This window comes from Dyella sp. GSA-30 (genome assembly GCF_027924605.1).
Taxonomy (GTDB): Bacteria; Pseudomonadota; Gammaproteobacteria; order Xanthomonadales; family Rhodanobacteraceae; genus GSA-30.
The window spans coordinates 3554304-3611974 of the sequence record NZ_AP027042.1; the positions used below are offsets into that span (position 1 = coordinate 3554304).

At 57.1% G+C, this 57671-nt stretch carries 24 protein-coding genes (2 of these 24 cut by a window edge); 8 read left to right on the plus strand and 16 right to left on the minus strand.

The features are described 5' to 3' along the window. Positions 1-83: the 5' end (the start) of a glycosyltransferase family 4 protein gene (locus tag QMG46_RS15370; protein WP_281848707.1), read on the minus strand. The gene continues 1090 nt to the left of window position 1, outside the view; only the first 83 of its 1173 coding nucleotides appear in the window; its start codon is at positions 81-83; its stop codon lies off the left edge, out of view. 316 nt (positions 84-399) lie between these two features. Further along, on the minus strand, positions 400-1851 hold the full coding sequence (locus tag QMG46_RS15375) for a hypothetical protein (protein ID WP_281848708.1): 1452 nt from the start codon (positions 1849-1851) through the stop codon (positions 400-402). A gap of 758 nt (positions 1852-2609) precedes the next feature. Here QMG46_RS15375 and QMG46_RS15380 point away from each other — a divergent pair. From QMG46_RS15380 to QMG46_RS15390, 3 genes are all read left to right on the plus strand, one after another. Continuing rightward, on the plus strand, positions 2610-4208 hold the full coding sequence (locus QMG46_RS15380) for a cyclic peptide export ABC transporter (protein WP_281848709.1): 1599 nt from the start codon (positions 2610-2612) through the stop codon (positions 4206-4208). A 56-nt stretch (positions 4209-4264) separates the two neighbouring features. Beyond that, positions 4265-5380: a hypothetical protein gene (locus tag QMG46_RS15385; RefSeq protein WP_281848710.1), complete on the plus strand. Its 1116-nt coding sequence runs from the start codon at positions 4265-4267 to the stop codon at positions 5378-5380. A 98-nt stretch (positions 5381-5478) separates the two neighbouring features. Further along, positions 5479-6309, plus strand: coding sequence for a thioesterase II family protein (locus QMG46_RS15390; RefSeq protein WP_281848711.1), 831 nt, complete (start codon positions 5479-5481; stop codon positions 6307-6309). Positions 6310-6325: 16 nt separating this feature from the next. On the opposite strand, the gene QMG46_RS15395 is transcribed toward QMG46_RS15390, so the two are convergent. The 3 genes from QMG46_RS15395 to QMG46_RS15405 form a co-directional block, all read right to left on the minus strand. Next, positions 6326-10909, minus strand: coding sequence for a type I polyketide synthase (locus QMG46_RS15395; protein WP_281848712.1), 4584 nt, complete (start codon positions 10907-10909; stop codon positions 6326-6328). A gap of 99 nt (positions 10910-11008) precedes the next feature. Next, a complete protein-coding gene (locus QMG46_RS15400) occupies positions 11009-14377 on the minus strand; it encodes a non-ribosomal peptide synthetase (RefSeq protein ID WP_281848713.1) in 3369 nt (1122 codons plus the stop codon). Next, complete coding sequence (locus tag QMG46_RS15405; protein ID WP_281848714.1) at positions 14374-18960, minus strand: type I polyketide synthase; 4587 nt, start codon at positions 18958-18960, stop codon at positions 14374-14376. Before QMG46_RS15405 ends, QMG46_RS15400 begins: the two co-directional genes overlap by 4 nt. Before the next feature lie 1486 nt (positions 18961-20446). Here QMG46_RS15405 and QMG46_RS15410 point away from each other — a divergent pair. From QMG46_RS15410 to QMG46_RS15425, 4 genes are all read left to right on the plus strand, one after another. After that, positions 20447-22318 (plus strand): potassium transporter Kup, encoded by a 1872-nt coding sequence (locus tag QMG46_RS15410; protein ID WP_281852908.1) that lies wholly within the window; start codon positions 20447-20449, stop codon positions 22316-22318. Between the two features lie 380 nt (positions 22319-22698). After that, entirely contained in the window at positions 22699-23703 is a 1005-nt protein-coding gene (locus tag QMG46_RS15415) for a JmjC domain-containing protein (protein WP_281848715.1), read from the plus strand. Positions 23704-23788: 85 nt separating this feature from the next. Further along, positions 23789-25357 (plus strand): carbamoyltransferase C-terminal domain-containing protein, encoded by a 1569-nt coding sequence (locus QMG46_RS15420; RefSeq protein ID WP_281848716.1) that lies wholly within the window; start codon positions 23789-23791, stop codon positions 25355-25357. Positions 25358-25488: 131 nt separating this feature from the next. Next, positions 25489-31155, plus strand: coding sequence for a non-ribosomal peptide synthetase (locus QMG46_RS15425; RefSeq protein WP_281848717.1), 5667 nt, complete (start codon positions 25489-25491; stop codon positions 31153-31155). 53 nt (positions 31156-31208) lie between these two features. Here QMG46_RS15425 and QMG46_RS15430 read toward each other — a convergent pair whose 3' ends face one another. The 9 genes from QMG46_RS15430 to QMG46_RS15470 form a co-directional block, all read right to left on the minus strand. Further along, positions 31209-32249 (minus strand): HAD-IIIC family phosphatase, encoded by a 1041-nt coding sequence (locus QMG46_RS15430; RefSeq protein ID WP_281848718.1) that lies wholly within the window; start codon positions 32247-32249, stop codon positions 31209-31211. Then, positions 32230-33336, minus strand: a complete 1107-nt coding sequence (locus QMG46_RS15435) for an acyl-CoA dehydrogenase family protein (RefSeq protein ID WP_281848719.1) — start codon at positions 33334-33336, stop codon at positions 32230-32232. Before QMG46_RS15435 ends, QMG46_RS15430 begins: the two co-directional genes overlap by 20 nt. Before the next feature lie 12 nt (positions 33337-33348). Beyond that, the gene (locus tag QMG46_RS15440) at positions 33349-38706 is read right to left on the minus strand and encodes a type I polyketide synthase (RefSeq protein ID WP_281848720.1); all 5358 of its coding nucleotides are present in this window, start codon (positions 38704-38706) and stop codon (positions 33349-33351) included. Further along, positions 38703-43721, minus strand: a complete 5019-nt coding sequence (locus QMG46_RS15445; protein ID WP_281848721.1) for a non-ribosomal peptide synthetase — start codon at positions 43719-43721, stop codon at positions 38703-38705. Before QMG46_RS15445 ends, QMG46_RS15440 begins: the two co-directional genes overlap by 4 nt. Then, the gene (locus QMG46_RS15450) at positions 43721-44422 is read right to left on the minus strand and encodes a 4'-phosphopantetheinyl transferase family protein (RefSeq protein WP_281848722.1); all 702 of its coding nucleotides are present in this window, start codon (positions 44420-44422) and stop codon (positions 43721-43723) included. Before QMG46_RS15450 ends, QMG46_RS15445 begins: the two co-directional genes overlap by 1 nt. Positions 44423-44528: 106 nt before the next feature. Beyond that, positions 44529-49994, minus strand: a complete 5466-nt coding sequence (locus tag QMG46_RS15455) for a non-ribosomal peptide synthetase (protein WP_281848723.1) — start codon at positions 49992-49994, stop codon at positions 44529-44531. After that, entirely contained in the window at positions 49991-51289 is a 1299-nt protein-coding gene (locus tag QMG46_RS15460; RefSeq protein WP_281848724.1) for a serine hydrolase domain-containing protein, read from the minus strand. The genes QMG46_RS15455 and QMG46_RS15460 overlap by 4 nt, the downstream gene beginning before the upstream one ends. Positions 51290-51330: 41 nt before the next feature. Beyond that, positions 51331-51588, minus strand: coding sequence for an acyl carrier protein (locus QMG46_RS15465; protein WP_281848725.1), 258 nt, complete (start codon positions 51586-51588; stop codon positions 51331-51333). Further along, positions 51581-52489, minus strand: coding sequence for a 3-hydroxyacyl-CoA dehydrogenase family protein (locus QMG46_RS15470; protein ID WP_281848726.1), 909 nt, complete (start codon positions 52487-52489; stop codon positions 51581-51583). Before QMG46_RS15470 ends, QMG46_RS15465 begins: the two co-directional genes overlap by 8 nt. Positions 52490-52971: 482 nt before the next feature. On the opposite strand from QMG46_RS15470, the gene QMG46_RS15475 reads away from it, so the two are divergent. Further along, a complete protein-coding gene (locus QMG46_RS15475; RefSeq protein WP_281848727.1) occupies positions 52972-55290 on the plus strand; it encodes an alpha-amylase family glycosyl hydrolase in 2319 nt (772 codons plus the stop codon). Positions 55291-55319: 29 nt separating this feature from the next. On the opposite strand, the gene QMG46_RS15480 is transcribed toward QMG46_RS15475, so the two are convergent. Then, entirely contained in the window at positions 55320-56204 is an 885-nt protein-coding gene (locus QMG46_RS15480) for a non-ribosomal peptide synthetase (RefSeq protein WP_281848728.1), read from the minus strand. Between the two features lie 21 nt (positions 56205-56225). Continuing rightward, positions 56226-57671 carry the 3' portion of a hypothetical protein gene (locus tag QMG46_RS15485; RefSeq protein WP_281848729.1) on the minus strand. The gene runs 675 nt beyond the window's last position, so the window shows 1446 of its 2121 coding nt (coding positions 676-2121); the start codon falls outside the window, past its right edge; it ends in the stop codon at positions 56226-56228.

Here is a 57671-nt window from a genome sequence, read left to right on the forward strand (position 1 = left end):
TGGGCCAATAGTTCTCCACAAGCCCGCCCTAACCCGCCGCTGATCCTGGGTGGTAGTTCCCATCCAAGCATGAGAATGCGCATGGTCTCGGCCTCGCACGGGGAAATCAAATCGTCATCGACTATAGGCTCCGTTGGACGGCGCGGAGCGTAGCCTGTACGAACCAAGGTCGACCCATTGCCTGATTTTTTTGAATGCTCTGAATCGGCCATTTTGACTGGAATCTGCCCCGCTTAGAGATTTATGCTTCGTATGCTCGCACACAAGTATTGGCCCTCGAACAAGGAATCTTCGCTCTCTTCGCCTGCTTTCCGAGCATGGCCTGCGGCAAAGATCTGCGCGTGCACAAACGACACGTACTTCGGGGCCGGTATGCTCTATTAGATGAGCACCCCGCCGCTACGGACGGCTGACGCTCGGTCGATCTGGCCCATCAAACGCAGGCGCGATAAGGGTCGCCGACTCCTTTCCATAGAAAAACAAGATCTGGTCTATGAGCTCGTCTTGCTTGGCCGTGTGCCGATAGATTCCGGGAGGGAAATATCCCGCTTTCATGCGGGCGATTCTTGCAGTCCCGCCGAAGATTTGACCGGGCATCACTTGGGGAATGGTTACGTTAGAGCCCGCAGAATGTACGCTCTCCCAGATTACGCCGCCAGAGGCGATGTACGCGGGATAGCTACGGTAGTCATGCCACAACTTGGGTATCGCAACAGATAGCGGAATCAGTATCGACGTAAGCAATGCCAGGCCTGCCAATCGCGTTGCCGCTGCGGGCTTGCGAGTCGCGAGATATGACGCAACGGAGCCAATAGCTATTAGTATGTAGACTTGACGAACAGTGTCGTGGCGCTCACAGCAGACCACGCCGAATTGATAGAGTGAGGCTACCAGAGTTAAAGCTGACGTGATCAATAGCGATGCAGCTAATGCCAGCCGCATGGCCTGCGCATCTCTATCGATCGATTGAGCTTTCGGCTTGGTCGAGAGCGCCAAGTAAACTCCGAAGAAAAATAGAACCTTCGAAAACAAGGAAAATGCGCTCGACTGCAAAGCCGCGAGTCCGTCGACGCTCGCAGCCAACTGAGCAAAAAAGTAGTCAAAGAGCGCGCGAAAAGCTCCCACAGGATTGTGTCCGACCGAAGCATCCCCAAAAATTTCGCGAGTGGTTGTGGCGCGCCCCCGCAGCGCGAGATAAATTACGGCTAGTGCGACGAGTAAAGGCAACGCGAATGACAAAATCGCCTTAGTGCTTCGTTGCCTGAATATGAAAATAGCCATCGAAGCATAAACGGCCGTGAACATCGCTCCGACCTCGCTGCTGGCTGCAGACACGACGAGCGCGACGGCAATCCAGAGCTTGCCATTTCCGCGCTCAATGCGCCCTCCCCAGTCCAAGGCTAGTATTGCGAGAGCAGCAATAACGGTCGGGAGATATGCTGCGACCCCTGCTGGCCAGTAAAACACCTCGGCCACCTCATGGCCCAGAAGCAGCATGGCGAGCGTTGCTGCCACCGCGAGCCTAGCTGGCCGACTTCTCCATGTCGGAATGAGCGGCACGGTTACCAGTGCGATCCAAAACAGCGAAACAAAGGGAACTACCAGCGGTGATTTGAAGAAGTCTATTGCACGGCAATAGAAATACAGCAGCAACTCCGATAGCGGCCTTGGGCTAAAATTAAAGATCCTGTATATGGTTGCGCTGAAACCACGGCTATGCAGGTCGTTCAAAAGATAAAATTCGTCGAGCCAGGGCCCTAGCGGGATCAGTCCGGCAAACAAAAGAAGTATGACAAAAGCCCCCGCCACGACTAAGCGGTTTGTGGCTCTTTCCACTGAGATGACGTGCATCGTGCAGTTCCCCCAGAGCGCTTGAACTCCATGCCAGGGATCTGATCGTACACGGTGGAAACTTCGACGTCGATGGTCGCAACAGGCATACGGTAGACCCGTCGTTTGGTCTGCGAACTCTACCGCGTTTTCCCCATGTTCGGCGAACGAAGGCAATGTCGAAGTATTTCGCGGCGGTGGTAAAACGAACGGCATGTATGGTTGAGGAAGCAGCGGGCGACGATGACTCTCCGCATTGCCGAGACGTTGCTGCGCTGAGCGCGGAAGGGCTAGCGCACCTAGCACGGGCGATCCAGGGCGGCTAGCGTGCAGGAACCGGCAGCCGTGCCAGACAAGCAAGATCTTGCGCATTTCACTGGGCTATTTTGCTTGAGCGGATCTTCGATGGCGCGCGGTCGAGCCGTGATGCGGAACTGTGAGATCGTTCAACGTTTTGGAGCAAGAGTTGCGCAAGTACCGCTCGGCGCAGCGTGTTCGATCCGCCACTTCGAACGCGTCAGTCGGCGCTCGTGGCCAAGCCTGGAAGCGATCGAACTGCCGACTTTGGCTTGGACCAATCGATTCACTCACTACTCCTGGTGGTGGCAGAAGCGATATATCATCAGTACGGTATGTGCCGATGGGAGCTTGAGCCACACCCAACAGCCTTCGGTGCTGAATGGGACGGGGCAGCCGGAGGGGACTTCGCGGCTGGCCGCGTTCATTGCCGAGCCGTAGCCGAATCAAACAATTGGGCCTGCAGGTGGACACGCTTAATCATGGTATTCAACTTTCTCCTCAAGCAATCGTGGAAATTGGTGCTGATCGCTACTTTCAGCGGGCTGGTAAGCGGAATCAGCGGCGCATTGCTCATTCTTGCCATAGGCAGGGGGTTACAGGCCCCCGCAACTTCCACCGGCGCAATCGAATTTGCGGCCCTATGCGCGGTTGCACTGGTCTCGCGTTTTGCGTCTGATCTCGCGTTGCTGCACCTGACCCAAACGGCAATCATGCAGTTGCGCGTTGATTTAAGTCAAAAAATGCTCGCAACGCCGCTGCCTACGCTGGAGCGCATAGGTAGAGCCGAACTCATGGTCATTTTGACAGGCGACGTCGGCACGCTCGCCAGTACGCTTCAAGCAGTTCCGACCGGCTTATGCGATGCGCTTCTGATCGTCTCGTGTTTCGTCTACATGATTGTTCAGTCTTGGCAGTTGTTCATATTTCTCTTGCTTGCGCTCGCGGTCGGCATCGTCACGTACTTGCTGGCCGAGCGAAGACCGGCCGCGCTGAACAAGAAATTGCGCGAACAGACTGACATCGTGTTCCGGCACTTCCGCAGCCTCATTGAGGGCACGCGAGAGCTCAAACTCAACTCTCGGCGCGGCGCACGTTTTGTTGCGCAAGAGATAGAGGGTGCTGCCGGAAATTTCCGCCAGACGTCCATACGGACCATGGCGGGATATTCATTGGCGAGCAATTTCGGTAACACCCTTTACTACTTGATTATCGGCAGCCTGTTATTCGCCCTGCCGTTATGGTCATCTCAGTCGCACAAGATTCTCAACGACTTTGTGCTGATACTACTCTATCTGCTCGGCCCTATCGCACACTTAATCAGCTTGATTCCCTCCATCCGTCAGTCCGGGATATCTCTCAGGAAGATCAGGCAACTGGGCGACGAACTTTCCACCTACGGCGGGGCAAGCCCGAGCGCCGTCCAGTCATACGCTACTGCTAACAGCGTCGAACTGCGTGGCGTTTTCCGTCACAATGAAGATTCATCGGACGGACGGCGATTCTCATTGGGGCCGATCGATCTCAACGTGCGGGCGGGTGAAATTCTTTTTATCGTGGGAGGCAACGGCAGCGGCAAAACCACATTGGCGATGCTATTACTGCTCTTATACACCCCTGATGCCGGAGAGATCTTGCTAAACGGACGCGTCGTTGACAAACACAACATCCCGTTCTATCAGTCGCACTTTAGCGTGGTGTTTTCCGACTTCCATCTCTTCGAGCGAATAACGTGTGATGAATCGGAAGATGTTTTCAAGCGCGTTCAGCAGCATTTGGAAAGATTCGAGCTTGATGACGTCACGATCCGTGAAGGCAAGTTTTCGACACTCGATCTTTCAAGCGGGCAGAAGAGGCGGCTCGCCCTCATATCTGCTTTGGCAGACGATCGGCCCATACTGCTTTTCGACGAGTGGGCATCGGATCAGGATCCGATATTCAAAAACATTTTCTATACCGAACTCTTGCCAGAAATGAAAAAAAAAGGAAAAACCATTATCGTAATCACACATGACGATCGATATTTTCACGTGGCCGACCAAGTCGTGAAATTGGAGGACGGTCAGCGGACTGATACGTGAACAGGTCGTCCGAAGCAACACGCATACTGCTCCAGAATGAACCCCGCTGAGGCCCCATGTCCAAATCGGATCGACTTCCATTTCAAGATATCGAGTTTGCGCTCGCTAAGTGCAATTTCAACGGCAAGTCGCGCTCTTTGCCGTTCAATGAAGACGTCCCGTACAAGACCTATCTCGAGACCGCTTACGCGCTCGGCATCGTGAGCACCAGATTCGATGTCAGGAACCTGCTTTGCACCTCGTATGTCAATTTGGCAGCAACGCCGCCTCAATTGATGCGCCCCGGCGCGTGTCCACTATATATTCTGCCTTGGAATACGATACGACGATTCTCGGTACTCGGATATTTCCAGACATCGAAGCCCGATTTTGAACTTAAGACGGTCTCTTGCCAATCTCTGATCGAATGGATCATCGAGGCGTTGTGTGGCGGTTGCTATGTCTATGCCACGGTGAACGAGCGCTTCGTCCCAGAAACTTCGTCGCATGCGAAGGGTGTTGATTACACGCACCCCTGCCTTTTGACGGCCTGCGACAGCGAACGCAGGCTTCTGAAAGGTTACACCTATCGGGCGGATGGCTCGTTTGGCGCGATCTCCTTGCCGTTTGCCGATATGGCTGCCGGATTCTTGCTGCGCGGCGACAGAGACAAAATGCTGGACTCGCATTTTTTTGAACCGGCGCTTTTCAAAATCGCACTCCGGAACGACAGCGCTCCAATGGGCAATTTCGATGCCAGACCCATCGCTGAGGCTCTGCAGGACTACGCCCTGTGCCAAGCGCCGAGGGCTTGGAAAGGTGGCGAAGACATCTATGGATTGGCTGCGGTACAACATGTCGTGGCGGACGTATCCGAATCCGTTCGGCTATCGCGGGCCGTCGATCTACGTGCAACGCGCGCACTCATGGAACACCGGGAAATCATGCGCGGAAACATTCGTTACATAGGTGACAACGTGTATGTGCATGGTCTAAGCAAGATGCAGAGCGCATATCAGGCGGTGGCAACATGGGCAAAAAACCTGCATCTCCTATGCTACGACCACTCGCTGTCGAGGTGGAATCTTGCTGATGACAGAGAGCGTCTTTCCCAGCATTTCGCCGAGGCGGAGCGCATGTCGGCGTTGGAGCGCGACACCGTGGCCAGCCTCATTGAATCGCTGCATCAATAGTCATCTTATCGGCGCGATCATGAGTCCGAAGCCTTTACTTTTATCCCCACACCCAATCCGAGTCGCCCCGGATACGGACGAAGCTGGTACGGGCCGGTATGCTCGAAGCCGCAGCTCGATTGCAAACCCTTCTTAGGACCTTTGAAGCCGCAATGAGTTCATCACTGTTTGTGCAAGAAGGTGATTCGTCGCGCGCGGCCGTTCGCTTGTTCTGCTTTCCCTATGCGGGTGGCAATTCGAGCATCTATCGGGGCTGGCAGGCCGAATTGGGCTCGCGCATCGAGGTCGTCGCCGCGGAGCTGCCTGGCCGAGGTGTGCTCCGCCACGATCAACCCTATTATCGGCTGGATGCGCTGGTCGACGACTTCATGGAGCAAATTCGCCCGCTGTTGGATCGCCCCTGCGTCTTTTTCGGCCACAGCAATGGTGCGCTAATGTGTTATGCACTGACGCTCGCGCTTCGCAGGCATGGCTGCCGCCTGCCGTCACATCTCATCTTATCGGCGAAAAAACCGCCGCATCTGGACAAGGAGAAGTTGCATAGCATGACGTCCGAGGCGCTCATCGAAAGGCTGAGGGCTTTGAACGGCACGCCGCCTGAGGTGCTGGACAATCCAGAGATGATGGAACTTGTCCTGCCCCTACTGCGTGCAGACTTTTCTTTGAGCGAAACTTTTGAATGCCCGGACGAAGCGCCCTTGTCCTGCGGTGCGACGCTTGTCGGTGGTTCAGCTGATGCGGAGGCTAGCATCGGAGAACTGTCGCAGTGGCAGCGCTACTTGCCAAATGCAGGTACGCCGATCGTCTTGCAAGGGGATCATTTCTTCGTGCATACACGACGAAGCGACTTGCTGGAACTGGTCCGCAACGCACTAAAGCCGTATTTTTCCAATCAGCTTGGGCGAGCAGGCTCGCTCCCATCCGCGTGAGGCGAGGCCGTGGCTACTACGACTCCGGCAAATAGCGAGATTCAGCCGCCGCCTTTTGAACCTCGATATCCGACATGTTTTCGATCCCTTGCCGCACCAGTCCTTCCACTCGTTCAGCAAGCGCGGCGATGGTGGGAAAATCGAACAAGTCGCGCAGAGGCATGTCGATTTCGAACGCATGGCGGACACGATACACAACCTGCGTCGCGAGCAGCGAGTGACCGCCTAGCTCGAAGAAATCGTCGTGTCTTCCGACTGGCGAGATACCAAAAAGTTCTTGCCAAATCCGCACGAGCGCGTGCTCCACGTCGTTGGTGGACGCTTGGTAATCCATCGTCAGCGCGGGCCGCACCACCTCTGGGGATGTGGCCGGCACCCCCACTATCGGAGTGGTCGAGCCAAAGGCGAAAGCGTGGAACTCGACGGGGCTGACAATAATCTGCGGATGTCCAGCCAAAAGCAGGCGAGAAAAAAGCTCGGGCCCATCGGTTGGAGAAATGGCGCTGAGCAAATACTGCTGACGCTGCTTCTCCATGGAAGCCGGCAGATTTTCCATGAGGCGCGCGGCCATGCCTACGGATTGCCAAGCGTCCCAATTTACCGATATCACATTGACGCCCGCTGCTTGCTGCTGGTTTGCATAGGCATCTAGGAAAGCGTTCGCAGCAATGTAGCCGGCATGCCCAAGGACAGGAATTATCGTGCTGATGGACGAGCACAGCAGGAAGAAGTCCAGTCGATCAGCGGTCAATGCGGCGCTTAGGAGTTTGGTGCCCGCAAGTTTTGGCGCCAACTGCATTTCGACAAATGCCTTGACGTCGGAACCGGACGGTATTGCCCCGGATACGCCCGCGGCATGGAATATCCCGTGTACCGAGAGTCCTTCGGCGCGCAGCGCATCCGCCAGGCGAGTGACATCCGCTGCCACAGCCACGTCCGCCGCCACGTATCGCACCTGCGCTCCGCGTTCACGCAGGGCTTGGATCTGCGTCAGCTTTCGCAGTAGTGCTTCGTCTGCTTGTGCATCCGCCATGTACCTCGGCCAGTCCACTTCTGCCGGCAGCGGCGTGCGCCCAACCAAGACCAGCTGCACGCCCCGCGCGGTCGATGCCACATACTCGGCAAAGCACTGGCCAATTCCGCCAAGTCCTCCCGTGATCAGATAAACCCCGTTGTCGCGAAGCACCGGTACCTCGCTGCGCTCCAGGGTCACCGCCTCGTACCCATGCTCCCACCGATAGCTCCCGCGGTAGGCCACTCGCGCCGCCCCGTCGTCGCGGCATATTTCGCGCACCAACCGCGAGCTCTGTTTTTCGCTCAGTGAGTAATCTTTCTCGATCTCCACGTCGATGTGCCGACACCGGATCTGCGGTTGTTCCAACGGCACCACTTGGCACGGCCCAAGTATCGTCGCCTTTTCCGCGTACAGCTTTTCCTGTCCGGTCACCGCATGCACACCGTTGCTCACCACGGTCAGCTGTGTCCGCTGCACGATTCCCAGTTTCTGGTAGGCCGCACATAGCGCATACACGCTGTGCACGCCATCGTCCAGGGACACCTCTACCGGCCCTTCGCCAGGTGTCAAACTCAATAAGTGGGTGATCCGGTCCGGCAAGCGGCCCTGCGATTGCAATGACTGCAACAATTGTTCGTAATGTGAGGCATTTCTCGGGTCCAGTCGCCAGTTGTTCGTCCCGCTCTGCTCGAACAGCTCACCCGGCTCAACCATCAGCACGTCCGTTTCCCATGCCTTCAGTTGCGTCACAAAATGCTGATCCAGACCGTACCGGTCGGTTAGCACGAGATGGCGTTTCCGCTCCGGTTCGCCGCGGCGGGCACCTTCCGTGCGCTTCCAGCTCGGCGCATAAAACCAATTATCGATGCCCTCACCTCGCCTTTCGGGCGCGGCGCTGGCTACCTTCCGATCGGCCGTCGCCCCCTCGATCCAATAGCGCTGCCTTTCGAACACGTAGCTCGGCAGCGGAATACGCCGCCGCCGCTCCTGTCCGTAGGTCTGCTTCCAATCCACCTCTACGCCGCTCTCCCACAAGGCAGCGATCGCCTCCCACCAACTTTCCTGGGCACTCGACCCGCTGCGCGCCGAGGGCAACACGCCAAACGCTTTCACATCCGGCTTCTGCTGCCGCGCCAATACCGTCAGCGCCGTCCCCGGACCCACTTCCAGCAACACCCGGTTCTCGCCTTCCAACAACTTCGACAGACCCGCACTGAACTGCACCGGTTCGCGTATATGCGATACCCAGTAACCTGCCTCGCACGCCTCGGCTGCCGTGATCCAATCGCCACTCACGTTCGACAGGTACGGACGCTGCGGTGCCTTCAGCTCCATTCCCTTCAGACAGTCGGCGAACGACGCCAACATCGGGTCCATCAGGCCCGAGTGAAACCCATGCGATGTCTGCAGTCGCTGGTGCACCAAGCCCGCATCCTTCAATCGGCGCTCCAGCTCACCCACAGACGTCTCGCTCGCCGACACCGTACACAACTGCGGTGCATTCAACCCCGACAACCACATCTCCTCGCCCAGCAGTGGCTTCAACTGCGTCGGCGTTGCTTGCACCCACAGCATCACCCCGCCTGGCAGCGATTCCATCAGCTGCCCACGCCGGCACACCACATACAAGGCCTCTTCCAGGCTCATTACCCCCGACAGGCAGGCCGCCACATATTCACCGACGCTGTGGCCAATCATGGCCGCCGGCTCGATCCCCATCGATGCCAGTTGTTTCGCCAATGCATATTCCACTGCGAACAACGCCGGCTGCGCATAGCATGTCCGCCGTAGCTGCTCTTGCGCTTGCGTCTCGTCTCCCGCCGCCGGAAACAAAATTTGCCGCAGCCCCTCTCCCTGCCAGCGACCCAACTGCTCAAGACACCGGTCCAATTCTTCTCGAAATACGTCCTCGTGCGCGTACAGCTCGCGCCCCATGTTCACCATCTGACTACCCTGCCCCGGAAACAGGAACACCACTTCCGACGGGCCTTTCACCGCCGTCGCCGCCTCTAACGCCCGCGACTCCAGCGCGTCCGCCGCTTGCCCCCCCGTGCGGCAAACCACGGCGCGTCGCAGTGCGAAATGCTTTCGCCCCACTTGACTCGTGTACGCCGCATCCGCCAAATCTGCCTGCGTCGTTCGCAAATACTTCGACAGCTTCCCGCTCATTCCTTCCAGCGAGCCCGCCGTGCGTGCCGACAACAACACAACGTGTACCGGCCGTTCACTCGCTTCGCTCGCTTCCTGCAACGACTCTTCCACGATCACATGTGCATTTGTTCCGCCAATGCCGAACGAACTCACGCCCGCACGGCGCGGCCCGGTGTCCACCTCCCACGCCCGAAGGGTCGCGTTCACTTCGAACGGGCTGTTTGCAAAGTCGATGTGTGGATTGGCCGACTCGTAATGCAGCGTTGGCGGAATCTGCCGATGCTTGAGCGAAAGCACCGTCTTGATCAGGCCCGCCACCCCCGCTGCCGTGTTCAAATGTCCGATGTTCGTCTTCACCGAACCCAGCGCGCAACGCGCCTTGCGCGACCCAGTTCCCGACAATGCGAATGCATTTTCCAACGCCCAAACTTCCATTGGGTCGCCCACTATAGTGCCCGTTCCATGGGTCTCAATGTAGGAAATCTCTGCAGAAGATATCCCCGCTGCGACTAATGCATCGCGCACCACGGCCGCCTGGCCTTGAACACTAGGTGCGGCAAAGCCCTGCTTGTCCGAGCCATCGTTGTTGATGGCCGCGCCACGGATGACGGCGTGAATGGTATCGCCGTCCCGCTGAGCGTGAGCTAGCTGCTTGAGCACAATCAGCCCTAGCCCGTCGCCGAATATGGTTCCGTTGCCTTGAGCATCGAAGCTGCGACAATGACCATCGCGCGACATGACTCCGCCGTCGGTGTACAAGTAACCCCGCTCTGTGAGCAGGTTGATGCACACGCCCCCTGCAAGCACCATGTCGCAGCCTCCCTGCAGAAGGCTGCGACATGCAAGATAGATGGCAACCAAGGACGTTGAACAAGCACTCTGCACCGTGACGGCTGGACCGTCCAAGTTCAGATGGTACGCAATGCGGCTGCAGAGAAAGTCCTTGCCATTCGCCAAAGCCAGCTGGAACCCGCTGTTGGCGAGCGCCATGCGTGAGTTGTGAAACAGATTCTCCAGAAAATAGCTGCTATCTGCCGCTCCAGCAAAAATGCCCGTATGAAAACCACCATGGTTTCCTGGCGCATAGCCTGCGTGCTCCATAGCCTCCCATGCTATCTCGAGCATGAGCCGGTGTTGGGGGTCCATGATCGATGCCTCATGGGAGCTCAAGCTAAAAAAGGCGGCATCGAATTGCTCGATGTCGGCAAGCATCGGCGCGGCCTTTACATAGTCCTTATCGTGCAGAACGGCGGGGTCGATGCCGGCGGCAAGCAGCTCAGCATCGGTAAATCGTCGAATCGATTCCACCCCGGCGCACAGCTTTTGCCAAAATTCATCGATGTTGCGGCTTCCCGGAAACCGACCCGCCATCCCAATGATAGCGATCGGCGCATCCGCACCTAGGGCTGAGCCACTTTCGAATGCGTTTGTCATGAAAGAATCATCGCAAGCTCGAATTTAAAGGGACAGACCAACAGGCATCGCAACCTGATAGGTCAGCATACGCAGTCAAACGGGTGAGGCTCGCCGTTGCTAACGAGCAACGGATTCTCCGTCCGTGCCCACAAGCGGCTCGACGCTCGCACGGGGCGTCTCCTGCTGTGGCTCAACCCCCGCAACTGATGACAGGCCGCCTGCCGAGAGCCGGTCGATAAACCAAGACAGTTTTTCGATGGTCGGGTATTGGAACAAGTCCACAATCTGCAGGTGTATTCCCAGGCGCGCACACAAAATGGCGTGAAGCTGCAGCAGAAGCAATGAATGGCCACCTAGTTCGAAAAAGTTTTGATGGATACCCACATCCTCGACCTTGAGCACTTCCATCCAGGCCGAAGACAGCAACCGCTGAGTTGGAGTACAGGGTTCACTCGGCGTTTTAGTGACTCTCTTCCCGGGACGCGGCAAAGCGGTGCGATCGAGTTTGCCGTTCGCAGTCAGAGGAAAACGATCAATCATGACAATATGTCCCGGCAACATGTGCTCGGGCAACATTGAACTTAGCGCTTGGCGCAAATCGTGTTCCGACTTCGAAGTTGATGCAGACATTCGGACATAAGCCACCAGTTGCTTGTCGTCGCCAGACTCGTCGAGTACGGTGACTGCTGCCTCGGAAACTTCGACAATGCGAGCGAGCGCCATTTCGATCTCTCCGAGCTCGATGCGAAAACCGCGCAACTTCACCTGAAAATCGGTGCGCCCACAATATTCGAGTACGCCGTCGGCGCCATAACGCGCAAGATCGCCCGTTCGATACAGCCGCATGCCAGGAAGATCTCCAAGGCGATCTTCGACGAACCGTTCCTCAGTCAACTGCGGACGTTTCAGATAGCCACGAGCCACCTGTATTCCGCCGATATAGAGCTCCCCAACGACGCCGATTGGTGCCGGCTGCCCGAATCTGTCTAAAACGTAGATCTGCGTGTTCGCGATCGATCGACCGATGGGTACCGAGCCGTGCTGTTCGTCCGGCTGACAATGCCAGTACGTGACGTCGACCGCGGCCTCGGTTGGGCCGTACAAATTGTGCAGGGAGGTTCGCGGTAACTCGCCATGGAATCTTATCTGCAAGGTTCGCGGCAAGGCCTCTCCGCTGCACAATACATGGCGAAGCGTGCCGCAGGCACGCATATCCCCATAGTTAAGGAACGCATGCAGCATTGGCGGCACGAAGTGCACTACCGTGATCGAGCGCTGCGCGATGATGGAGCTCAGGTAGTGAGGGTCTTTATGCCCACGGGGACTTGCCAGAACCAAGCGCGCGCCGGACAGCAGCGGGAGAAAGAATTCCCACACCGACACGTCGAAGGAAAATGGGGTTTTCTGCAAAACGCGATCCGTAGGTGTTAGTGCGAACTGCTGCTGCGCCCATAGCAAGCGGTTGACCACGCCGTCATGCTGATTCATCACTCCTTTGGGCTGGCCGGTTGAGCCGGAGGTGTATATGATGTAAGCCAGGTTTTGCGCGTGGATGCCCAGTGCATGCGAATCCGGATCATGCTGTGCAATGCCAGTAAATGCCGTGTCGTCGGCATCGACCACGACCCAGCCGCTCATACTCCGCAGCTCGGACGTTTGGCGCCTCGTCGGCTCATGAGCAAGCATCAACGCAGGCTCGCTGTCATCCAACATGAACTGTAGGCGTTCGATCGGATAGTCCGGGTCCAAAGGCACATAAGCCGCCCCTGCTTTCAGCACAGCAATGAGTCCCACCACCATCTCAGTGCTGCGCTCCATACAAATAGCCACGCGATCACCAGGCCTGATTCCCTGCTCGATCAAATGGTGCGCCAGCCGATTTGCTCTGCGATTCGTTTCCGCGTAGGTAAGTTCAAGGCCTTCAAACTCGAGCGCAATGGCATCGGGATGACGCGCCGCATACCGTTCGAATAGTTGGTGGATTGTTACATCTTGCGGAAACCGTTGGCGTGTCGCGTTGAAATCTCGTAGCAATTTCCGTTGTTCGCTGTCGCTTAACAATTTCAATCGACCGATCGGATGTCGCGGCGACGCGACGATCGAAGACAACAAGATGACGAAATTATCCATCATTCTCGCGGCCGTTTCCCGCTCGAAGAGATCGATGTTGTATTCAAGGCAACATAACAGCCCATCATCGATTTCCATGATGTCCAAGGTAAGGTCGTGCTTGGCAACAAAGCGCTCGCCAATCTCGACCTCGATATCCAGATCCCCGATCCGCAAATCATCGGAGTAAGCGTTCTGAAGCACGAGCATTACCTGATACAAAGGCGAAAACGAAACGTTGCGCTCCAGCTTGAGGCCGTCCACCAAGCGCTCGAAAGGCAGGTCTTGGTGCTCGTAAGCGTCCAGCGCATGCTTGCGCACTTGCCTCAAAAGCTCGCTGAAATCGACCTCCCAGTCGACTTGCGTCCGAAGCACCAGAGTATTGACGAAGAATCCTATGAGCGGAGCGCTGCCCGCGTTGTTTCGGTTCGCCACAGGCGTGCCGATGCAAATGTCTTCTTGCCCCGAGTAGCGCGATAGGAACACGCTAAATGCAGCTGCCAAAACCATGAATAGCGTCGCCTGATTCTCGCGCGCAAGGCCCTTGAGCTTCTGGCAAATAACCGGATCAACCGAAAACCGGTATTCCTCTCCGTTGTGGGTTTGAATCGGCGGCCGCGGCCGATCCAGCGGCAAGGAAAGCAATTGGGGTGCGTTGCCCAGACGCTCTTTCCAGTATCCCAACTGCCGTGTTGTTACTTCGCCGTCGAGCCACCGCCGTTCCCACAGCGCATAATCGGCATATTGTGCGGAGAGTTCAGGTAACGGCGATGCCTCGCCGCGCGTGAAAGCTTCATACAGAATTCCGAGTTCGCGTATCAAAATACCCTGCGACCAGGCATCGTAGGCAATGTGGTGAATGGTGAACAGAAGTACGTGTTCAAGAGGAGAGATGCTCAGTAGCAGCAAGCGCAGAAGCGGACCTGTCGTCAGATCGAAGCGCAGGCTCGCCTGCTCGTGGCGCAGCAGTGAAACGCGCGCTCGCTGCTCTGTTTCCGACATGCCGTCCAAATCGACGACGGGCAGCGGAATATCGATGTGCGCGTGGGCTACTTGTCGCGGCACTCCGTTCTTCATTTCAAAGACTGTGCGCAGCATTTCGTGCCGCCGCACCACTTCGTTCAAACTCCGTCGCAGGGCATTCACGTCTAGCGCTCCGCGCATGCGGATCGACTGGGAAATGTTGTAATGTGTTTGCCCAGACTCGAACTGGTCGATGAACCACAAGCGCTGCTGTCCGAACGACAGCGGGGCTCCTTCCTCTGCATTCGTCAGCCGCGCCGAAGCCATCGCAGTGTTCTGCTTACCGAGCGCGCCCTTGAGCCGCTTAGCCAGCAGAGCCTCCTTTTCCGGAGAGAGTCCTTGGCCTGTCGTCATGCTGCTGTACCGGCGTTCAATTCATCTACCAACCGCTGTGCCTCGAGATCGGACATATTTTCGATCTCCAATCGCACCACTTCCTCCACCCGTTCAGCGAGCGCTGCGATGGTCGGAAGCTCGAACAGGTCACGCAGAGGCATGTCGATTTCGAACGCGTTGCGAACTCGGTAGACGACTTGCGTCGCGAGCAGCGAGTGGCCGCCGAGTTCGAAAAAGTCGTCGTTTCTGCCGATGTGTTCGATGCCGAACAGATCCTGCCAAATCTCCGCGAGAGCGTGTTCCACATCATTCGCCGGCTCCTGGTAGACGGTCTTCAGCAGGGGCCGCGCACCCGAAATATTTGTGCCATTTGGGTTGTCGCTGTTTTGGGTGGCGATGGCTTTGTTTAGCGCTTTGGTTCCGATTCTCACCGATTCGAGATCGACTGGAGTAATGATTACTTGCGGAAGGGGGCCGGAATTCAATATGCGCTCGAACAAGGCCGGTGCATCGTTCGGCCCGATGCACTGCGAGAGATAGATCAACTGCTGCTCACGCAGATCCGCCGGCAAGCGCATTGCGTGGTCAACGGCCATGCCCACGCCTTGCCAGGTGCTCCAATTCACAACTGTCGCATTGACGCCACGGCTGCGTAGCTCGAAGGACACTGTATCCAGGAAGCTGTTGGCTGCACTGTACGCGGAGTGACCAATAATAGGCGCTACTGTACTCATCGATGAGCACAGCAGCACAAAGTCAAGCGGTAGGGGGTCTATTGCTTGCAACAACAAGCGGGTTCCCACGACTTTGGGCGCCATCATTACGTTCATGCCACGTTCGTCGTTAGCTTCTCCAGGCGCCGCCCCGGATACGCCCGCGGCATGGAATATCCCGTGTACCGAGAGTCCTTCGGCGCGCAGCGCATCCGCCAGGCGAGTGACATCCGCTGCCACAGCCACGTCCGCCGCCACGTATCGCACCTGCGCTCCGCGTTCACGCAGGGCTTGGATCTGCGTCAGCTTTCGCAGTAGTGCTTCGTCTGCTTGTGCATCCGCCATGTACCTCGGCCAGTCCACTTCTGCCGGCAGCGGCGTGCGCCCAACCAAGACCAGCTGCACGCCCCGCGCGGTCGATGCCACATACTCGGCAAAGCACTGGCCAATTCCGCCAAGTCCTCCCGTGATCAGATAAACCCCGTTGTCGCGAAGCACCGGTACCTCGCTGCGCTCCAGGGTCACCGCCTCGTACCCATGCTCCCACCGATAGCTCCCGCGGTAGGCCACTCGCGCCGCCCCGTCGTCGCGGCATATTTCGCGCACCAACCGCGAGCTCTGTTTTTCGCTCAGTGAGTAATCTTTCTCGATCTCCACGTCGATGTGCCGACACCGGATCTGCGGTTGTTCCAACGGCACCACTTGGCACGGCCCAAGTATCGTCGCCTTTTCCGCGTACAGCTTTTCCTGTCCGGTCACCGCATGCACACCGTTGCTCACCACGGTCAGCTGTGTCCGCTGCACGATTCCCAGTTTCTGGTAGGCCGCACATAGCGCATACACGCTGTGCACGCCATCGTCCAGGGACACCTCTACCGGCCCTTCGCCAGGTGTCAAACTCAATAAGTGGGTGATCCGGTCCGGCAAGCGGCCCTGCGATTGCAATGACTGCAACAATTGTTCGTAATGTGAGGCATTTCTCGGGTCCAGTCGCCAGTTGTTCGTCCCGCTCTGCTCGAACAGCTCACCCGGCTCAACCATCAGCACGTCCGTTTCCCATGCCTTCAGTTGCGTCACAAAATGCTGATCCAGACCGTACCGGTCGGTTAGCACGAGATGGCGTTTCCGCTCCGGTTCGCCGCGGCGGGCACCTTCCGTGCGCTTCCAGCTCGGCGCATAAAACCAATTATCGATGCCCTCACCTCGCCTTTCGGGCGCGGCGCTGGCTACCTTCCGATCGGCCGTCGCCCCCTCGATCCAATAGCGCTGCCTTTCGAACACGTAGCTCGGCAGCGGAATACGCCGCCGCCGCTCCTGTCCGTAGGTCTGCTTCCAATCCACCTCTACGCCGCTCTCCCACAAGGCAGCGATCGCCTCCCACCAACTTTCCTGGGCACTCGACCCGCTGCGCGCCGAGGGCAACACGCCAAACGCTTTCACATCCGGCTTCTGCTGCCGCGCCAATACCGTCAGCGCCGTCCCCGGACCCACTTCCAGCAACACCCGGTTCTCGCCTTCCAACAACTTCGACAGACCCGCACTGAACTGCACCGGTTCGCGTATATGCGATACCCAGTAACCTGCCTCGCACGCCTCGGCTGCCGTGATCCAATCGCCACTCACGTTCGACAGGTACGGACGCTGCGGTGCCTTCAGCTCCATTCCCTTCAGACAGTCGGCGAACGACGCCAACATCGGGTCCATCAGGCCCGAGTGAAACCCATGCGATGTCTGCAGTCGCTGGTGCACCAAGCCCGCATCCTTCAATCGGCGCTCCAGCTCACCCACAGACGTCTCGCTCGCCGACACCGTACACAACTGCGGTGCATTCAACCCCGACAACCACATCTCCTCGCCCAGCAGTGGCTTCAACTGCGTCGGCGTTGCTTGCACCCACAGCATCACCCCGCCTGGCAGCGATTCCATCAGCTGCCCACGCCGGCACACCACATACAAGGCCTCTTCCAGGCTCATTACCCCCGACAGGCAGGCCGCCACATATTCACCGACGCTGTGGCCAATCATGGCCGCCGGCTCGATCCCCATCGATGCCAGTTGTTTCGCCAATGCATATTCCACTGCGAACAACGCCGGCTGCGCATAGCATGTCCGCCGTAGCTGCTCTTGCGCTTGCGTCTCGTCTCCCGCCGCCGGAAACAAAATTTGCCGCAGCCCCTCTCCCTGCCAGCGACCCAACTGCTCAAGACACCGGTCCAATTCTTCTCGAAATACGTCCTCGTGCGCGTACAGCTCGCGCCCCATGTTCACCATCTGACTACCCTGCCCCGGAAACAGGAACACCACTTCCGACGGGCCTTTCACCGCCGTCGCCGCCTCTAACGCCCGCGACTCCAGCGCGTCCGCCGCTTGCCCCCCCGTGCGGCAAACCACGGCGCGTCGCAGTGCGAAATGCTTTCGCCCCACTTGACTCGTGTACGCCGCATCCGCCAAATCTGCCTGCGTCGTTCGCAAATACTTCGACAGCTTCCCGCTCATTCCTTCCAGCGAGCCCGCCGTGCGTGCCGACAACAACACAACGTGTACCGGCCGTTCACTCGCTTCGCTCGCTTCCTGCAACGACTCTTCCACGATCACATGTGCATTTGTTCCGCCAATGCCGAACGAACTCACGCCCGCACGGCGCGGCCCGGTGTCCACCTCCCACGCCCGAAGGGTCGCGTTCACTTCGAACGGGCTGTTTGCAAAGTCGATGTGTGGATTGGCCGACTCGTAATGCAGCGTTGGCGGAATCTGCCGATGCTTGAGCGAAAGCACCGTCTTGATCAGGCCCGCCACCCCCGCTGCCGTGTTCAAATGTCCGATGTTCGTCTTCACCGAACCCAGCGCGCAACGCGCCTTGCGCGACCCAGCTCCCGACAATGCGAATGCATTTTCCAACGCCCGCACTTCGATCGGATCGCCAAGTACGGTTCCGGTGCCATGCGCCTCTACATAAGAGATTGCGTCCGCGGATAGTCCTGCCGCTCGTAGTGCTTCTTGAATGACGGCAACTTGGCCGTTGACACTGGGCGCAGTGAAGCCAATCTTGTCCAGGCCATCATTGTTCGTGGCGGAGCCACAGATGACGGCGTGCACAGTATCGCCATCCCGCAATGCAGAGGAGAGGCACTTCAATACGACTACTCCCAATCCATCCCCTCCCACCGTGCCGGAGGCGCGTCGATCGAATGCCCTACAATACCCGTCTCTGGAAGTAACACCGCCCTCGACGTACCGGTAACCTTGAGGCTTCAGGGCTGTCACCGATACCCCCCCGGCCAGCGCCATCTCGCATTCACCGTTGCGAATGCTCTGGCAAGCCATATGCACGGCAACCAAAGAAGTCGAACACGCCGTCTGCACCGATACGGCTGGTCCGGTGAGATTGAGATGGTAGGCGACCCGAGTGCAGAGGAAATCTTTTTCGTTGCCCACAAGCATCTGCATCGCTGCGGCGGACATGTCTGCTTGCGACTCGCCCAGGAGGTTGCCTAGGAAATAACCGTTCGTTGCGACGCCTGCGAAAACTCCAATAGCAGAAGCTTCGGCGGTCGGCGCATAACCCGCACTTTCCAGCGCCTCCCAAGCCGCTTCGAGAAATAGCCGATGCTGCGGGTCGGTTAAGGCAGCCTCGCGCGGGGTTATGCCGAAGAAAGATGCATCGAAGAGGTCCGAATCGCGGACTGTTGCCGCGCGCTTAATGTAGTTCTTGTCGGCCAGTGTCTTCGCGTCGACACCCGCGGCTGACAATTCTTCATCGTCGAGATGGCGAATCATGTCTAAGCCGGCGCAAAGATTTGTCCAAAAGGCATCGACATCGTCACACCCAGGAAATCTTCCCGCCATGCCGATGACCGCAATTTGATCAACCGACCGTTGTCCGACCATATCACTGATCCTCATCAAATTGGCGGCGCGCCTGCGGCTTGCCAGAACTCGACCCTAGTCTTGATCGCCAAGAGCGAGCATCTTCAACTACTGCCATACGTCTTCAATCAAGTCAGTCTAACTAACTCTCCATCATCGGCTCCACTGGAGTGCGCGATCCACTGCGGACAATACGTGTGTCATTCCGATCAGCCCCATCGAATCCTAGGACAGTTTGACCGATACGTCAGCAATTTGCCGCGAAGGAACTTGCCCCTCGCCGACACAGTGAAGCCTCACTGATCGTACTGACGTAGCGCCTTGAGCAGCAGCCCATGCGAGAACGCTCAGCGCGCGCAAAGATCACGTCGCCACACGGTTCGCAGCGAGAGCATGTGCTCGGCCATAGTCGCTACGTAAGTGCGTCAGAGAAGTTCGCCTTCTTCTTCGGTTTACAGAACATCGTCGTCACCGCCCCGCACTCGGCGCTTCGCACTCCATCACATCTCGCTCTGTACGGCGTGCCGGTCCAGGTTTGATCTCCGCCGAGCACGCTGGCGCGGCATTGGCGCTCTCCCAAACGCTGTCCACAAGCCTCATCTTCCAGGCTGGGCAGTAGTACGTAATTTCTTCCGTTTGACCGCACGCTATGGCACCCGTCGACAGCGCTTAGAGGCGCTAAGAAGCCATAGTCACTCCCCCGCGCGACCTTCGGCGGCCGCGCGTACGCTCAGGCTTTTCGTCACCTCGTGTACCGATGATCATGCCATCGAATCGGCAAGGCGAGTCTAGTCGGAAGTCGAATGGTCACATCGAAGATGTGTCGCGCCGGTTAGCTGGTCAGCATAGAATTGTGACGGGAGACACGGTACCGATAGTAAATCCGCCAATGGCAACGGAGGCGCGAACGACGTCATAGTGCCCGCGCTCACGCGACTCAGAGCGCGATAGCGCTTGAGCTTTGGTATCAATACTGTTGAATGAACTCGGCCATCGACAAGCTTTCTGTAATTGCACGAAGTTGATCGCCATGATGGCATCCGCGAACGAAGGCAGCGTGATCTTCGCCGCTGCACGTCTCAGAATCGCACGTTCGCGGCTAGAGCTACGGAGTAATCAGCAAACCCCATGCTACAGTACTAAAGCGAAATCGAGCGATCAAGGTACGGAAGGCCTTCAACGGCGCTGTTAACCGATCCTCACGGCAGCAACCTGTCCAGCGAAGAGACTTACACTTTGTATACCCGTACATACATAAGCTCGGCCGCGAATCACACCCCTCTTTTTCGTTCCTCGGTTGGCAGTTTGCCTGTGGACAGTGCGCAATTAATTGCGAACCGCGGCAGGAATGTGCGCCTGAAGCAGAGGCGGTGGTATAGCCGAGTGATCCCTCCGAAAACGAATGCTGGCGCGATCGACATGAAGACGAACCCACAAATAGTTTCGCGCCGCGCGCTGAAATCGTTTTGTTCAGATGATCGCTAATCCGAATGCAGGGCAAATATCGATGAATGGCGGCGACAACAAGGCTTTGGTCCGCAAGGCTATTGCGGCGCTTGGAATTGTCTTTGGCGACATTGGCACCAGCCCTCTATATACCATCCGGAACACCTTTGGTGGCACCAATCTTGCCATCTCCGAGGCGAACGTGTTCGGAGTGCTATCTCTCGTATTCTGGCTGCTGGTACTCGTTGTCTCGGTTAAATATATTGTCTTCATCATGCGCGCCGACAATAGGGGCGAAGGCGGCATTTTAGCTCTAATGGCGCTCGCTCAACGGGGCGTTCGCGGCAACAACCGAATGCATCACATTGTCGTCGTGCTAGGCCTGCTCGGTGCGTCGCTGTTTTACGGTGACGGTGTAATAACGCCAGCGATGTCCGTACTCGGCGCGGTCGAAGGCATTAAAGTGGCAGCGCCCTCACTGGGCCATTTCGTAGTCCCAGTTTCCGTCGCTATCCTGCTCACTTTGTTTCTTATCCAGAACCGCGGTAGCGGCAAGGTCGGCTCAATATTCGGACCCACGATGTTGCTATGGTTTGTCACCATAGCCATTCTTGGCGCCAAGGAGCTGATCGCCATGCCGCATGTGCTGATGGCTCTGAATCCATACTACGGTGTCGCGTTCTTTCTAAAGAATGGTCTTCATGGCTTTCTCGCTCTCGGTGGCGTCGTGCTTGCGATTACTGGCGGCGAGGCGCTGTACGCTGATATGGGCCATTTTGGCAAGCAGCCAATACGGGCAGCATGGTTCGGCCTGGCTTCGTTTGCCCTTGTGCTGAACTATTTTGGTCAAGGCGCATTGTTGCTAAACAACCCCGAAGCGATAGCCAACCCGTTCTATTTTCTGGTGCCGAATGCGTTGCGGATCCCCATGCTGGTGCTGGCAACGAGCGCCGCCATCATTGCCTCTCAGGCGGTGATCTCCGGAGCATTCTCGATGACGCGCGAGGCTATCCAACTCGGCTTTGCGCCGCGCATGGAAGTCAAGCACACGTCACGCGAAACACGAGGCGATATCTACCTACCCGCAGTCAATCGCACATTGCTGGTTTTCGTCATAGCGGCCGTCCTGGGTTTTCGCAGCTCGGAGAATCTCGGCACCGCCTATGGCATTGCCGTAACCGGCACAATGCTGATAACCACGCTGCTCGCCCTGATCGTCGAGCGCCGCTTATGGCAATGGAACCGCACTTTGGTTATCGCCGTCGGACTGTTATTCATCTCCATTGATCTGTCACTGCTAGGGGCAAACGCGTTCAAGATTGCCGAAGGCGGTTGGTTCCCCCTGGTCCTTGGCCTGGGATCCTTCCTCATCTTGAGCACATGGCGCAGAGGGCGCGAACTCTTGCTGCGCGAATTGAAGCAATCGGGCCTGGCGCTTGAGCCATTCATCGAGAGCGTTGTCGCGCATCCGCCGCCGCACGTGCCGGGAACGGCTATCTTCCTCACGGCTAACCCTAGCAATGTGCCAAATGCATTGCTGCACAACCTCAAGCACAACAAGGTACTCCACGAGCGCAACATTCTTCTGACTGTGGAGTCGCTGGATACGCCATTAGCGGAACACGGTGAGCGTGCCGAAATCACTGCGCTCGGACACAAATTCTATCGCGTAGTACTGCGCTTTGGCTTCTCTGAGGAGCCAAATATCCCTCAAGCCTTGCAGAACTGCAGAACGAAGGATCTGAATTTCGACATGATGGATACGACTTTCTTCCTGAGTCGCGAGACCGTCGTATCGGCCCGTCGCCACGGCATGTCACTGTGGCGCGACAAGCTGTTCTCCTTCCTTGCCCGAAACGCGAGTCCCGCCACGACCTTCTTCTGCATTCCTGGAAACCGCATGATTGTGCTGGGCGCGCAAGTGGAGATCTAAGTATGCCAGTCACAAGTTGCAGAACCAGGTTACGTTTTCAACGTCTTCTCCAAGCCAGCCGTGCGGCGGGCGCATTTTACCGTTACCGACCGGACCAACGATCCGCACCGAGTTTGTCAGAGGCAGTTCTGTCGGTGGACTCCTCGTGCCTGTGTCGAGGTTGACATCACCGGTGCGTTAGTACAGCTTTCACGATTGAGCCGCTCACTCGCCATATTGCCGGTGGTGGCCACGATCAGAGTGGAGATCGACCGTTTCGCGCAGCGCCTCTTCCGAGGATGAGATTAACAGAATGGCTATCTATAGACTCGAAGCCGCAGCTGCAATCTTTGCGCCGTTTGATAGCGTCAGATAGTGCGACCAAACTCAGGGAGTTCTTCATGTCTTTGATCGAAAGATTTTTTACAGGAACAACGCTGCAGGAATTTCTTTCACGCTACTGGCTTCACGAATCGCTTTACGTGAGCGCGTCGCTTTCTCGCCTGCCGGAGATTGCCGAAAACCCGTTGTTTCTCTCGCCGGCCGATGCGCTACACATGAAGTGCGGCGAATACCGCGTGGACAAGCCGGACCAGAATGGTAAAAACCTCGTATCACAAGCATTCGGGGCTTCCCAGGAAGAAGCTTTAATCTCGCTGCGTCAAGGCCGCACGGTGTACATGGGCGGCCTATCGGAAGAGCCTCTCCCGCAGTTTGCCAACGCGCTTGACACGGAGCTCGACCTGCCTGTGGTGCTCCCTGCTCCGGTGCTTGAGCGCTTTTGGCTCGCATTCGCCGCCAAACCCTCATATGGGCTGCGGTGGCATTGGGATAGGCATCACTTATTCATACTTCAAGTTGCGGGCAGGAAAAGCTTCCGTATCGCGAAGAACCAATACTTCGACCGACCGACCGTTCCACCCACCGGCTACGACAGTTGGCGCAAGGGGATGGATCCTTCACTATGCGGCGCGTTGGGGCTCACGAGTATTCCAGCGTCGCAAGTGCCGCACACCTATACGGAGCTTGAATTGTCAGCGGGCGATTGCCTATTCCTCCCGGCCGGAACGTGGCACTCCGCAGCGACCATCGAAGACTCCCTCCACTTGGCATACGCCGTCAAGGTACCCACACTTCCCGAATTTCTGCTGCAGAGTCTGACGCTCCTGCATGAAACGTATGCAGCGCGCTTCCATGTCCCGATCGCGTCGTCGAAAGACTTGATGAGCCTATGCGACAGTGGCGATGCGAGCAACGGGCCGCTTCACAGCGCGCGGCGCGCATGGTTCGCCTGTATGGAACAGGCGACGGGAGTATTCGCTCAGGGAGGCGATTTTGGGGCCTTTATGCGCCATATAACTTCCGAAGTCGCGCGCGGCACATTCTCGATGGAAGGAAGGGAATAAGGCAGCTTTCGAGGTACCGCCTCGCAAGATAACTTGCTAAGTGGTGACACATGTTCTGTACACGCGGCGTCATGGTGATTCGACAGTGAAAATTCTTTCGTTCAAGGCGGGGCATGATGGACATATCGTTTATGTTCGCGACTCAGAACTTATATTTTCGTTCGAAGCCGAGAAGGACAGTAAAGCCAGGTATGCGGGACTGTCACCGGAGCATTATCTTCGCGCATTCGAGTACGTGCCGGACTTCCCCGACGTTGTAGCTCTCTCGGGTTGGTTCGAGGGTCCGGGAGACGTTCGAACCAGCGTTGGCAGCGGGTACTACGGGATAGATGCGGTCAGTAGCACAGATCAAACGTTTCTTGGGAGAAAGATCAAGACCTTCTCCTCCTCCCACGAGCGCGCGCATGTCATGTGCAGCTACGGACTTTCGCCCTGGCCTCAAGGCCAGCCGTGCTACGCCTTGGTTTACGAGGGAAACATCGGCGCTTTTTACTACGTCGATTCCGAGGTTCGTATCCACAAGATTGGCGACGTGCTCTCCTACCCTGGCCGACGATATGCATTTCTCTATGCACTTGCCGATCCAAAGTATGCGCCCGATCGTACCACGCTCCGCGCAGAGGATCCCGGAAAATTGATGGCGTTGGCGGCATATGGAAGAGCCGGCACGGCCAGTCCGCAGCAGCGGGAATTGATTGACATCGTTCTGAATGCAGATGTGGAGTCGATTCCGAATCCGAAGGCTCATCTGTCTAATAGCCCCTATTTCAATATCGGGGTCGAGTCGCAAGAGTTCAAAGATCTTGCGCGAGTGCACTCCGAGGAAATACTTCGGAGATTCATGGACTACGCAAAGGAAAATCTCCAGACCGGGCTGCCGCTACTGATTTCAGGAGGATGCGGTCTGAACTGCGACTGGAACAGTGCATGGCGTTCCAGCGGTCAGTTTTCCGATGTATTCGTCCCGCCTTGCACCAACGACATGGGTGCGGGCATTGGCACTGCGATTGACGCGATGCATTTCTATTCAGGCGAGGCAAAGCTCCGGTGGAATGTCTATGCCGGGGAGGAATTTCTGTTCGATGATGCCGATCTAAGCGCCTTCGAGGCCACGCCTCTCGATTATCAGCACATCGCCAAGTGCCTCCATAATGGCGACGTACTGGCTTGGGTGCAGGGGCGATGCGAAATCGGGCCGCGCGCGTTGGGAAATAGATCGCTATTGGCATCGGCTTCGTCGGCAGACATGCGTATACGCCTCAATAGAATCAAAAATCGAGAGATGTTTCGGCCGATAGCGCCTGTTTGCCTGGAGGAGGACCTGAGCAAGCTCTTTAGTCCCGCCACTGCCAGCCCGTACATGCTGTTTTTCCAAGAAGTCCTGTCCGACACTATCCCGGCCGTAACGCATGTCGATGGCACGGCGCGCTCGCAATCGGTAACCGAGGAACAAAATCCAGCGCTACACCGCCTGCTTAGCGAATTCAAAACCATCAGCGGCCTGGGCGTTTTGTGCAACACGTCGTTGAACTTCTCGGGCGCGGGGTTCATCAATCGGCTTTCCGATCTCGTACGCTATGTTTACGAGCATGACATTGACGGATTTGTCGTCGCATCGACTTTCTATCGACGGAGGCTGCCCCGTAAGCTCTGACACCGGGATAGACGTTTTTTGCCGTTGTGGCGCAAAGTGCCCGCAGGGATAAGAAGATGGGCGCCGAGCGGCAACGTTGAGAGGCGGTTCGAGGCAGCGAAACTACATCAGATCAATACGGAAGCGCTTACATGGCTATTGATGACAACTTGTCTTCGGTCAAGCGTTCGCTGCTTGCGCAGCGGTTGAAAGGCTCTTCAATCCAAGTGGAGGGCCGCCAAATTCCGAATAGCTCTAAGAATGACAACGAGCCGCTGCCGCTGTCATTTGCCCAAGCGCGTTTGTGGTTTCTTCATCAACTCGATCCGGAACAGACGAGTTACAACATCTCAAAATTGCTTCGTTTAACGGGACCTTTCGATGCGCAAGCATTTCGACGCAGCCTCCAAGAGGTAGCGCGGCGACATGAGGTACTTCGCACGGTATTCGGTATGCAGGATGGCGTGCCGTGGCAGAAAGTTTGCACGAATTTCGATCTGCCGATGCCGATCGTGGACTTGGAAAATATCCCGTCGGCGCAACAGAAGAAACAACTGAATGCGCAGGCTCGGCAGCAAGCGGACGCACCGTTCGATTTATCGACCGGCCCAATGCTCCGGGTGCTACTGTTTCGTCTATCCTGCGAAGAGCACATCATCCATTTCACTATCCATCACATCGTATACGACGCCTGGTCCGAAGGACTTCTCGTAGCGGAGCTTGGTGCCTTGTACGAGGCATTTGCCCGCCATGAACCTTCGCCGTTGTCGGATTTGCCGATTCAATATGCTGATTTCGCGATTTGGCAACGCAAGGGTGCAAACACCGAAGCCTCGGCCAAACTGCTTGATTACTGGCGACGTCGATTGGACGGCGCCTCGCCCGCGCTTGCGTTGACAACCAACAAAAGACGCACATCCAAGTCCACCCACGCGGGTGCGGCGCAGGATTTTGTGATCCCTCGCGAGATTTCTTCAGCGTTATTGAAGATAGGCAAAACTCGTAAAGCATCGACATTCATGCTTTTGATGGCGGCGTTTTGCGTTTTTTTGTCGCGCATGAGCCGTCAAAGCGACATCTGTATCGGAACTCCGATCGCGAACCGCAATCCGGCCGAAGTGCGGCCGTTGATCGGATTCTTCCTTAATACATTGGTCATCCGCACATCCGTAGACCATCGACAGAGCTTCGTGTCGCTCTTGGATCAGGTCAGGGATAGCGTGCTGGACGACTTCGCTCACGAAGCCATGCCATTCGAACAATTGGTCGAATCGCGAATCAAGAGGTATCAGAGTGATACCTCTCCGCTATTCCAGGCCATGCTCGTTCTGCAGAATGCGCCGTCTGGAAAATTGGTACTACCAAGCTTGACGATCGAATCGCTAGCGCAAGAGACCACCAAAGCGAAATTCGATCTGACGTTGTACTGCGTTGAATCAGAAGGTCAGTTACTCGGTTCGTTCGAGTACAGTACCGAACTATTCGAGCGCGAAACGATCACGCGAATGATCAAACAATTTATTCAATTGTTGACTTCGATTGCAGCCAGACCAGATCTGCCAATCGGTCGCCTTGCCTTTCTGGACGAATTGGACAGGAAAACCCTGCTCAAGAGCTTCAATGCGACAGCGTTGCCGTACACGCAAGATCTTCTACTTCACGAAATGTTCGAGCAGCAGGTTAAGCGAACGCCGCGGGCTATTGCGCTGGTATGCAACGGCGAGCACATAAGCTTCGACGCGCTGAACCGCAAGGCTAACCGCCTGGCCCATCGTCTCTTGCAGCTGAATGTCGCTCCCGACGATCGCGTAGCCGTATGCATGGAGCGCAGCGAGGCTATGGTGGTCGCTCTGCTTGCTGTGCTTAAGGCTGGAGCCGCCTATGTTCCGTTGGACCCGGACCATCCTCCTGCGCGGCTTAGGTTTCTACTCAAGGATTGCAGCCCGCTCGCCATCCTGCTTCATCTCGCGACCAAATCGTTGGTAGTTCCCGCGCTCGATCCAGCGATTGCAATTCTCGATGTCGAACAGGATGATTTTAGTGAGCAATGCGAACACGACCCGGATGCGCGCGCCCGCGGGCTGATGCCGCATCATCTCGCTTATGTGATTTACACCTCAGGCTCGACCGGCCAGCCCAAGGGAGTAATGAATCAACACGATGGCGTTGTCAATCGACTGCTGTGGGCGCGTGCGGAATTCAATTTATCCACCAGCGATCGGGTTCTGCAAAAGACCCCGTTTGGCTTCGATGTTTCCGTCTGGGAGTTCTTCCTCACCTTGTCGGTCGGCGCACGCCTAGTCATGGCGCGTCCTGGGGGGCATCAGGATCCTCTTTACCTGGCACGTGTCATCGAACAGGAGCAAATTACCCACATCCACTTCGTCCCCTCTATGTTGCAGACCTTTCTGCAATATCTTGCTCCCAACGCGTGCAAACCATTGCTTCAGGTGCTCTGTAGCGGTGAGGCGCTGACGCCCTCGCTTCAAGACCATTTCTTAAGCAAACTGCCGGCCGTCGCCCTACACAACCTGTATGGCCCGACGGAGGCTGCCATCGACGTAACTCACTGGGCCTGTCGAGCGGCGCCGAACGAAGCGGCAGTCCCTATAGGCAGGCCGATAGCCAACACTCAGATATATATCCTTGATGAGTTCCTTGAGCCGGCACCGATCGGCATGATTGGGGAGCTATACATAGGCGGGATTCAAGTCGCTCGTGGCTATCTCAACCGCGCCGAACTCACCGCCGAGCGCTTCGTGCGAAACCCATTTGGCGAGAGCCCGCACGAGAGGATGTATCGGACCGGCGACCTTGCGCGCTTTCGCCCCGATGGCGCCATCGAATATTGTGGGCGCAACGATTCACAAATAAAGCTGCACGGAATTCGCGTCGAACTGGGCGAAATCGAGTCGGCTTTGACCCGGGTCGCCGGTGTATGCAACACCGCGGTTGTGCTGCACGAGCAAGCCGATCGAGGCGCACGATTGGTCGCCTATGTGCAGCCGCAGCCCGGATATGAGCTGACGTCAATCGGTCTGCGGCAGATCCTTGCAGACGTCCTTCCGGAATATATGGTGCCTTCGCAATTCGTCGTCGTTGAGTCCTTCCCCACGACGACCAACGGGAAGCTGGACAGGGCTGCATTGCCCACACCAGATGAACTCCGCACCTCGCGAGAATACGTCGCGCCTGCCACGTCGCTTCAATGGCAGCTGGCTGATATTTGGCAAAAGGTTCTCTCGGTCGAGCGCGTGGGTATGAGCGATGACTTCTTCGAACTCGGTGGACACTCGTTATCTGCCATCCAGGTTGTCGCGCGCACTGAGGGCCTACTCGGTCGCCAAGTCCCGCTGCGCCTCCTTTTCGATGCTCCGACGATCGAACGATTCCTGGCCCGTTTGGAGCAGGCGCCGCCGAGCGACTATGATCGTCTTTCTCCAAGTGCGGCAGGAGAACCGCAAGGAGAAAAGCTGGTGTTGTCTTATGCGCAGCAACGACTCTGGTTCATTGATCAACTGAACCCGGGAAGCGCCGCTTACAACATGCCGCTGGCAGTTCGCATTCGCGGTGAATTGAACACCGTAGCGCTAGAGTCCGCTTTTCAACAAATCGTGGAAAGGCACGAGATCCTTCGCGCATCGTTTCTGAGCGTGGATGGAAACCCGTATCTGGACATCGCCACGCAAGTCGACGTGAAGATCGAACGGAGCGATCTTCGTTACCTTGATCTGTCTCAGCGCGAAGCGATCATACGCACCCTGATTCAACAGGATGGACAGAAAGCTTTCGATCTAACCCAGGCGCCATTGCTGCGGCTCAATCTTCTGCGCACGGACGACCAAGAACACGTTTTGATGCTGACCATGCATCATATCGTTTGCGACGGCCAGTCCTTAGGGATATTGTCCGCCGAGTTGAGCCAGATGTACCTGTCGTTCTGTCACGGCGTCCTTCCCTCTCTCCCCGCGTTGCCAATTCGATACGTCGATTTCTCGCGCTGGCAAAGACAACGAGCGGAAAGCAACGAGATTCGTCGCCAGCTCGGCTACTGGACAAAGCAGCTCAGTGGCGCGTCCCAACACGTTTACCTGCCCTTCGATCGAATTCGGCCTTTGATGCCGAGCTATCGCGGTGCGACGTTCTTCTTCCAACTTGACCGGGCTACCGTCGACGCGTTGAACGGTGCGGGTGTCAAGGCTCATTGCACGCCTTTCATGCAGCTTCTGGCCGTCTTCGGCGTGCTGCTAGCCCGCTACAGCGGACAACGAGACATTTGCATCGGCACCCCGATCACGCAGCGCAGCAGTACGGAAGTGGAAGGCCTGATAGGCCTGTTCCTCAACACACTAGTCATGCGATTAGAAATCGACGGCGACCAGACGTTCGCTCAACTTCTGGAGCAAGTGCGGGCCACGGCTCTGGATGCTTACGCCCATCCGGACCTCCCGTTTGAACAACTGCTCGACGTGTTACGGCCAGAGCGGGGGTCGACCAATTTCTTCAATGTCTTGTTCGTGCTGCAAAACCAGCCAAACGCAGCGCCCGAAACCATTCCAGGCCTTCTGCTCGAACCAATAAGCGAATTGCTGCCAAACGCGAAGTTCGACCTGACTCTAACGATCACGGAGGCAGCCCATAGCTTCGGATGCGTGATCGAATACAGCACTGATCTGTTCGACTCATCGACGATCGAGCGTATGGCGGGGCATTTCAAGCGACTCGCCGCGGAGCTTGCCAATCGGCCGCAGAACCCCATGTGTTCACTGAATATGCTCGACGAGCAAGAACAGGCGTGGCTGCTGTACGAGGTAAATGCGACCCACGTTGACTATCCGCCGCAACAACAAATCCAGCACCTGTTTGAACGCCACGCCGCAGCCACCCCCGGCGCTTGCGCGCTCCGATTTGGTGATGAGACGTTGAGCTACGGTGAACTGAACAAGCGCTCAAACTATATTGCTCATCAATTGCTTCGTCTTGGCATTGAGCCCGACGACCGTGTTGCCGTGTGCCTGGAGCGTGGATTCAACCCCATTGTCGCAGTTTTGGCCGTACTGAAAGCGGGCGCCTGCTACGTAGCCATTGATCCGGCTTCACCGGTCGAACGGATGGCGTTCTTCATTGAAGACAGCCGTCCGCGCGCTTTGCTCGTGGAGTCGTCGCGCGCCGGCATTCCCATCCAGGAACACGTTCGCATCTTGCGACTTAACGAAAATTTCGATTGGTCAGGACTGTCCGAAGAAGCAACTGGGAACCCAGATATAGAGCAGTCGTCCGCTAACCTGGCTTATTTGGGCTATACCTCTGGCTCGTCCGGCACGCCGAAAGCCGCCATGATCGAACATGGCAATGTCCTCAACCTTATCCATTCGCACATCGAACGTTGCGACCTAAATGCTGCAGACCGGGTTCTTCAGTTTGCAGCGCTGTCTTTTGACGGGGCCGTGGAAGAAATATTTCCCACCTTGTCAGTCGGGGCTACATTGGTGCTCCGTCCCACACATCTTTCGGCCCCCGACACGGAGTTCTTCGACTATTTGCACAAGGAACGTGTAACCGTCGCCGACTTGCCCACAGCGTTCTGGCACGCTTGGGTGGAGCAGCTCGATGAGGTTTCCGCGGACACTTGCAAGAGCTTGCGGCTGGTGATCGTGGGCGGCGAAAAAGCCGAATGGCTACGCTGGAAAGTCTGGGCGCGACACGAGAATGCGCCGCGCTGCGACTGGATCAATACTTATGGCCCCACCGAAACCACGGTCGTAGCCACTAGCATTCGCCTGTGTCCAGACGAATTCGGAGCGCGCGATTCCGTGTAGCCGAGGCAATGGCATATGTGCCTCATTCCACGGCAACCGCAGCGAACCTAAGACTAGGGAAATTGCACCTGCCATCGAACGTCGGTGGGCAAGGGACACGCGCGCACGCGATCAAGTTCCAGCACCACGGCCTCGGTCGATGCGCGCTCGACGAAGCCGGCCATGCCCAGTGTCATGGCCATGATGCGATTTCGTTCATTCGGAACGTAGTTGGCTTCCAGGTGCACGTCATGCTCGAGTGCAAGCTGGGAAAGCATGGCGAGTAATGCGCCTCCCACACCTCGCGCAATGACGCGGCAGGAGACAAGCATTAACTCGATCACCCATACCGTGTCCGTCTTGTTGATAACAAACATTGCCACACTGCCGAGCGAACCGAATCTATCCGCGTAGCCGCCCACAAGTATCCATTTTTCGCGGGTCAGCAGGTACCGCTCCAATAACTCCCGTTCGAAGTAGCGGCCCGACGTATTCATTTGATTGGTGCGGGCGATCAGCTCCTGCAGCCGATCAAGGTCGTCCAGCTCGGCGTGGCGCAAGGACAGCAACATATCCAGGCTTCGTCTAAATTCTGCTTCATGGCCTGTGTGGGCCTCTTCGGCATGCTGACGAAGGAGATTGGATTTGTAGTAGGCGCGCCGCGAACGCGCGTCCGCGCTGAACTCGGTGAGCGGACGATCGGCGATCGATTCCAGCAAAGAGAGGTCTGCCGCATCTATGCAGTGGACGGCGGGAAACGCATGCTGCACCTCGGCGCGCTCATACGGATCGTCATCGACAAATAGGATGGAATTCAATCCAATATCGAGTTTCGCGGCTATGTCGCGAATCGAATTCGACTTGTCTTCAAAGGTAATGTGCGGATGAAAAAAAATGTCGTCCGCAAAGAGTTCGGCGATTTTTTGGCTTGCCAGACTCGCCTCACCCCGGCTGGCTATGGATTGCAGGATGCCGCGCTCGTCCAACGCATGGATGAGGCGGATCACGTTCGCCTTGGGCTTGACCGAGTCGGACTCGAGTAACACGCCTTCCCACAACGTGTTGTCCAAGTCCCATACGACGCACTTGTACACATTAGGTTTCGCAGCACTCATGCCAAAAGGTTCCCATTACGTCTTCAAGCACTTCGTTCGTGCCTTCGATGATCTCGAGTACTTTCGCATCGCGAAAGAATCTCGCCACCGGTGTGGCGCTAGAACAGCCCAATGCGCCCAAGGCTTCCACAGCGTTTCTCGTGGACGCCGCTGCGGCCTTGGCGCAGGCATACTTTGCCAACATACCGGCGCCGACCGACTCAGGACTGCGACAGTCCCTAAGCTCCGCAGCATGCTTGCAAAGCAATTCACTCGAACGTAGATTCACCATCATCTCAGCCATCAGTCGGCGTACGAGCTGATGATCGATGCGTCTTCGCCCGCTTGCGTCAGGCCGGAACATGAACTCCCGAACGATACGATAGCATTGTGCCTGGATGCCCGTAGCTCCCCATGCGGTGACGAAGCGTCCCAGGTCCAAACCCGTGCCCACCATCGCCAGCAATCCACTGCCGATCGGACCGACGACGGCTTCCGGCGAAACCGGCACATCCCGAAACTCGACTTCTGCCACCATCGCCCCGCGCAACCCGAGTAAATCGTGTATAGGGCGTATTGTTATGCACGGATTAGGCAGTTCTACGAGAAATGCCGTCGGTTGACCGTCCACGCATGCCGCCACAAGTATGGCATCGGCGATCCGTGCGCCGGTAATCCATCGCTTTTTGGCGCTCAAGCGAAATCCGGGGCCATCGGCCACCGCACTGGCACAGATCCGCTCCGGATTTGCGCCCGCATCTTCCTCCGAAAGCGCAAAAGCCGCCAGAGCGGTTCCGTCGGCGAACCGTCGTTGCCAGCGACTATTTTGACTTGGCGTCCCCCATCGGCAGAGTACTTCGACGACCAGCTGATGCGCCGTTACTATGGCGCGCGTGGAGGTGCAGCGCCGGCCGAGTTCGTAGTGTAAACGGCCGATTTGACTTGCCCCCCAATCGAAACCGCCGTGTTCTTTCGGCACAGTCGCCCCAAGCAAGCCACTGCGGCGCAAGTGATGCACCAAGCCTGGCGCGAGGGCCTGCTCCGAGTCGGCAGCGCCTGACGCTGCTTCGATTTCGTTCAACAGATCAATCCAGTCCGCTGGAAACATAGAAGTCTTTCCTTAGCCCATCTTCCGAGAGGGATTTTCTTGAGTCGTTGCCAAGAATGCAGCTTGACCCAACCCCTCGTAACGCGCGATATCGGAAATATCCATCTGCATATCGAATTGCGCTTCGGAGAGTATCCGTCGCCAAATAGGTATGGAGAGAAATGGCCCGGGCTGCGCGCATCGAAAATCCGTGCAGCTCAAATAGCCTTCCAAAGGCCCCATGGCAATGAGGTGCCACGGCTCATTGTACAGCGCCTCCATCAGCAACAGAGCGCCATCAGGCGCAAGCAGAGGTTTAAGCCGCTGCAACGCTCCCGCAACCGACTTCGCGCAATGCAAAGCGTTCGCTCCTACGATGAGGTCGAACGGACCTCGACCCTGGAACTGCCCGGCTAGATCTACGGCATCCAAATCCAGCAGCTCGCATGTGATGTGCGGAAACCTATCGCGGATCTCAGGAAAAAAGCTAATAGAAATATCGCTAAAAATATACTCAGTGCCGGCCGGAAGTTGCGGTATCAGCTTCTCCGTCGCCACCCCCAAGCCGCCGCCGATCTCGAGCACGCGTAACGGCCGATCGGCATTTCGGCTGGCGAATGCGGCGCCTAGTTCACTCAGGCAGTCGAGCACCTTCGCCGCTTCTGGCATGTGGCGGTAGGCCATGGACGCGTAGGACTGATCGTCGCCTTCGAACAGGATCTCCAATGCCGAATCGAATCCTTGAACGATCCGATCCATCTTCTTTCCCAATTGAATGACGCAAGAAATCAGCGCCTCGTAGGCGGGTTCGTCGGTCATGCCGCGCAATCGCGCTTCCAATGCCTGCAATTCAGAGTCGATGCGCTCGTGGCTTATTGACGAAAGTCTGGAATCGTCGTCCACGATTTCCTTAAAGTATTGAAACAAGCGTTCATGCTTGGGCAAGACCGCCTCGGGTGCTTCGACATTGCAGCATGTACGAGCCATGATCAGTCGCGCGGCTGCATTTAGCACGGGCGTCAGGTCGGCCAGGCGCGCCCCGCCTGCAGCCTTTCGCCCCGATTCCGAATTCTGCAACGCGGAGACAATCGCGCTTTCCCCTTGCGTCGCCAATTGTTCCGACAAGGCTCGAGCGAACCGGCGAGGCGTTGCCTTTTCCATGAACAGGGTCATCGGCAGACGCACGCCCCAGCGCTTGCGAACCGCCCCCGTGATACGAACCGCCAACAGGGAATCGCCTCCCAGTTCGAAGAACTCATCGTCCGGATCGACAGGCCGTCCCATCATCTCCGTCCAGAGGCCGACGACGAGGTCGTCGAGCGAATTCTTCACGGCAGCTTTAACCGATGATTGATCTCCGCCCGTGCGTATCGAAGGCGCACTGCGCTTGCCGTGCTTTGCGGCACTCAAGCGTTTGACGAAGTCCCCCTTCATGCATAGCACGTGCCCTTGCTGCCCATGTACCAACAGGCTATCCAACAATTCCAGCGCCTCGTCGACGTTGAAAAAATGCTCTCCCAAAGCAAACGCGTCTGCATTATTTCCTGCCCATTTCCACCCATCCCAGCCCAAACTCAGCCACGCGGATCCAGCGCGCGTCCGACTTTGAGCCAATCCGTCTGCAAGGGCACAAGAAGCCGCGTAGCCATAGAGGCCCCGGCCTCCCAGGATCGACGCCGTGCTGGAGAACACGACTTTGAAATCCGGACCATCGGATCCGAACAGCGTGTCGAGCACGGCCATGCCCTGGCAGCGTGTCGCCAATTGTTGATCGATATGTGACGACGACAGCTCTCCTATGGTCGCCACCTCCATCGTCAATCCGGCCAAGTGGAAGATGCCATTGATCTCCGTGACGCCGATTCCAGCCCGGGCAAGACCGCGACTTAACGAATCGGCGTCGCAAACGTCGGCGGCGATCCTTACTATGCCGGAATTGGCCGCAGCGTTGTCCCCTGTGTGGGCCGCCTCTTCAATCGACCTCCCCACCACGATCACGCGCGCACCATAGGTCTCGCGAAGGTGAGCAACAATAGGCGCTCCAAGCATCCCGCCGCCGCCGGTGATCAAGTACGTTGCATCGTTCCTCAACAACGGATGCGCCACGGGTGAGACGATGAGAGGACAAGCTGTACGTTCAAGAAGCTGCCCTTTACGCCACGCGTAAATGCCGCCCATGTCCGGCAGCAGGCGCAGCACGCGCTCCAGTGAATGCCGGTCGCCGCCGAGATCGAGAAACGAGTACGACAGTGCCGGGCATTCTTGCTCGAGCACCAACGTGCATGCCGCAAGCATTTGACCAATGGGACGTCCGGTATCGTTTCGGTCGATCCAAAAGGCTTGATTCGCTACGACGACGAATCGCTTCGCACGCAGCTGCTCCGCTGCTCGTGCGACGCATACGAGAGCACTGGATAGCTGACCTGCTGCGCGGAAGTCATATTTGTCGTAGTCGACTGCATCGAAGTGAAGCACGATATGCCGACTCGAAAATGATTCGAGCAAGGCAGCCAGCTCTTCAGTGGCCGCGGCGGGAATGGTCTGCTGCCCTGCGATGAAGGAATTCGACCCCAGATCAAACCAGACCGCAATATCGTGAGAATTCGAAAGATCGCCCTTTCCCGTCATGTGAATGCGTAGGCAATCGACGTCGCGCGAGCCACGCTGCTGCGAGATGCACGGCTCCCAACCGATCGTGTACGTGCTCGACCGCGAAACACCGACAGACGTGGATCGTGGTGCAGATATCCAGTAGCTTTGGCGTTGGAAAGGATACGTCGGCAACCAGACCCTACGCGGTGTTTGCTGTTTCGCATCGTGATAGCGGCGCCAATCGACCTCCGCACCGTGTGTCCACAGGCGCGCGAGTCCTTTTAGCATATGTTGCTCGCATGCGCCTCCTTCCGGGTCGGCACAGCGCAACGCCGTTACCTGCCCTTGAGCATGAAGGGCGCCAGCGCTGCGCTTGGCAATCGCCGTCAAATCGCCGCCCATCCCGAACTCGATCAGAGTTGTTGGCCCTCGCAAAAATTGATTGTCGAGCAAATTGCGGTACTGAATACATTCGACCAAGTGCCGCATCCAGTAAGCGGCTGAGGAGGCCTGTTCACCTGCATCGGGAAGGCCAAGCAGTCCGGAATCGAAGCGCGCCGTACCCCGGTTCCATTGCACGCCGCCCAGGACAGCCTGGAAGGCAGGCAGCGCAGCAGTCGCGAGCCGCGTATGAAAAGCGCCATTTCCGTCCAGGGGTTTGATCGCTATGTCACGCGCCGCAGCATCCTTGGAAAAACGCTGCAGACTTTGGGCCTGTCCGCCGACCACGCAAAACCCAGGACCGGCGTCTATCGCCACGAATAGGTCATCGGACAGAAATGGGGCGATGGCTTCGGCATCTTCCGAAACGGCCAGCAGGGAGCCGTAAGAGACATCGCTCGCCAGCAGAGCCGCGCGCGCCAAAACCAAACGCAACGCGTCTTCCAGGCTAAAAATCCCAGCCATCACTGCTGCTGCAAATTCACCCAGACTGTATCCGCACCATGCGTCGACTTTTAGCCCCCACGCCACAAACTGCCGCGCCATCGCCACCGACCAGACACAGAGTGCCGCATGTCTAACGGCAAGCGAGAATGGATTCGGTGGCTGTGGGGACATCAGGAAGATGCCACCGGCCATGGGCTGCTCGCTCAGCGCGTGACTGAGTTCAAGCGCGAACTCGGCGCCTTGTTCTCTTTCCGTCCATGCAAGACAGTCATCCACAACACGTAGCAGTTCGGAACAACCAGTCATCGCTACTCGATCGAATCTTGGAATCTCGCCGAGCCCTGGAAATTGTCCAATGACAAGACGAGGCAGCCCTGGAGAGCGGCCGCGCGTTGCGTCGCGCAACTGTGCAACAAGATCCGGCCCATTCCGTTCGACAACGACCGCCCGCCGCACGGACCAATCTGGGCGGCAAGCAGCAAGGGCAAAGGCAACGTCGTGCAGCGACTGCGTCGAATGCGTCTGCAGATGCGTGGCAATTCTATCGCCGAGTGCGTTAGCCGCCGCTTCCTCACGGGCGCTCCAGGCAAGCAATTCGAAGTCCGAAGATGCAGATCTTGTGCGCGGCGAATCTACGTGCCGGGCGAGGATGAAGTGCACATTGTGTCCGCCCAAACCCATTGAGTTGAGGCCGACTTTCGGCACGCCGCCCTCTGGCGCAACCAGTGCCTCCTCGCTGCGAACCACTCGCAACTGCGCAGCGTCGCCCTCCAGTTCTTGCAGAGACTGGCGGCAATTGATGGACGGCGGTATACGACCGTGATATGCAATAAGCGCGGCCTTGATCAGCCCGGCGACACCCGAAGCGACATCGAGATGGCCGATGTTGGATTTCACGGAGCCGATCCAACACGGGGCGGTGCGGCGCGCATTGGCGTATGTCGCCAGCAGGCCACGGACTTCAGTGCGGTCACCCAGACGAGTGCCGCTTCCGTGGGCCTCGATATAGCCCACCTCCTCCGCTCGCGTGCGAGCCACGGTGAGAGCCTCCCTGGCGGCCCGTGCAACGCCCTCGGCGGTCGGTGCTGTCATGCCCGCTCGTGCCCCGCCGTCGTTCGTCATCGCTGAACCCAGCACGACAGCGTGGATTGGATCGCCGTCGTTGATGGCGTCTTCGAGTCGCTTCAACAGCACCACCCCCGCCCCAGCGGAAGGCACCGTGCCGCTAGCATCCCGATCAAAGCTTCGCACATTTCCGTCTGACGAAAAAATGAGATTGGGTTCGTAGTAGTATCCGTCCCCTCGGCTGACATCGATCGCAGCCCCGCCGGCTAACGCCATGTCGCATTCGCCCAACAGAAGAGACTGGACGGCGAAATGAACCGCAGCCAGCGAACTGGCGCATGCTGCCTGCACCATGACAGCCGGACCTTTCAGATCGAGTTTGTAGGCAACTCGCGCCGCGAAGAAATCCCGATCGTTTGCCAGCAGCAACTCGAGCCGCTCGCCATCCTTCGCATGGGCATGCGTAGGATAGACATTGTCAGCCAGATAGGTGGAAAACCCGGCGGACGCGTAGACGCCGATACGCTTGCGGTCACGACTCTGGAGATGCCCGGCGGACTCGAGAGCTTCCCAGGCGCATTCGAGAAAAAAGCGCTGCTGCGGGTCGATGAGCTCAGCCTCGCTCGGGCGGAACTCGAAAAAAGCGGCGTCGAATGCGTCGATATCGCGGAGTTTTCCACAAACGTCAACAAACCGGTCCTCCTCGCCGCTGGAACTGTCTTGCAAGCCCGGGCCGCGCGTGAGGCAATCGCGTCCTGCCAGCAGCAAATGCCAGTATTCTTCCAGGGTTTCGGCTTGCGGGGCTCGCAAGGCCATCCCAATGATGGCTATAGCTTCGTCGTTCATTGATTTGATTCTTCGTCAGTGCGCCGCCGCCGCATAGCCGTCGTGCTGACGGGGCGGCGATTTTCCAATATGGAATGGTTCGATCCTTGCAATCGCTGCGCGAGATGCGCCACGCCGCCGGTATGCAGCAAATCGAGGACGTCTATCGATAATCCGGTCCGTTGGGACACGGCGCGCTGCAGCCTTACCAATTGCAGCGAAGTGCCTCCATAATCGAAGAAACTGGTATGGATGTCATCGACAGCGCGCCCGAGCACCTCTTGCCAAGCCGCTGCGATTTGTATTTGCAAAGCGTCGCCCAACGCCGGCAAAACAGTGGCGCGAGGTGCATGTCGTCTCATGTCTTCCGCGATTGACACAACGCAGGCTTTGCCGCTGCCATTGAGCGGTAGATGGTCGAACCATTTCAGGCGCACCGGTATGGCGTGTGCTGGAACGCCCTTGGCCAGCAATTGCCGGCGCAAATCGATGTCCGTCGCGTTTGCCTCATCCCCCGACGTCGCAACTAGCGCGGCCCAGATTTCCTGCTCTCCCTCATCTCCGGCAAGTGCAAACGCGAACGCTTGGCGTACGCCGGAAAGGTCGAGCAAGTGCGCCTCGACTTCCGCCAATTCCAATCGATGCCCTTTTATCTTGATCTGCCGATCGAGTCGCCCCCTGAACTCCAACGTGCCGTCGGCGTTCATTCGAGCTCTGTCGCCAGTACGATAGAACTTTTGTCCTTGCGCCTGTCCCGGCAACGAAACGAAACGTTGGGATGTGAGTTCCGGATCCCCGAAATAACCGTCCGCAAGGCCGCTACCACCAATGAAAAGATCGCCATCGTCGCCGCGAATGGTGGGTTGCAATTCGTGGTCCAGAAGCAACAGTATCGTGTTGGGAAGCGGCCTTCCTATTGGAGCCGATCCCGTTGCGGGCGCAACGCCTGAGGAACTGATTTTTTGCACTACGGAAAACACGGCTGTCTCCGTCGGCCCGTATCCGTTCCATAGATGTTCTCCACGACGCAGAAGCTGTGACGCCAGATTCCAGTCCAGGCGCTCTCCACCGCTGATCATGCGCAAGCCGACGTTGCCTTGCCATTGCGACGCCACCAGGTTGCTGTACCACGATGGCGTGCCCTGAACCACGGTGATGCCGTTGCTTCGTATTGCCGCATCGAACCGCTCGCCATTCATCGAATCCTCCTTGCCAAGCAACACTGTTTTTGCGCCAATCATCAAAGGCAGCCATATTTCAAGTGCAGCCATGTCGAATCCGATAGATGTCGTCGCCGCGAACGCATCGGCTGAGTTCAATTCCAATTCCGCCTGCATGGCGTACAGCAAGTTCGATAGGCCTGCAGAGGTCACGTCCACGCACTTTGGCCGCCCGGTGGTACCGGAGGTGAATATGCGATAGGCGATGCGAGGCCCTGCGCGTTCCGGGGCGGCGGCCCTCTCCAGTTGAGACAGGAACGCTTCGTCGACGGTCATCACGGAGGCGCTGGCGCTGACGAGCTGTTCAACTCTTGATGCAGGCAAGGTGTCGGGGACTGGCGCGTAGAAGCAGCCGGCGCGCCAAATACCTAATAGCGCAGCAACCATATCGAAGTTGCGCTCAAGCTGTAGCGCGACACACGCATTGTCGACCACACCAAGGTTTCGCAATTTTGCGGCAATAGCGGCACTTCTTTGATCGAGCTCCCTGTATGAATGCGCTCCGGAACAATCAATGACCGCGACACTGTCGGGATGTTCGAGCGCGCAGCGAACCACGCTCGAAGGCAAGTCGTTCCAGGGCGAAGACTCCGCTTTGCCGAATAGTGGCTCGGTGCGCGCGAGTGCACCGTATACGACGTGATCAGGCGAATTGGCTACGGCGATGGCCACTTCGGCGTAATTTCGCGCCACATCCTCAATGACTTGTTGCGAAACCAGTTCCACCCTGTATTCCAACTTCACCAGTACCTGGGCTGGAGTGCACACGACATCGCAGCGGAGATCGAAAGGCAACTCCGGAATCGCCGTCGACAGCGATTCGGCCGATACCCCGGCAAATGAAAACGTTTCGCCCGAGGTTCCGAAAATCAAAGCCGCATGCCCAGACGAGTCGGCTCGGTGAGTCATGAACAGTGTTTCGAAAAGAGGTAAGACGCCGGCTCTGCGTGTGGGACGAAGGTATTCAACGAGACGCGAAAACGGGTAAGCGCGACAATCGCTCATGTCGGCCACGAGGGCCCTGATCTGCGCGATGAGCCCAGATACGCTCATCTCCGGCTGGAGTCGAGCACGAACAGGCGTTAGGTTTGCGTAATTGTCCACCGTTGCATAGTCAGCTTCTTCCTCCCTGCAATCCGCGGCGCAACCGACCACCAAATCATGTTCACCGGTGGTTCGCGCCAGGGCAACAAAGAAAAGAGCAAGCAGAACGACGTATTCAGTCGTGTGAAACTGGCGGCATATCTCGGGCAGCGATCGATGCAATGCATCGGGAAGGACTAGTGTGAGCGACGCTCCAGCAGCAGCGAGCGATTCGCGCGGCTTTCCGTGCAAATCCAGGTACGGAAGCGGCTCGAGCAAGTGTCGTTTGAAAGTGGCTTCCGCGTGCAGCCTTCGAGCACCTGATAGCCATTGAATCTCCCGTCGCGCCTGCGCGCCTAAAGCTCCGGCTGGAATTGCACAAACGCTGCCGCCGAACGCGGGCGCGATCGCCCGGAGCAGCAACTCGACCGATTGCTGGTCGCTGACCAAGTGGTGTGCACGGACAAAGACAGCTGTCTTGCCAGGCAACCACAGCAGAGCGACTTCGACCAACGGCGCCGACGACACGTCCCACGGCTCGGCACAACGTTGTGCGACCCAGTCGACCGCTTGCTCCATGCGCTGGAAGTCCTGCTCGAGTACAAGCGGTTGTTCATCGCAGCGCATCTGCCACTGTGCTGAATCTGACAGCTCGAAGCGCGCGCGCGCCGCATCGACCGAAGAAAGCAGACGCTCAACATGCAGCCGCACGTCGTGGCAATTAGGGTTCGATGGAAACACCAGCGTTCTTGCAATCGTATGCCGGCTCGATAACGGATGCGCTTGATGAAGCAGTAGCAGTGCCTGTTGCCCTTCGGATATATCGTATGATCGTCGTTGGTTTTGCGCAGGCGGAACCGGAACCGGAACCAGCGCATCAGCGATTTGCCAGAGGGTCGCATCGTTATAAAGAAGCTGGCTTGGAAATACAAGGCCTGCTTTCCCTCGAAGCAGAGCGGATAGTCGGCTGGCTCCTAATGAATCGAGCCCTAAAGCCGTTAGGTGAGACTGCCAGTCGCCAATCGTCAAATCACGACCAAGGATCAACGCCAGCACGGTCTCAAAATCCTCCCGTGCTCCGACTTTCTGCGCCGTTCTCGGTGCGGCCACGTGATGTTCAAATAGCGTGGAAAGCTTGTGCTCAAGAAAAAGCTGCTTGCATAGCATCCGCTGAATTTTGCCGCTCGTAGTGCGTGGCAGCGATCGATGGTAAACAGCAACGACGCTGAATAGGCCAATATCAAAATCCTCGGCTACCTTCCGCCGGATAAAGTCGGCCATCGCCTCCAGCGCTTCCTGCTTCGTGTGACGATGCACTTCGATCACAAGCACGACCTGTTCTTCCCCCTCTACCTCGACCGAGAACGCGGCGCTTGCCTGGGGCCGGTGGGGTTCTTTTACTTCGAAAACTGCGTGTTCTAGGTCCGTCGGGTACAAGTTGCGTCCGCGAACGATCATCATTTCCTTAGTGCGGCCACAGATGGTGAGTTGCCCGTCCGCGAAATACCCCAAATCTCCAGTGCGCAGAAGCGGCCCGAGCGAATCAACAAGCATCGTGTCGGTGTCGGCATCCGCCCCCCAATAGCCGACAGTTACCGACGGCCCACCGACACATATCTCACCGATGCGGCCAGGCTCATCGAACAATGTGCCACTGATGGAATCGAACAGCCTTATACGGGCTGGCGACACCGGCGCGCCCAGTCCGACACGGCTCTTGCCATCCGGACCGGCAGCAAGCTGAAAAGGTTCTTGTCTGCCGACGGCGCTTACGATCAAAGTGGCTTCCGCCAGCCCATAACATGGCTTGAATGCTTCCATGCGAAAGCCGTGGCCACTGTAACGATCCGAAAATAGCCGCATCGTCTCCAGGCTGACCGTTTCGGCTCCGTTGAACGCGACAGACCAGTTGGACAGGTCCACTCCGTCGAGCCGGGTGGCATCATAAGAACGCGCGCATAGCTCAAAGGAAAAGTTCGGGCCGCCGGCGGTCGTGGCTCGATAGCGGGAGATCGCCATGATCCAAAACAACGGGTCGCGAACGAATGTCATTGGCGACATAAATGTACTTGTTATCCCGCAGAACAGCGGGTGCATGATCATGCCTACCAGCCCCATATCGTGATGCAAAGGCAGCCAGCCGAGCCATGAACTTGAGGCATCTTGTGCGAAGACGTCCTGGATCATCCGAGCATTCGCGAGCAAGTTCGCATGCCCGACGATGACGCCTTTGGGACGCCGCGTGGAACCCGACGTGTACTGAAGATAGGCGATCGGGTTTTGTCGTGCCGAGCCAGGCCGCTCTCCGGGATAGGCGCTTTCGCGCACACCGGGATAAACACGTACCGCTCGCACACACTCAAGATCACCAAGCGCAGCCATATCAGCGGGAGAATCGACGACCACTGCGGCTGCATCGCAAGCGACGAGCATCTCGACAAAGCGCGCACGCATGCGCGCTCTGGGGGCCATGTAAGGCACCGCAACGGCACCTGCAAAGAAACAGCCTAGAATAGCCACCACATAGTCGATGCCTGAACTGCAAGCAATGATGACGCGTTCGTGCGACATCTCATCCAACAACAATCTTTTGCCGAAGCTACGAAAGCGCTCGCACAGCTCGGTATAAGTTATTTCGTCCGCAGCCGCGTCTGGATCTTTCAGAAACCGTAAGGCGATGGCGTCGGGCTGACGCTGTTCGTGCCGCTCGATGGCGTCAAGCAACGTCAACATCAATATTTCCTCGCTAAGAGATCGATTTTGCCGGATGTAGCATCTTCAAGCATCGTTCGGCAGACGGCCACTTCGTCTATCGCAGTGGCGAGTGTGCAGATAGCGTCGGCGCCAACATCGACTGCGAAAAGGCTTGCGGCAGGCATCGGATTTTCGCAACACCTTACTCGACCTTGCCGATAGCCCTTTTTCCATTCCACCTGGATACGGCTCGGATCGATCGACAATCCCGTACCAATGAGCTTCATAAAGGCTTCTTTAGCGGTCCAGTAGGCGAAAAATGCCCGTCCGCGCTGTGCCGGCAGCTCTCGCACCAAGGCCGCGCGTTCGTCACTGGTCAAGACAATGGGCGCAAGTTCGGCGTAGATACGCTCGCCATCCTCGTCTCTCTCGATGTCGATGCCGACATTGGTCGATGTGGACAAAGCAATCACGGCTGCGTTTTGGCAATGCGCTACGTTGAAATCGAGGATACCTGAGGGATTCGCCAAAAAGGGCCTCCCTTGCTCTCCGTAGTCGATGCGGACATCGTCTGCCGCGATCCCCGCGCTGCTGCCGAGCAGCCGCCGCAGCGCGGTTCGGCATACCGCGAACCGGCGCCCATGAAGCGGAGAAACAAACGCGTGCATCTTCGTCGATTCTCGCTCGTCCAAAAGGATGCCGCTAGCGTCGTTCGAAAGAGCCGCCGCATCGAGGTCCAAGGAGCAAATCCAGACGACCGGCGTGGGCGCAGCCGAAGCTTGGGAATGCATTTCCGTGAACCTCGATACTGCGTTCGGGTGTGCCATCGACGACCGCAACCCGAGCCTAAAGCCGGAGCTCGGTGTTCGCTGCACCCGGCAGCCGATGTCGGTGTAACAAAGCATCCGCCCAGCCCTGCGGTGTCGGGTTTTCGAGCAGATCCCGCAGCGGCGCCGAAAAGCCCAAAATCCGAGACGCTCGTCCTGACGCGCGGACAGCATGCACGGAATCGCCTCCTGAACGGAAAAAGTTCGTATCGGCTTTCATCTCGGCTCCACCCAGTACTTCGCTTAAAATACCGGCAAGAACATCCCGCAGCCGTTCGATCTCGCCGAACGCTGGCGCATTAGTTCTGCTGAGATTTGCTTGCTCCCCCTGCGTCTCTGCTTCGACCGCCGGTGTTTCGTCGTGCTCCGCTGCAGTGGCTCCGCCTACGATAGTGTGCAGATAGACGTGTCCATCGGCCGCGCCGACCGCATTATTCCATCCATGCGGAGCGGGCCACCCAACCTGACACATTCCTATTCCGTATTGAGGCGCCCAGGTCTCGAGGGTCTGGGCGATAAGCCCGGCTTCGATCAACGCGAAATCACGGGAACGCTCGCCATAGATCGGCTCGATTGCGTCCATGCAAGCGACTAGCATGATGGCGAATCCGTCTTTCAGTGCTGACGCGGATGGAAATTCGCAGGCCTCGCCGGTGCGATTGAGGGCATGACGATCCGGATTGTAGTAGTAAGTTCCCGCGTCCAGCCCTTCCACGTTACCGTGCTGGAGCGACACATATATCTGGACCGGATAGAGACTGCCTGCCGAACCGTAAGCACGTTTCGGAACGAAACGGTCCGCATGTGGAACATCGGCGAGGCAATCCAAAAGCGCGCCAAACGCTTCCTGAGAAATCGCTCTCTGGTAAAAACTCTTGCTCGAGTTTCGTTGCAAAGCGAGCCGTTGCGCTCGTTTCTCGCTCGGCAATGTGATCTCGAAGTCCATGCCGCGCCTGAGCGCTGGCCGGCTGCGATACATGCTCATATAGTCCGATGCCGGGTTCGTGGCGGGCGTTTGCTCCTTTCCTCCGAGTAAGGGGACCTTCGATACCCACGCACCCTCACTGCCTTCGGCGAGGGCTTCGATGGCGGCGACATAGCTGTTGAACAAGGTGTGAATCGCATCATAATCGAACAGGTCGCTGCGAAAATCCCAGGTGACGACGAGCGCGCCCGCTTCCTCGCTTACTTGATGATCGAGCCAAACCTGTGGAGTTTGCGAGAGAGAGAAAATCTCCTTCGCGGGAAAGTCGGAAACTGAGCCGTCTGACTCGCTTATATCGAGGGTGCTCGTGAAAACTACCGGCGCTGTGATCGCCCTGTGTGATGCGGCCATGCGTATCACCTCAATGGCAGAAAGGTCAGCATGCTCCATTATTTCGAAAAGTGAAGACTGGATGACTTTTGCATTGGCAAGAAAATCATTGCGATCCTGCCACGCACACGGCAGCAGCATCAACGAAGTGAAATCTCCCACCAGATGACGAATATCGGGATGCACATCGTCGCGATCGAAAAAGGTCGCGCTTAGCAGGAAGCGCTCGTCTGCGCCGCCACGTCTCAGGACGGCGCAGAAAGCGGACAATAGGGTACAGACCGCCGTAAGGCCGTTATCTGCAGCGCGCGACCGCAGCGAGGACCATGAAGCATTGGAAAATATGTGTCTACAGCGCTGAAACTTGCGCGCCGATTGCACCTCGTCGCGGCGAGCCCGGAGGCTCGGAGCAGCAGGCAGATCGCCGAGTTTGTGCCTCCAGAACTGCCTGCTGCATTCGCGCTTTGCGGAATGTGCGTGGGCTTCGCGCCATAAGACCCAATCTTTGAAGCTTGCGCTCAGCGTCGGCAATATTCGATTCGGTGCGTGATACAGCTGCGCAAACTCGCGCATCAGTATCTGCATGCTCCACGCATCTCCAATCAGCAGATCCATGCTTATGTGCCAACGCGTCCCGACGTCGTCGCGGCTGACCGCGAATTCGAACAGAGGCCACACGCCGGGATCCAAGACTTGATGAGACAACCTTTGACGGAGTTGGTCGCGGCGCGATGCGACCATATCGCCGTTCTCCCCTCGCAGATCGACTATGGCAATTTCAATATTCGGCACGGAGCCCAGAACCCGCTGCCTTGCATCCTCGGTGAACACGGTGCGCAACGCAGGATGTCTCTGCACCAATGCATTCCACGCCCGCTGACAACGGTCGACATCGAGATCGGGAACTTCGAGTTCTAGATAAATATGCGGTGCGAGCCCGCCAAGATCCAAATCGTTCCGTCGACCGAGCCAGTAGGCTTGCTGCAGTGGCAGCATGGGAAATTCCTCATCCAGCGACGTACCGCAGACGAAGACGCTTTCCTCGACGGACGTGCCGGAACCCTGTTTTCTCCAGATAAGCTCGGCCAAAGCGACCACACGCGTATCGGCGACCACTTCGCGCAGCGCACAGTCGACATCGAAGCGTTCGCGAAGGCGTCGATGAAGGCGTATCAGTTGTATGGAGGTACCGCCCAATCTGAAGAAATCGTCCTCCAGGCATGGAAAGCAACAGCCGAGGATTTCCGCAACGGCCTCGCACACTCCGCGCTGTGTCTCGGTGAGGGCCTCGCTTTTTGGTGCCGCAAGCTCATCCGGCTGGGGCAAGGCGTCCCTGTCTACCTTGCCATTGGAAGATAAGGGAATTTCTTCCACGCACAAAATGCGATGGGGGATCAAGTAGGACGGCAGTTGTTGCCTGAGTCGCGCCAATTGCTCCTGTTCGTTGAAGAGAGAGTCGGGCGACGAGGCAACATAGGCGACGATGCGCTTGTCCCGCACGACGACACAACTAGCCTGGATGTCTTCATACGCTTCCAGAGCCGTTTCGATTTCTTTCAGCTCTATCCGGAACCCGTTTATTTTAACCTGTCCATCTTCGCGACCTAGTAGTTCAATTGTTCCGCCTGGCATGCGCCGGCCGAGGTCTCCAGTGCGATAGAGCCGAATGCCATGGCTGTCCACAACGAAGCGGTCCTCTGTTTGCGCTTCATCGCGCCAATAGCCGTTGGCCAGGCCATGTCCGCCAATGCAGATCTCCCCCGTCACCCAGTCGGGCAACCGCAATAGCTCATCGTCGTAGACATCGATCGTCTGCCCACCGAGTGCCTTGCCGTAAGGGATGCTGGTCCACGATGGGTCCACTTGGTCGATCCCATGGTAGACCGACCATATAGCTGCTTCGGTGGCTCCACCGAGACTCACAACACGCACGCCCTCAAAGAGGGCCTCGATGCGCGAAGGTAGCGTGGTCGGAATCCAGTCGCCGCTCAAAAGCACCAGGCGCAAGGAACGGGGCGCAATGGCATTGGAAGTTTCCAGATATTCCACCAGCATGAGCATTAGCGCCGGAACCGTATTCCATACGGTGACGTTTGCGTGCTCCATCAAAGCCACCCACGCTTGCGGATCGCGTAAGTCGTCCGCTCCGGGCAGCACGACGGCACCGCCGACCGCGACCAAGCCGAAGATGTCATATACGGAAAGATCGAAACTCAAGGAGGAAATCGACAATACGCGATCGGTTTCAGTCACGCCGAAGCGGCGATTGATATCCACGATGGTATTGTGCACGGCGCCTTGCCGCATCGCGACGCCTTTAGGCTGTCCGGTGGATCCCGAAGTAAAAATGACATAAGCCAGATCATCGACCGTGCGTGATTCCCCCAGGCCGCCGGCGCGCGCATCATCGTTGCCGGGAATCGTTATGCACCTGCATTCGGGTGGGAGCAAACCCTCGCCGCTCCAGGCGGACTGGGTCAAGGCCATGTTGATGTCGCATCTGGCAAACAGCTGATGCACACGAGCGATCGGCAGATCGGGAGAAATAGGAACGTATACGAGCCCCGCCTGCGTCGTCGCAAGCGTCGCGACCACCTGTTCCCATCCCTTATGCATTACGACAGCGACTCGATCGCCTTTTTTTGCGCCGGCGGCCAAGAGCGCCGCGGCCGTCGACACGGCATAGCGTGCGACCTGGGCATGCGAAAGCGTTAGTTCCGGCGTGACAACCGCGATTCGATCACCGAAGTGCGCCGGAGGGTATATAGGCAGCAATCCTTCGGCAGCCGGTTGATCCAAGGTTGACGGCTCGGTCGATGGCCGGCTCGACTCCCATCCCGTGCCTCGGGCCAAGGCTTCCAGACGCTCGCAGTGATGAGAGAACATCTCTTCCAGCAGACCTTCCGGCCATAGCCCTTCAACCGCATCCCAGCAAAGCAGAACCCCTTCGGCGGTTTCCACTACCTGATGGTCAATCCATACCTGCGGCGTTTGGGTGATTCCGCCGACCAACACCCAGTCCTCAACAGAGGCCGTCTTGCCCAATAGACTGGTAAAGACTACCGGGAGTCCGCGGACCCTATCGTCTTGTTCGCGGTTCAGCTGCTGGCGCAGCGACATCGTCGAGGTTGATCCGAAGTTCGACAGATCCGTCCAGAGCGTCTTCTGCAGCGTTTCGGCTTGCTCGCTAAAGGTCGATTGCCCAGCCACTTCGACGCAAAAGGGCAGCAGACCGGTAAAGTCCCCTACGATGTGGTTGATTTGCGGGTGCCACTCCGGACGTTGAAAAGTAGTGACGCCCAAAACGAAGGCTTTGTGGCGAGACCATGCCGCTAAAGTCAGGCAGTACGAAGCCAGGAAGACGGCTGTCGGGCTTAGGTTCCGCTGGGTCGCCTGTGCCTTTAGATTCTGCCAGCCAATCCGATCGAGCATGGTCTGCAAACGACGAAACGTCGGGCGATCCAATTCCGATGGATGGCATGCGAGTGGCAAACCAGGCGGCCCGGAAGCCCCCCTCAATCGCTGCTGCCAGTAGCTATCGGATAGATCGCTTCCGCGACTGCGCAACCGGCTCAGGCGCGTACAGTAATCGCGAAATGAATACCGTAGAACCGGTAAAAGATGCTCATACCCGCGATAGCATTGCAGCAGTTCGGAAAAAATGAGTTGTATGCTGTCGCCATCGGCTGCAAGAACATTGAATTCGGCATGAAACCGCCAACGACCCTGCGGGGTGGTTGAAAATCCACACTGAAACAGCGGCCAGGTACCGGCGTCGTGCTTTTTCTGCGAGAAGCGCTCGACAACCGCCCGCTCTTCGATTTGCCCGAATCGCTCGATGCGGACAGGCGGCACGGTCTCAAGAACGTGTTGGCCAAGCTCTAGCGAAAAAATGCTGCGCAACGCTGCATGCCTGGCGACGACGGCGTTCCATGCTTTCTCGAACCGATCGGCATCAATGTCACCGACATCGAAGACGAAGTAGGCGAGACAAGGGATATTGCCGATGTGGTAAGAGTCTGATTGGCCCACCAAGTAGGCTTCTTGCATGGAACTGAGGGGAAACCACGCGTCGACGTCTATCGGAAGGGCCAGACTGGCTGTGCCCGGACTCTCTTTCTCCGACGCGTGTGCGGCCATTGGCTTGTTATCCGTACCTATGTGCTTCATACCGCGCACCATTCAGGCCTGACGCGCTGCGAGACGGCGCCCTTTTTTTTCAGCCGCACTTGGCATGCGGAATCGATGGATGTCTGCAAGCTCTCGAACAGGGCAAGGACCTCCTCGTAGTGCTCGCGAATGTACGGGCGTTCCCACGCACTTGTAACGACAAGTACCGATCCGCGCTTTGGATCGATCAGGATAAACTGCCCATACATTCCCATCGCTACGACCGTTAGATCGGGAGATCGCCGCAGCCACCATTGATAGCCGTAGCCTAAATCGGCGCCAGGAACGATGCCCCTTCCGGCAGATAAATTGCCGAATTCGGCAAATTGCCGCTGTGGCGTAATGGCATCCCTTATCCAAGCGCGGGAAACAATGCCCCCGTCCTCTCGCTTCTTTTCTGCATCGGCAAAGACCATTCCAAACCGTGCGAGATCTCGCGCGCGTGCGGAGAATCCTCCCGCACTGACTTCTCGCCCGTCCGGTGCGTCCAATACCCAGTACGCGTCCGCCTCCGCCCCTACCCTTGACCAAAGCTCCTGCGAAGCAAAATCCGCTAAATGCTCATGGGTGGCGCTTTCCAATACCGCTCCCAACACTTCGGTATCAGCGCTGGAGTATCGAAATACCGTTCCAGCGGGTCGCTCACTCCCGAACGAACGAACGTACTCGTATAACCCACCTTGGTTTCGGTTCACCAGGCCGAAGAACTTAGCGATACTAGAATTCGGATCGTCGTAGTTCTCGTTGAACGACGTACCCGACGCCATCATCATCAGATCGCGAATGCGCACGTCGCGATAGGCGGTATCGGCGAGATCTTTTTTATACGCGTCGACCCGATCATCCACGCTTCCGATCAAATGCCGGTCTATGGCGACTCCAACAAGCGTGGAGACTATGGATTTGGTGATGGAAAACGTCAAAAAACTGGTTTCCTCGTTTGCCCCGCCCGCGTAGCGTTCGAGCAACAAGGTATTGTTGGAAGCGAACACAACAGCTTTCGCGCGAGTTCGGCGCATGAACTCGTCAATCGATCTGGGTTGCCCTGCAAAGGTGTACCGAAGCGCCGCAGAGATATCGGCGTGCCGAAATTCTCTCGCCAGCTTTGCGCTGTGTGCGACGGTACGCACCGGAAATACTTCTTGAATGTGCTGGAAGGAGCAATCGGCATACTCGCTCCTCATCCATGTGTTTTTATCGCCGACCTGGCAGTCGCTCGACGAGGCGAATGCATACTGTGCGCTGCAAGTAGTAAGCAAAACAGCGAATATACGTCCAAACGAAACAGCATTCATGCAGTTTCCTTTCTATAGAGCGCATTACTGCGTCTAGGAAGCTAGCTTCCGGCCTTTACTTCGGGCAAATGAGAGTTCACCAATGCGGCGATTTTTCCGACCGTCTCAAAGTTTTCGCGTCGAAGTTCGCTATTTGCTACTTTGATCGACCATCGCTTCTCGATAAAAAGCAGCAACTGCATGGCGACAAGCGAGGTGATCGTGCCTATGCGAAAGATGTCCTCGTCTCTGCCCGGAGGAGCTCCGAAGTTGTAACGTTTGAGATAGTGAGCGACCTCTTCCTCAATCTGGTCAGTCATATTCGTAGAAGCCTTTTCCTGATTTTTGTCCAAACAAGCCCTTATCGACCATTTCGACGAGCAGTTGGGCCGGTTTGAATTTCTCCTGGCCGAACGCCTTGAACAGAGCGTCCAAAGAGAACAAAACCGTATCCAGCCCGATAAGATCGGCCGTGGCCAGGGGGCCAGCCTTCCAGCCGAAGCAATGAAAGAAAAGCTGATCAATTGTCGACACATCGGCTACGCAGTCTTGCAAACAGAGTATGGCCTCATTCACCGTCAGCATGTAGATCCGGTTGGACACGTAGCCCGGCATGTCGCCAACGTGCAGCGCTCGCTTTCCCATGAAAGCGAGCAATCTCTCCGCCTCGTTACGAGTTGTTGTCGATGTGTTCTCGCCGGCCACGACTTCCGCGTACGCTATCAAAGCTACCGGATTCATAAAATGAATGCCGATCACGCGCTCGGCTCGCCCCGTCCACGACGCCACCTCACTGATCTTAAAGGTCGAGGAGTTCACGACAAATATTGTCGCTGGCCTGCACGCCGCGTCGAGCTCTCGGTATAGCGACCTCTTTTCCTCGGCGCGCTCGACGATATTCTCGATCACAAGGCTCGATGCGCTCAGGTCGCCGATGTCTCCCGAGACGCGGATGCGCAGCGCGGCGTATTGATCCTGGGGCACACCTTGCATCAATGCACGCATTCGAATCAATGCCTGAATTTCATCTCCACAGCGCTCAAGCACGTGCTTGTCGGAGTCGTAAAGAATCACCTCCGCGCCGCGCGCGGCAAGCTCCGCCGCGATGGCCCTGCCCATGACGCCAGCACCTGCAACTCCGATATGGGTTTGCACTGCATGACTGACGTCGCGACGGTCGTTCGGCTTTTGCGAAGATGTCGCGCTGTAGCTTACTTGCATGGGACGGAATCACCTTATTCGCAATGTGGAATGTCGGGCTTCTACGAACTGGCAAGAGTAGCTTCGGGTCGGAGAATTGGCACTGTTGCTGTCACGAGACGCGTGCCTTGGCCCCTACAAGAGCAACCGAAGGCGGCACACGAGATCCCGACAGCGCAAACAGCGCAACATCCTACGACAACACGCTAGTACAGACGAAGCAGTTTATACACAGCAGCGTTGATCTGCCAACGCTGCTAATCGAGCTTGCGAGCGGCGCGGGAATCGCACGCCCCCGGTCGCGCCGCATTGGATCTACGGTGTGCGCGGTCCGAAGCGAATGCGCCGCCTTTCCCGTTATAGTATTTTTCAACTCGGCCGCCGAGGGTTGTGTGCGCATCCGCACAGATCGGCAGCCATCCTGAGCGCGACTCTTGGAAAACCGACATATGGCGATCCTTCGCCTTCCTTCGCCTTGTGCCATCCGTTGGAAAACTTGTTCGATGAAGCCAGTAAAGTTTTGCCGCCAAACGGCTCGAATATTTCAATTCTCACAGGGAGCTAAGTTTTCCATCGTCGGCACAACGCACCGCGCAACGACCTTCAATCTCGTCAAGTCCTTTTTTCTGATTCTCGCGCTGTCTGTGGCATCGCCGATCGTCGCGCAAACCTGCACGTCGATCGGCCCGGTCACGTCGAAGGATACGATCTACCAGCTGCTAACGGACCGCTTCTACAATGGCGATACCCGAAACGATGTACCCGCAGGATTTGATGCCGCGCTCTTCGACGGCTCTGGCAAGGATCTAAAGCTTTATGAGGGCGGTGATTGGGCCGGCCTGTCGCAGCATATTTCTTACCTTAAGGATATGGGGGTCACGGCAGTATGGATTTCTGCGCCGTACTCGAACCGCGACACCGAGATTGACGACTACCTAGCCGATGGCCAGGTCAACCGCTGGACCAGTTATCACGGCTACCACGTTCACGATTACTTCGTGACGAATCGCCATTTCGGATCCATGGCTGAGTTCGATTCGCTCTGCAAAGCGCTGCATCGGAATGGCATCAAATTGATTATCGATTTCGTTGCCAATCATACCAGTAGGCGAAACAATCCCACCCTCCCATCCTCGCCGGCTGAGGACGGAAAGCTTTGGGAGCCTAACAAAAATTCAAAGGGAGAATATATGTTCGACTCCCGTGGAGAGCCGGTCGTTGTGAACGGAAAATTTGAAACCTTGCTCGCCGACCCAAACGCAGGCAGCAGTTGGTTTCATCAATTCGGCGACCGCGGAAGCGATGCGTCGCCCTTCGGCTTCCGCTACAAAGAGCACGGCTCTCTCGCGGATTTCTCACATGAGAATAGCGAGGTGGTGGCGTATTTAGAAAAAGCGGCTCTATTCTGGAAAGCCAAGGGAATCGACGGCATCCGGCACGACGCTACCAGGCACATGAATCCTGCTTTCGTCAAAGGTTTGCGGGATACGATCGACTCTTCTGCCGGAGGGCCGATCAGTCAGTTCGGCGAATTTTTCATTGCCCGCCCGGATCCTCTGTACGACGAATATCGGTCTTTCCCCGATCGCACAGGCGTCAACAATCTGGATTTTGAGTACTTTGGCGCCGCCACTCATGCGTTTGGCGATTTTTCGGAAACCATGGCCGACTTCGGCAAAATGATGTTGCAGACCCAAAGCGACTACGGCGCACCCAACCAGGCCGTGCCGTTCTTGGAAAACCACGACGTCACGCGCTTCCGCAACATTCAATCGAACGATAAAACATACCACGCGGCGCTGGCGACACTGCTGACCTCGCGCGGTATTCCCATCGTCTACTATGGTTCGGAGCAGTATCTGTCCGGTGATGGGCGCGGCTATTTCCAGACCGCCGTTGCAGCGAGCGAGGATACGACGGCTTTCAAAATCATAGCTAAGCTCTCGGCGCTCCGTAGAAAGAATGACGCAATCCCCTTCGGCACGACCAGCGTCATCTACAGCACCAACGATGTCCTGGTTTTCCAAAGAAAATTCTATGACAAGCAGGTAATCGTCGCAACGAACCGGGAGCCGACGACGCCTTACGTGGTCCCAGCGATGGATACGTCGCTCCCCGCGGGGGTTTATCCGGACGTGTTGAGCGGCCTGCTTTCATGCGGCTCGGCGACAGTCCGGAGGGTTGGCAGCAAGACGCAAATTTCAACATTTGTTCTCGCTGGCGGGCAGACTTGTGTCTGGTCCTACAATCCATCTCTTGGAACCGTACTGCCCCGCCTGGGTGACATCATGCCGACTATGGGTAGAGCGGGAAACATCATCCATATCTTTGGGCGAGGTCTGGGGGGCAAGGTCACAGTGAGGTTCGGCTCGGCCCCAGCAGTCGTCGTTTCCAATACCGACGAACACATCGTGGTGACGGCGCCTCCGGGAGTCACTGGCCCCACCAGCGTAACGGTTACGAAAGACGATGGCACCAGTAATGGCCTGTTCTATACGATGCTCTCCGGAAAGCAAAATCAGGTCATCTTTCACGCCGATGTGCCGCTGAAGCCGCAGGAGAATGTCTACATCGTGGGAGATATTGCCGAGCTGGGCGGCTGGGACCCTAATAAGGCTACTGAGGCCATGCTTGGCCCCCATGCCCCGAGCCGATTTCTTCCCGTCAGTGTTCCGCAAAACACCCGATTCGAATTTAAGTTCATCAAGAAAGATGCAAACAACCGTGTCGCTTGGGAAGTAGGCGAAGCCCACGTTTTTACCTCCGCGCCGGGTCCTTCGGCGGTAATCGACACCACAACCTACCATCCCGTGTTCCATTGACCTCGTACAATCACCGCCCTCCGTACCGCTTAAATCCTGGGCGTGGACACCGCGCCGTCCTCCAGCATGGAGGAAATTTCGCTCGCCATGATGGACAGACGGGAGTGGATGATTAATGCGGAAAGCGCAACCGAAACCCCAAACTTTGCTCGTATGCAACTAAGTAGACGCACGGCAAGAAGCGAGTGGCCCCCTAGTTGAAAAAAATCATCTTCGCGACCGATCTGATTCACTCCGAGCAATTCTGCCCAAATCGATGCCAAGCCTTCTTCGACCTCCCCTTCGGGCGAGGAAAAGGGGCGCTCGATCAACATACTTTCAGTGGGTGTGTGCAACGCGCCACGGTCGACTTTTCCGCTACTGGTCATCGGAATTTCGTCCAGCCGCACGTAAACCGAGGGTATCATGTATTCCGGCAAACGGTTCGCGAGGAACTCGCGAAAGGTCGTCACCAGGTCGTTCGAACCGTAGTTGAATTCCGGTGCAATGACGACGTAAGCGATCAGTTTTTTGTAATCCGTGGCATTTTCGCGCGCCAAAACAATGGCCTCGCAAATAGCAGGATGCGTCGTTAAACTGGCTTCGATCTCTCCCGGCTCGACACGATATCCGCGAATCTTAACCTGCTGATCAACGCGCCCCTTAAATTCAAGGTTACCGTCGGGCAGTATCCGCGCAAGATCACCCGTGCGATACATGCGGGCGCCGACTTGAGGGCTGAACGGATCAGGCATAAACCGCTCCTCGGTCAAATCGGCTCGATTGAAATAACCTCGCGCCACGCCTGAGCCGGCGATATAGATCTCGCCCACCACGCCCCTGGGCACCAATTGACGGTGAGCATCCAGAATATAAATCTGCACATTGGCAATGGGACGGCCAATGGGTACGACGTTTTCATTCCGTTTGCTCATGTTTGTTAAGACCTGGACGGATCAATAATCAGCCGACTGCCTGCGATCGTCCGGCATGCCGCGTGCCCGAGGGCGCCGAAACAGCGCGATCCCACTCAACGAAATAAGTATGGGCGACAAGCACCATAACAGCAGGAATGGCAGAATGAAGCTGACTTGGGATAGTGACCGGTAATTCGCGGCCAACGTTAGCAAAAGAACGGAGCTGCCCCCTATCGCCACGGTCATCGATAGAGTGCGGGCATTCGCTAAATTGCTGGATGGAGTCCATTCCAGGATTCTCTTCCGCGTAAAATATACCCGGAAAGTACTTCTAAAAATCGCATCGAGACTGATCAAGGCGGATATCGGAAGAGTGGCAAGGTAGAGCAGCACTTGCACCATATCCGCGAGGAAAATTTGAATCTGCAACCGTGCAGCAGTTTTCCGTCGATCGCCGCGCTCCTTCATCGCAAGCACCGAAAAAGCGAAATCGAAGGTGACCGCAAAGATTGCACTCCCGATGAAGCAGGCGGACCACGCCCAGGGATCTGACGCAATGCACCACCCGGCCACGAGTAGCAAGAGGGTTGCCACGGAACTCAGGTTGCGCCGGACGTTCTCGAAAATTCTCCATCGGGAGAAGCTCGTCAAACGGCACCGCTTTCTTTTGTCCAATTGATAAAACAAGCAATGGTGGGACATCACATACCAGAGCATGGTTTGCCAGTCCCCCCGCATCCACCGGTGCCATGTGCGAGAGCTGTCCAGGAAATTTTTAGATGGCGGCTCAATCAGTGAAACATCTTGCACATAGCTTGTCTTACCGAGAGCGCCTTCGATCAGGTCATGACTCAAAATGAGGTTTTCCTGCAATAAGCCTAGATTGCTTAGGAAAAATGCCTCCACGGAATACAGGCCCTTCCCCATGAAGACGCCCTCTCCAATGAGGTTGTTGACGTTACCCCGCACATCCGGAGTGCGGTGCGAGGAACGAAGTAGCGCGTTCAGCCCATACAGAGAGGTTGGCTCATCTCCGTTCAAGAAACACAGGCGCGGCTGCAAAAACGTATATCCGGAAACAACGCTACGATGAATCGGATCGATCACCGGCGCGTTGAATGGATGTTCGATGATCTGAACGAGCGATTTTATCACGCCACGTTCTATGCCAGTATCGAAGTCGAGCGTAAAAACGTACTTTATCGAACGCAACCACGATGCGTCGTGACTAAAAATGAAGCGCGATTTTGTAGGTTGACCTAAGATCGTGCGATTCAGCTCCTCCAGCTTGCCGCGCTTACGCTCCCATCCCATCCATGTTTGCTCGAGCGCATTCCACGTTCGACTGCGGTGCATCACGAGGAATCTTTGCGCGCCAGAGCAAACATGCTTTGAGTTCAAGGCTTCCACGCGCTCCACCAGAAGCTGAACCATCCTATTTTCGTCATCCCGGGCTTGGGTTGCCGAGTCAGAGAAATCGCTAAG

Excerpts from the sequence above, each read along its gene's own strand:
- QMG46_RS15440 (WP_281848720.1), bottom strand. The coding sequence starts at position 38,706 with ATGAACGACGAAGCTATAGCCATCATTGGGATGGCCTTGCGAGCCCCG.
- QMG46_RS15400 (WP_281848713.1), bottom strand. The coding sequence starts at position 14,377 with ATGACGACAGGCCAAGGACTCTCTCCGGAAAAGGAGGCTCTGCTGGCT.
- QMG46_RS15445 (WP_281848721.1), bottom strand. The coding sequence starts at position 43,721 with ATGTTGACGTTGCTTGACGCCATCGAGCGGCACGAACAGCGTCAGCCC.
- QMG46_RS15460 (WP_281848724.1), bottom strand. The coding sequence starts at position 51,289 with ATGAATGCTGTTTCGTTTGGACGTATATTCGCTGTTTTGCTTACTACT.
- QMG46_RS15410 (WP_281852908.1), top strand. The coding sequence starts at position 20,447 with ATGAATGGCGGCGACAACAAGGCTTTGGTCCGCAAGGCTATTGCGGCG.
- QMG46_RS15395 (WP_281848712.1), bottom strand. The coding sequence starts at position 10,909 with ATGACAAACGCATTCGAAAGTGGCTCAGCCCTAGGTGCGGATGCGCCG.
- QMG46_RS15475 (WP_281848727.1), top strand. The coding sequence starts at position 52,972 with ATGAAGCCAGTAAAGTTTTGCCGCCAAACGGCTCGAATATTTCAATTC.
- QMG46_RS15390 (WP_281848711.1), top strand. The coding sequence starts at position 5,479 with ATGCTCGAAGCCGCAGCTCGATTGCAAACCCTTCTTAGGACCTTTGAA.
- QMG46_RS15480 (WP_281848728.1), bottom strand. The coding sequence starts at position 56,204 with ATGAGCAAACGGAATGAAAACGTCGTACCCATTGGCCGTCCCATTGCC.
- QMG46_RS15455 (WP_281848723.1), bottom strand. The coding sequence starts at position 49,994 with ATGAAGCACATAGGTACGGATAACAAGCCAATGGCCGCACACGCGTCG.
- QMG46_RS15430 (WP_281848718.1), bottom strand. The coding sequence starts at position 32,249 with ATGAGTGCTGCGAAACCTAATGTGTACAAGTGCGTCGTATGGGACTTG.
- QMG46_RS15425 (WP_281848717.1), top strand. The coding sequence starts at position 25,489 with ATGGCTATTGATGACAACTTGTCTTCGGTCAAGCGTTCGCTGCTTGCG.
- QMG46_RS15375 (WP_281848708.1), bottom strand. The coding sequence starts at position 1,851 with ATGCACGTCATCTCAGTGGAAAGAGCCACAAACCGCTTAGTCGTGGCG.
- QMG46_RS15470 (WP_281848726.1), bottom strand. The coding sequence starts at position 52,489 with ATGCAAGTAAGCTACAGCGCGACATCTTCGCAAAAGCCGAACGACCGT.
- QMG46_RS15380 (WP_281848709.1), top strand. The coding sequence starts at position 2,610 with ATGGTATTCAACTTTCTCCTCAAGCAATCGTGGAAATTGGTGCTGATC.
- QMG46_RS15435 (WP_281848719.1), bottom strand. The coding sequence starts at position 33,336 with ATGTTTCCAGCGGACTGGATTGATCTGTTGAACGAAATCGAAGCAGCG.
- QMG46_RS15465 (WP_281848725.1), bottom strand. The coding sequence starts at position 51,588 with ATGACTGACCAGATTGAGGAAGAGGTCGCTCACTATCTCAAACGTTAC.
- QMG46_RS15385 (WP_281848710.1), top strand. The coding sequence starts at position 4,265 with ATGTCCAAATCGGATCGACTTCCATTTCAAGATATCGAGTTTGCGCTC.
- QMG46_RS15415 (WP_281848715.1), top strand. The coding sequence starts at position 22,699 with ATGTCTTTGATCGAAAGATTTTTTACAGGAACAACGCTGCAGGAATTT.
- QMG46_RS15405 (WP_281848714.1), bottom strand. The coding sequence starts at position 18,960 with ATGGTCGGACAACGGTCGGTTGATCAAATTGCGGTCATCGGCATGGCG.